The 47598-nt window shown below is 65.2% G+C and carries 46 protein-coding genes, 1 tRNA gene, 1 other RNA gene and 1 riboswitch (1 of these 49 running past the window's edge); of the genes, 21 read left to right on the plus strand and 27 right to left on the minus strand.

Going from position 1 to position 47598, the window contains the following annotated elements; genetic code table 11:
* Together WD006_RS12350 and WD006_RS12355 are read right to left on the minus strand one after the other, a co-directional pair.
* Window positions 1-489 carry the 5' portion of a ParA family protein gene (locus tag WD006_RS12350; protein ID WP_029307228.1) on the minus strand. Its footprint begins 174 nt before the window's first position, so the window shows 489 of its 663 coding nt (coding positions 1-489); the start codon lies at window positions 487-489; the stop codon falls past the left edge of the window.
* Between the two features lie 128 nt (window positions 490-617).
* Window positions 618-2069, minus strand: coding sequence for a cobyric acid synthase (locus tag WD006_RS12355; protein WP_029309746.1), 1452 nt, complete (start codon window positions 2067-2069; stop codon window positions 618-620).
* A gap of 279 nt (window positions 2070-2348) precedes the next feature.
* On the opposite strand from WD006_RS12355, the gene cobU reads away from it, so the two are divergent.
* The 4 genes from cobU to WD006_RS12375 are packed head-to-tail and all read left to right on the plus strand — an operon-like array spanning window position 2349 to window position 5853.
* On the plus strand, window positions 2349-2939 hold the full coding sequence (gene cobU / locus WD006_RS12360) for a bifunctional adenosylcobinamide kinase/adenosylcobinamide-phosphate guanylyltransferase (RefSeq protein WP_024569062.1): 591 nt from the start codon (window positions 2349-2351) through the stop codon (window positions 2937-2939).
* Window positions 2936-3916: an adenosylcobinamide-phosphate synthase CbiB gene (cbiB, locus tag WD006_RS12365; RefSeq protein ID WP_060784866.1), complete on the plus strand. Its 981-nt coding sequence runs from the start codon at window positions 2936-2938 to the stop codon at window positions 3914-3916. Before cobU ends, cbiB begins: the two co-directional genes overlap by 4 nt.
* On the plus strand, window positions 3913-4944 hold the full coding sequence (cobD, locus tag WD006_RS12370) for a threonine-phosphate decarboxylase CobD (protein WP_060784865.1): 1032 nt from the start codon (window positions 3913-3915) through the stop codon (window positions 4942-4944). The genes cbiB and cobD overlap by 4 nt, the downstream gene beginning before the upstream one ends.
* Before the next feature lie 6 nt (window positions 4945-4950).
* Window positions 4951-5853, plus strand: coding sequence for a cobalamin-binding protein (locus WD006_RS12375; protein WP_011517353.1), 903 nt, complete (start codon window positions 4951-4953; stop codon window positions 5851-5853).
* 10 nt (window positions 5854-5863) lie between these two features.
* Here WD006_RS12375 and cobC read toward each other — a convergent pair whose 3' ends face one another.
* Genes cobC through WD006_RS12410 form a run of 7 tightly spaced genes read right to left on the minus strand, consistent with a single transcriptional unit; the run spans window position 5864 to window position 12742 of the window.
* Window positions 5864-6451 carry an alpha-ribazole phosphatase gene (cobC, locus tag WD006_RS12380; RefSeq protein WP_035884719.1) on the minus strand — a complete coding sequence of 196 codons (588 nt, stop codon included), beginning with the start codon at window positions 6449-6451 and terminating at the stop codon, window positions 5864-5866.
* Window positions 6436-7215, minus strand: coding sequence for an adenosylcobinamide-GDP ribazoletransferase (locus tag WD006_RS12385; protein WP_060784864.1), 780 nt, complete (start codon window positions 7213-7215; stop codon window positions 6436-6438). Before WD006_RS12385 ends, cobC begins: the two co-directional genes overlap by 16 nt.
* Before the next feature lie 16 nt (window positions 7216-7231).
* Complete coding sequence (cobT, locus tag WD006_RS12390) at window positions 7232-8302, minus strand: nicotinate-nucleotide--dimethylbenzimidazole phosphoribosyltransferase (RefSeq protein ID WP_011517356.1); 1071 nt, start codon at window positions 8300-8302, stop codon at window positions 7232-7234.
* Window positions 8303-8325: 23 nt separating this feature from the next.
* On the minus strand, window positions 8326-8955 hold the full coding sequence (gene cobO, locus WD006_RS12395) for a cob(I)yrinic acid a,c-diamide adenosyltransferase (RefSeq protein WP_008644069.1): 630 nt from the start codon (window positions 8953-8955) through the stop codon (window positions 8326-8328).
* Window positions 8952-9761 (minus strand): ABC transporter ATP-binding protein, encoded by an 810-nt coding sequence (locus WD006_RS12400; RefSeq protein ID WP_060784863.1) that lies wholly within the window; start codon window positions 9759-9761, stop codon window positions 8952-8954. The genes cobO and WD006_RS12400 overlap by 4 nt, the downstream gene beginning before the upstream one ends.
* A complete protein-coding gene (locus WD006_RS12405) occupies window positions 9758-10765 on the minus strand; it encodes a FecCD family ABC transporter permease (protein ID WP_011517359.1) in 1008 nt (335 codons plus the stop codon). Before WD006_RS12405 ends, WD006_RS12400 begins: the two co-directional genes overlap by 4 nt.
* A gap of 18 nt (window positions 10766-10783) precedes the next feature.
* The gene (locus tag WD006_RS12410) at window positions 10784-12742 is read right to left on the minus strand and encodes a TonB-dependent receptor plug domain-containing protein (protein ID WP_081092645.1); all 1959 of its coding nucleotides are present in this window, start codon (window positions 12740-12742) and stop codon (window positions 10784-10786) included.
* A 135-nt stretch (window positions 12743-12877) separates the two neighbouring features.
* A riboswitch (cobalamin riboswitch) is annotated at window positions 12878-13139 on the minus strand.
* 206 nt (window positions 13140-13345) lie between these two features.
* Here WD006_RS12410 and WD006_RS12415 point away from each other — a divergent pair.
* From WD006_RS12415 to WD006_RS12435, 5 genes are all read left to right on the plus strand, one after another.
* Window positions 13346-13666, plus strand: a complete 321-nt coding sequence (locus WD006_RS12415; protein ID WP_008644078.1) for a hypothetical protein — start codon at window positions 13346-13348, stop codon at window positions 13664-13666.
* Window positions 13663-13986 (plus strand): cell division protein ZapA, encoded by a 324-nt coding sequence (locus WD006_RS12420; RefSeq protein WP_008644084.1) that lies wholly within the window; start codon window positions 13663-13665, stop codon window positions 13984-13986. The genes WD006_RS12415 and WD006_RS12420 overlap by 4 nt, the downstream gene beginning before the upstream one ends.
* A gap of 345 nt (window positions 13987-14331) precedes the next feature.
* Window positions 14332-14549: non-coding RNA, 6S RNA (gene ssrS / locus WD006_RS12425), on the plus strand.
* Between the two features lie 73 nt (window positions 14550-14622).
* The gene (locus tag WD006_RS12430) at window positions 14623-15102 is read left to right on the plus strand and encodes an EVE domain-containing protein (protein ID WP_008644085.1); all 480 of its coding nucleotides are present in this window, start codon (window positions 14623-14625) and stop codon (window positions 15100-15102) included.
* A 183-nt stretch (window positions 15103-15285) separates the two neighbouring features.
* A complete protein-coding gene (locus WD006_RS12435; protein WP_011517361.1) occupies window positions 15286-15975 on the plus strand; it encodes an SIMPL domain-containing protein in 690 nt (229 codons plus the stop codon).
* 73 nt (window positions 15976-16048) lie between these two features.
* Here the strand turns inward: WD006_RS12435 and WD006_RS12440 are convergent, their stop codons facing one another.
* From WD006_RS12440 to WD006_RS12460, 5 genes are all read right to left on the minus strand, one after another.
* Entirely contained in the window at window positions 16049-17602 is a 1554-nt protein-coding gene (locus WD006_RS12440; protein WP_035884715.1) for a malonate--CoA ligase, read from the minus strand.
* Window positions 17603-17716: 114 nt separating this feature from the next.
* Window positions 17717-18499: an enoyl-CoA hydratase/isomerase family protein gene (locus WD006_RS12445; protein WP_011517363.1), complete on the minus strand. Its 783-nt coding sequence runs from the start codon at window positions 18497-18499 to the stop codon at window positions 17717-17719.
* Entirely contained in the window at window positions 18499-19509 is a 1011-nt protein-coding gene (locus WD006_RS12450) for a Bug family tripartite tricarboxylate transporter substrate binding protein (protein ID WP_011517364.1), read from the minus strand. The genes WD006_RS12445 and WD006_RS12450 overlap by 1 nt, the downstream gene beginning before the upstream one ends.
* A gap of 119 nt (window positions 19510-19628) precedes the next feature.
* On the minus strand, window positions 19629-21050 hold the full coding sequence (locus WD006_RS12455) for a malonyl-CoA decarboxylase domain-containing protein (protein WP_060784861.1): 1422 nt from the start codon (window positions 21048-21050) through the stop codon (window positions 19629-19631).
* Between the two features lie 41 nt (window positions 21051-21091).
* A complete protein-coding gene (locus WD006_RS12460) occupies window positions 21092-21793 on the minus strand; it encodes a GntR family transcriptional regulator (RefSeq protein WP_011517366.1) in 702 nt (233 codons plus the stop codon).
* Window positions 21794-22584: 791 nt separating this feature from the next.
* Between WD006_RS12460 and WD006_RS12465 the strand changes: the two genes are divergently transcribed.
* Window positions 22585-23655, plus strand: a complete 1071-nt coding sequence (locus WD006_RS12465) for a YjgN family protein (RefSeq protein WP_011517369.1) — start codon at window positions 22585-22587, stop codon at window positions 23653-23655.
* A 34-nt stretch (window positions 23656-23689) separates the two neighbouring features.
* Window positions 23690-24715: a M48 family metallopeptidase gene (locus WD006_RS12470; RefSeq protein ID WP_011517370.1), complete on the plus strand. Its 1026-nt coding sequence runs from the start codon at window positions 23690-23692 to the stop codon at window positions 24713-24715.
* Window positions 24716-24783: 68 nt separating this feature from the next.
* On the opposite strand, the gene lgt is transcribed toward WD006_RS12470, so the two are convergent.
* A complete protein-coding gene (gene lgt, locus WD006_RS12475; RefSeq protein WP_011517371.1) occupies window positions 24784-25596 on the minus strand; it encodes a prolipoprotein diacylglyceryl transferase in 813 nt (270 codons plus the stop codon).
* Between the two features lie 52 nt (window positions 25597-25648).
* A complete protein-coding gene (locus tag WD006_RS12480; protein ID WP_035884712.1) occupies window positions 25649-26599 on the minus strand; it encodes a LysR family transcriptional regulator in 951 nt (316 codons plus the stop codon).
* 130 nt (window positions 26600-26729) lie between these two features.
* Between WD006_RS12480 and ilvD the strand changes: the two genes are divergently transcribed.
* Window positions 26730-28403: a dihydroxy-acid dehydratase gene (ilvD, locus tag WD006_RS12485; protein WP_060784860.1), complete on the plus strand. Its 1674-nt coding sequence runs from the start codon at window positions 26730-26732 to the stop codon at window positions 28401-28403.
* A gap of 103 nt (window positions 28404-28506) precedes the next feature.
* On the opposite strand, the gene WD006_RS12490 is transcribed toward ilvD, so the two are convergent.
* The 3 genes from WD006_RS12490 to WD006_RS12500 are packed head-to-tail and all read right to left on the minus strand — an operon-like array spanning window position 28507 to window position 31007.
* Window positions 28507-29007 carry a hypothetical protein gene (locus tag WD006_RS12490; RefSeq protein WP_060784859.1) on the minus strand — a complete coding sequence of 167 codons (501 nt, stop codon included), beginning with the start codon at window positions 29005-29007 and terminating at the stop codon, window positions 28507-28509.
* Complete coding sequence (locus WD006_RS12495) at window positions 29004-29438, minus strand: DNA polymerase III subunit chi (RefSeq protein WP_011517375.1); 435 nt, start codon at window positions 29436-29438, stop codon at window positions 29004-29006. Before WD006_RS12495 ends, WD006_RS12490 begins: the two co-directional genes overlap by 4 nt.
* Window positions 29439-29474: 36 nt before the next feature.
* Complete coding sequence (locus WD006_RS12500; protein ID WP_011517376.1) at window positions 29475-31007, minus strand: leucyl aminopeptidase; 1533 nt, start codon at window positions 31005-31007, stop codon at window positions 29475-29477.
* 164 nt (window positions 31008-31171) lie between these two features.
* Between WD006_RS12500 and lptF the strand changes: the two genes are divergently transcribed.
* From lptF to WD006_RS12515, 3 genes are read left to right on the plus strand one after another with little or no spacing between them, the layout of a single operon-like run.
* The gene (gene lptF, locus WD006_RS12505; RefSeq protein WP_011517377.1) at window positions 31172-32290 is read left to right on the plus strand and encodes an LPS export ABC transporter permease LptF; all 1119 of its coding nucleotides are present in this window, start codon (window positions 31172-31174) and stop codon (window positions 32288-32290) included.
* Window positions 32287-33450, plus strand: a complete 1164-nt coding sequence (gene lptG / locus WD006_RS12510) for an LPS export ABC transporter permease LptG (RefSeq protein WP_008644103.1) — start codon at window positions 32287-32289, stop codon at window positions 33448-33450. The genes lptF and lptG overlap by 4 nt, the downstream gene beginning before the upstream one ends.
* 2 nt (window positions 33451-33452) lie before the next feature.
* Window positions 33453-33857, plus strand: coding sequence for a sirohydrochlorin chelatase (locus WD006_RS12515; protein WP_011517379.1), 405 nt, complete (start codon window positions 33453-33455; stop codon window positions 33855-33857).
* Window positions 33858-33922: 65 nt separating this feature from the next.
* Here WD006_RS12515 and cobA read toward each other — a convergent pair whose 3' ends face one another.
* The 7 genes from cobA to WD006_RS12550 form a co-directional block, all read right to left on the minus strand.
* Entirely contained in the window at window positions 33923-34687 is a 765-nt protein-coding gene (cobA, locus tag WD006_RS12520; protein ID WP_035884708.1) for a uroporphyrinogen-III C-methyltransferase, read from the minus strand.
* A 39-nt stretch (window positions 34688-34726) separates the two neighbouring features.
* On the minus strand, window positions 34727-36031 hold the full coding sequence (locus tag WD006_RS12525; RefSeq protein WP_008644107.1) for a sulfate adenylyltransferase subunit 1: 1305 nt from the start codon (window positions 36029-36031) through the stop codon (window positions 34727-34729).
* A 25-nt stretch (window positions 36032-36056) separates the two neighbouring features.
* Window positions 36057-37028 carry a sulfate adenylyltransferase subunit CysD gene (cysD, locus tag WD006_RS12530; RefSeq protein ID WP_060784858.1) on the minus strand — a complete coding sequence of 324 codons (972 nt, stop codon included), beginning with the start codon at window positions 37026-37028 and terminating at the stop codon, window positions 36057-36059.
* A 26-nt stretch (window positions 37029-37054) separates the two neighbouring features.
* Window positions 37055-37855, minus strand: a complete 801-nt coding sequence (locus WD006_RS12535) for a phosphoadenylyl-sulfate reductase (protein ID WP_011517382.1) — start codon at window positions 37853-37855, stop codon at window positions 37055-37057.
* Window positions 37852-38427, minus strand: coding sequence for a DUF934 domain-containing protein (locus WD006_RS12540; protein WP_011517383.1), 576 nt, complete (start codon window positions 38425-38427; stop codon window positions 37852-37854). The genes WD006_RS12535 and WD006_RS12540 overlap by 4 nt, the downstream gene beginning before the upstream one ends.
* Window positions 38428-38445: 18 nt before the next feature.
* Complete coding sequence (locus tag WD006_RS12545; protein ID WP_008644114.1) at window positions 38446-40128, minus strand: nitrite/sulfite reductase; 1683 nt, start codon at window positions 40126-40128, stop codon at window positions 38446-38448.
* A gap of 108 nt (window positions 40129-40236) precedes the next feature.
* Window positions 40237-41010, minus strand: coding sequence for a sulfite exporter TauE/SafE family protein (locus WD006_RS12550; protein WP_060784857.1), 774 nt, complete (start codon window positions 41008-41010; stop codon window positions 40237-40239).
* Between the two features lie 172 nt (window positions 41011-41182).
* Between WD006_RS12550 and WD006_RS12555 the strand changes: the two genes are divergently transcribed.
* From WD006_RS12555 to WD006_RS12570, 4 genes are all read left to right on the plus strand, one after another.
* Window positions 41183-42124, plus strand: coding sequence for a CysB family HTH-type transcriptional regulator (locus WD006_RS12555; protein WP_011517384.1), 942 nt, complete (start codon window positions 41183-41185; stop codon window positions 42122-42124).
* Between the two features lie 30 nt (window positions 42125-42154).
* Window positions 42155-43294 (plus strand): methyltransferase, encoded by a 1140-nt coding sequence (locus tag WD006_RS12560; RefSeq protein ID WP_011517385.1) that lies wholly within the window; start codon window positions 42155-42157, stop codon window positions 43292-43294.
* Between the two features lie 85 nt (window positions 43295-43379).
* Window positions 43380-44549 (plus strand): ABC transporter substrate-binding protein, encoded by a 1170-nt coding sequence (locus tag WD006_RS12565; protein WP_011517386.1) that lies wholly within the window; start codon window positions 43380-43382, stop codon window positions 44547-44549.
* A 21-nt stretch (window positions 44550-44570) separates the two neighbouring features.
* On the plus strand, window positions 44571-45440 hold the full coding sequence (locus WD006_RS12570) for an NAD(P)-dependent oxidoreductase (protein WP_060784856.1): 870 nt from the start codon (window positions 44571-44573) through the stop codon (window positions 45438-45440).
* 60 nt (window positions 45441-45500) lie between these two features.
* Here the strand turns inward: WD006_RS12570 and WD006_RS12575 are convergent, their stop codons facing one another.
* A complete protein-coding gene (locus WD006_RS12575) occupies window positions 45501-46442 on the minus strand; it encodes an alpha/beta hydrolase (RefSeq protein WP_060784855.1) in 942 nt (313 codons plus the stop codon).
* Window positions 46443-46541: 99 nt separating this feature from the next.
* On the opposite strand from WD006_RS12575, the gene WD006_RS12580 reads away from it, so the two are divergent.
* Complete coding sequence (locus WD006_RS12580; RefSeq protein ID WP_060784854.1) at window positions 46542-46904, plus strand: HNH endonuclease; 363 nt, start codon at window positions 46542-46544, stop codon at window positions 46902-46904.
* A 98-nt stretch (window positions 46905-47002) separates the two neighbouring features.
* Window positions 47003-47087: transfer RNA gene (locus WD006_RS12585), tRNA-Leu, on the plus strand.
* The last annotated feature ends 511 nt before the right edge of the window (window positions 47088-47598 follow it).

Here is a 47598-nt window from a genome sequence, read left to right on the forward strand (position 1 = left end):
CACAGGCAGGCCCAATCCTTCGACAAAGCGCTGGAGTTGTTCGGCTGCGCGGGTACGCACGTCCACGCGCATACCGATCACACCCACCGGCACCTCGCCGTGCCGCACGCGCTTGTCACCGGCCAGCTTGGCCAGGAAGTCCTGCGTGGCCAGGATGTCGAACATGGACGGCTGCAGTGGAACCACCACGCGGTGCGCCAGTTTCATGACATCGGCGTAGCGCCAGCCATGCAGGCCGGCGGGCGTGTCCAGCACCACGTGCGTGGTGCCCTTCGGCGGGCGGGCGATATTGTCGGCGTCGATGTCCCAGGTCGAGATCGGCGGCGCCGATTCAGGCCGCAGGTTCAGCCAGGCGCGTGACGACTGCTGACGATCGGTATCGCCCAGCATCACGGCGTGCCCATGGCGGGCGAAGTATCCGGCAAGGTTGGTGGCCAGCGTGGTCTTGCCCACACCCCCCTTTGGATTGGCGATCACGACTACCGGCATGAAAGTCCTCCAATGTCCGATTGGGTGCCATGAACGACAACAAGACTCTCGACTTCACCGGGCGCACGGCGTCATGGCAGGCCGCCCCGACTCTCCGACAACTCCGCAAGTGTAGCGTGCCGCCCGGGCTAACGACCCAGCGGCGCGAACAGCGCCCCCAGATCGAGATTGGCGGCGAGGCTGTCGGCCAGCCTGTCGAGCGACGCCTCGCGCAGCGCATCGAGGTCGACGCCTTCAGCCTGACCGAGCCCGGCCCAGCGCAGCAGCGCGCCGCACGCGGCGGGATCGTCGAACAGGCCGTGGACGTAGGTCGCCAGTACCTGACCATCGTCGGATCGGGCGCCGTCCGGTCTGTCACCCTCAAGCCACAGCGCTGGCCGGGCCAGCGCCGGGCCCTCGGTAACCCCGAGGTGAATCTCGTAGCCGCGCACCGTCGCGTCATTGCCATCGGCAAGCCGCCCCGCCACGCGCCGTAACTGCTTTTCTGGCGCCAGCGTGGTTTCGAAATCGAGCAGCGCGAGGCCGTCGCTCGTGCCCGCGGGCCCCTCCCTTCCATCAGGGTCGTGAATGCTCCGCCCCAGCATCTGCATGCCACCACAGATGCCGATCAGCTTGCCGCCATAACGCAGGTGCCGCCGCAACGCGCGATCCCAGCCATTGGCACGCAGGAAGGCCAGATCCGCGCGCACGCTCTTGCTGCCCGGCAGGATCACGAGATCCGCAGGCGGAATCGGCATCCCCGGGCCGATGAACTGGAGATCGACGCCCGGGTGGGCTCGCAGCGCGTCAAAATCTGTATGGTTCGAAATCCGCGGCAGCACCGGGACGATCACACGTAGCACTTCGCTCCCGCCCGCCTGCCCGGCCACCTGGGCGCTGACGATCGCATCCTCGGCATCGAGGTGCAGGCCATGCAGATACGGCAGCACCCCGAACACGGGTTTGCCGGTACGCGCTGTGAGCCAGTCCAGCCCGGGTTCGAGCAGCGCGATATCGCCGCGGAAGCGGTTGATGATGAAACCGGTCACGCGCGTGCGCTCCGTCTCGGACAGGCAATCGAGCGTGCCGACCAGGTGCGCGAACACGCCGCCCCGGTCGATATCGGCCACGATCACCACCGGGCAGTCCACGCGCTCCGCGAACCCCATGTTGGCGATATCGCGATCGCGCAGGTTCACTTCCGCCGGACTGCCCGCGCCCTCCACCAGCACCACGTCGTACGCCTGCGCCAGCCGCTCATGGCTTTCCAGCACAGCGGCCATCGCCCGTGGCTTGTAGTCGTGATAGGCACGCGCGTCCAGATCCATCCGCGCGCGGCCATGGATGATGACCTGCGCGCCGGTATCGCTACTGGGTTTGAGCAGGACGGGATTCATGTCGGTATGGGGCGCCAGTCCGGCAGCCTGCGCCTGCAGCGCCTGCGCCCGGCCGATTTCGCCACCATCGACGGTCACCGCGCTGTTCAGCGCCATGTTCTGCGGCTTGAACGGCGCCACCGGCACCCCGGCCCGCGCCAGCACCCGGCAAAGGCCGGCCACGACGGTGCTCTTGCCCGCGTCGGAAGTGGTGCCCTGGATCATCAGGGTGCCGTGCAGGGCACGCCCAGCCGGGAGGAAATCGGTTCGGGAAGCAGGTTCGTCGCGCATCGCGCGATTATCGCAGCATCGTCCTGGCGCGCGGGAGGTCTGGCGCACCAGTCTGCAAGATCGATGCGGACGGCTACAATACGTCGCATGAAGACCAAGGCCATCGCCCAGGCACTCAACATCTCGCCCTCCGCCGAACCAGCATCGGCGGGCGCCACCGTGGCCGGCGAGCCGGAAGCCCGGCCCACCCATGAGCCGCACGCGAGCATGTCGATGCCGCGCCAGTTGACGCTCGTGATCGGCGGTGCGCGATCGGGCAAGAGCCATTTCGCGGAGCAGCTCGCCACGGACCATGCGGCACTGACACGTGGCCCGGTCACCTATATCGCCACGGCGCGCCACGATGTCGATTCCACCGACGAAGAGATGGAATTGCGCATAGCGCTGCATCGCGCGCGCCGGCCGGCTGACTGGACCCTCGTGGAAGAGCCGGTGCATCTGGCCGACGCGCTCTACGGCCATGCCCGTCACGACGGTTGCATTCTGGTGGACTGCGTGACGCTGTGGCTCAACAACCTGATCTTCAGCGAAAGCCGCGACTATCCCGAGCACGGTGTCATCACGCCGCCACCGGCCTTCACCGAGGAGATCGACGCGCTGATGACCGCGCTGCCGATGCTGCCGGGCCACGTGATCCTCGTCACCAACGAAATCGGCTTCGGCGTGGTGCCGATGGGCGCCATCACGCGCTTCTATGTCGACGAGCTTGGCCGCCTGAACCAGAAGCTCGCCGCAGCCGCCGATCGCGTGCGTCTGCTCGTGGCGGGCATCCCCGTCGCCGTCAAGGACGCGCCCATCGCATGATCATGCTGTCCTGGCCGGCCTGCGTGGCGGCTGCGATCGCCGGCGTTCTGCTGGATCGCTGGCTGGGCGAGCCGCGCCGCTGGCATCCGCTGGTCGGCTTTGGCCGCTTGGCCACGGCCGTCGCCAATCGCCTCAATCGTCCCGAACGTGGCGCGCTACGCCAGCGCGTGGCGGGGCTGATTGCGTGGGCGGTGGTCGTGCTCGTGCCGGCCGCCATCGCGGTGTGGCTGATCTCGCTGGCGCAGGCCGTGCATCCCGCGCTGGCCTGGGTGCTCCATGCAGTGGCGCTCTATGCGGCGCTTGGCGCCCGCAGCCTCTCTCAACACATCGCTCCGATCGCCGGCGCCCTGATACGCGGCGACCTGTACGCCGCGCGCCGGCTTACCGCATGCATCGTCTCGCGTGACACCGAGGATGCCGACGCCGAGGCACTGGCCCGCGCCGCGTGCGAATCGGCGCTGGAGAACGGCAACGATGCGATCTTCGGCGCGCTGTTCTGGTTCCTGATCGGCGGCGCGCCGGCCGTGATCGTGTTCCGTCTGGCCAATACGCTGGACGCGATGTGGGGCTATCGCACGCCACGCTGGCTGATGTTCGGCTGGGCGGCGGCACGCATCGACGACGTACTCAATTTCGTTCCGGCGCGACTGACCGCGCTTTCCTACGCATCGCTCGGCGCAACGGCGCAGGCGCTGCGCTGCTGGCGCACCCAGGCACGCGCGTGGTCGAGCCCCAATGCCGGTCCAGTGATGGCAGCCGGCGCAGGCGCCGTGGGCGTGGCTTTGGGCGGCGGCGCGCGCTATCACGGCGAGTGGGAAGAGCGACCGCCGCTCGGCGCCGGTGACGCGCCCGCGGCCATCCACATCCGCGCCTGTCTTCGGCTGGTGCAGCGCGCGGTGTGGCTGTGGCTCGGTCTGGCGATGCTGAGCGTGCCGCTGGTCGACCTGCTCGCCGGACTGCTGGAGCGCACGCCATGACCCACGCACCGATCCGCCACGGCGGCAACCTGCTCGCCGCCGTGCACCGCTATGGCCGCCCGGCGGAAACGTGGCTCGACTTGTCGACCGGCATCAATCCCGACGGCTATCCGGTGCCCCCCCTGCCCGCTGACGCCTGGCAGCGCTTGCCGCAGGACGATGATGGCCTAGCCGGCATCGCTGCTCAGGCCTATGGCACCGCGCACGCGCTGCCCGTGGCCGGCTCGCAGGCGGCCATCCGCACCCTGCCGCGACTGCTGCGCCCGGGACGCGTCGGCATCGCCGCGCTCGGCTACAGCGAATACGCGCCGGCTTTCGCACAGGCGGGGCACACCGTCACTCCGCTGGACGAAGCCGACTTCCAGGTTGCCGATCTGGCCGACGCACTCGATCACCTCGTCGTCGTCAATCCGAACAACCCGACGGCCCGGCTGTTGCCCATCGACACCCTGCGGCACTGGCATGAGCGGCTGGCAGCGCGCGGCGGCACGCTGATCGTCGACGAGGCTTTTATCGATTGCACCGGTGCGGCATCGCTGGCCGGAAGCAGCGCGGCACCGGGACTGATCGTGCTGCGTTCGCTTGGCAAGTTCTATGGTCTCGCGGGTGTGCGCTGCGGCTTCGTGCTGGCACAGCCGGCCCTGCTCGACGCCCTGGCCGATCAGCTTGGCCACTGGACCGTGTCGGGCCCGGCACGCGCCGTGGCACGCATCGCGCTGACCGACACCGCGTGGCAGGCCGCCACACGCACATCGCTGAGCGCGGCAGGACAACGACTGGCGATACTGCTGCGCGACCATGGCCTGTCGCCCGTGTCGCAGCCATTGTTCAGCTGGGTGCCCGACGCGCGGGCCGGCAGCCTGCATGAAGCCCTGGCTCGGCAAGGCGTCTGGACACGCCTGTTCGACGCAGCCGGCGGATGCCCGAGCAGCCTGCGCTTTGGCTTGCCACCTAACGACGACGCGGCATGGCAACGGCTGGATGCCGCGCTTGGCCACGCACGCCACGCACTCCCTTCCCTGACCTGAATTCCGATGAAAGCCTTCTACGTAGCGAGTGCAGCAAGTGCCCTGCTGATTGCCGCCATGCCGGCGCATGCCGCGGTCTCCGTGGTCGACGATGCGGGCGAGACCGTCACGCTGGCGCAGCCGGCACGCCGCATCGTCTCTCTGGCGCCGCACGTGACCGAACTGATCTTCGCAGCGGGCGGCGGCGACCGCATCGTCGGCACAGTCAGCTACAGCGACTACCCGCCGCAGGCGCGCGATATTCCGCGCGTGGGTGACAACAAGGCGCTCGATCTCGAACGGATCGCCGCGCTCAAACCCGACCTCATCGTGGTCTGGCGCCACGGTAACGCGCAGAAGCAGACCGACCGCCTGCGCGCGCTCGGCATGCCGCTGTTCTTCAGCGAGCCACGCAAGCTCGATGGCATCGCCGACAATCTGGAAAAGCTCGGCACGCTGATGGGCACCACGCCCGTGGCCCACCGCGCCGCTACCGATTTCCGCCAGCAGGTAAGCACGCTGCGCAAAACCTACGCGGGCCGCCCGCCCGTGACCGTGTTCTATCAGGTCTGGCAGCAGCCGCTGATGACGCTGAACGGCGAGCACATGGTCAGCGACCTGCTCGCGCTATGCGGCGGTCGCAACCTGTTCGGGAAGGAAGCGGCACTGGTGCCGACGGTCTCGGTCGAAGCCGTGGTCGCGGGCAACCCCGAGGTCATGCTGACCGCCGGTATGGGCGCCACGCGATCCGACAAGCCGCTCGCGGACTTTGCAATGTGGGAGAAGTGGAAGCAGGTTACGGCCGTGGCACGCAACAACCTGTTCGTGATTGACGGCGATCTGGTCAATCGCGCTGGCCCGCGCGTGGCCCAGGGCGCGGCGGAGATTTGCAAGGACCTGGACGTGGCGAGGTCACGGCGGCCAGGCTGATGCTGGCGCGCTACGCCTTGGCGCTCCGGTTCCACCACCCCAGTCGGGCCTGCCGCTTCCCCAGGTGGAAGTGACAGGTCGCCCCGAACTCAAGCTCCCACTGCAGCGTCTGGGACAGCGTCAGCCCAAGCCAGTGCGCGGCCAGCATCCGCATCGGCCCCGCATGGGAGACGGCCCAGAGGCAATCGCCCGAGCTTGCGTCGAGCGTGTCAGCCCACGCCGTCACTCGCGCCATCACCTGCTGCGCGCTTTCGCCACCGTGCGGGCGCGCGCCCATCAGGTCCGCCGCCCACAGGTCAAGCGCATCGCGCGGAATCTCGCTCCACGCCTTGCCTTCCCACGCGCCAAAATCAAGCTCTCGCAGCCGGGGCTCGATTTCGCGGACTGGCATCTCGACATGCGCGGACAGTAGCGCCGCGGTCTCCGTCGCACGCACCGCCGGACTCGTCACCAGACGTGAGGGCGGCAAATCGCCGAGCAAGCGTACGATCCGCTCCGGCGCCGGACTGACCGGCTGCGCCAGTTTCAGATCGAGCGCGCCGTAGCAAACGCCCGGCGCCACATCGGGCCGGACATGCCGGATCAGGACCACTTCCATGCCGCCGCCACCAGGTAGATCGACAATTCGGCAAGCTGCTGCGCCATACCGAGGCAGTCGCCGGTATAGCCGCCGATACGACGCACGAAGTACGCACCCAGCGCGGCACGCAGCACGGCCAGCACCAGAATCGCCACGCCCGCGAATAGCGGCGACAGCCACAACAGCGGCACGACGCCGCACGCCAGCGCGAAAACCAGTCCGACACCAAACAGGCGCTGCGCCACCGGCTTGGCCTTGCCCTCGGCACGCACATAGTCATGCGTGGCCAGGAACGTGATCGCCATCGCGCGGCTGGCTCCATGCGCCGCCACCAGCAACACCAGCAGCACCATCGCACCGCCCGATTCCGCCACCGATACCAGCAGTTGCCACTTCAGCAACAGCGCCACCACAATGGCGATCGCGCCAAACGCGCCCACGCGCGAGTCGTGCATGATCCTCAGCACATCCTCGCGGCGATAGCCACCACCGAAGGCATCGACGCAATCCGCCAGGCCATCCTCGTGAAACGCGCCGGTGAACAGCAACGTGGCCGCCATGCCGAGCACGATCGCCACCGACGGGGACCAGAACGACAGCGCGCCCCATGTCACCAGCGCGCCGAAGGCGCCAACGATCAACCCCACCAGCGGGAAGTAGCGCGACGCGGCATTCAGGAAGTGCGGCTCGAACCCCACCCAGCTCGCCAGCCGCGCCGGCAACGGCACGCGCGTGAAGTAGCCGACGGCAGTGAGAAAGAAGCGGAGTTCGTTGGCCATCATGGCGCCTCAGGTCGCTTCAGGTCGCCGACGCGTTGCTGACGCCCGCGCCGCTGAACGTGGCCATTTCCCGCAGGAACGCCACCGCCGAAGCCACCAGCGGCCATGCCAGCGCTGCCCCGGTACCCTCGCCCAGCCGCAGGTCCAGTGCCAGCAGCGGCTCGGCCTTGAATTCGGCCAGCAGCGCGCGGTGCCCCTGCTCGTGCGAGCAGTGCGAGAACACGCAGTACTGCAGTACGTTCGGGTCAATGCGCGCGGCCACGAGCAACGCCGCCGACGCAATGAAGCCATCCACCAGAATCACCATGCGGCTGGCCGCAGCCGCCAGGTATGCGCCGGTCATCGCGGCGATCTCGAAGCCACCGAACGTGGCCAGCACATCGAGCGGATCGGTGACGTCCGCGTGCCTGGCCAGCGCCCGCGAGAGGACGTCATGCTTGCGTGCCACGCCCGCATCGTCGAGGCCTGTGCCACGGCCAATGCATGCCTCCAACGGCAAGCCGGTCAGGCGGCTCATCACGCAGGCCGCGGCCGACGTGTTGGCGATGCCCATCTCGCCGAAACCGATCACATTGGTACCTTGCTGGCCGTGCCGCAGCACGCGTGCGATGCCGGCATTGATCGCCGCGCCGGCCTGCTCCGGCGTCATGGCTGGCTCTTCGACAAAGTTGCGCGTGCCGTTGGCCACGCGGCAGTTCACGAGGCTCGGCGAGGCCGGCAGCGGCGCGCGTACGCCCACATCCACCACCTCGAGCGCCAACCCGTGAAGGCGGGTGAAGACGTTGATCGCCGCGCCGCCATTCAGGAAGTTCAGCACCATCTGCGCCGTGACCTCCGCCGGAAATGCGCTGACGCCCGTGTCCGCCACACCGTGGTCGCCGGCAAACACGATGATTGCCGGGCGAGTCAGATCAGGAACGGTCTCGCCACGGATCAGCCCGATCTGCATGGCCAGCGTCTCGAGCCGGCCCAGCGAGCCGGGCGGCTTGGTCTTGTCGTCGATTGCGGCCTGCAGCGCGGCGCGCAGCGATGCGTCGAGCGGCGCGATCGGTGGCAGGGTCAATGCGTAGTCTGAAATTGCAGTTGCCATGGTGCTGATTCGAATAACGCGAATTACATTTCCACGCCCGGCTGGGCCTTGATGCCCTGCTCGAACGCGTGCTTGACCGGTGTCATGTCGGTTACGGTATCGGCGGCCTCGATCAGCGCGGACGGTGCGCCTCGACCTGTGATGACCACGTGCTGCTTCGGCGGACGCGCGCGCAGATCGGCGATGACGGTATCGAGATCAAGATAGTGCAGCTTTAGCGCAATGTTGAGTTCGTCGAACAGGATCAGGTCGAACGACGGATCGCGCAGCATCCGGCGCGCCACTTCCCACGCGGCCTCTGCCTTGGCCACGTCACGCGCGCGGTCCTGGGTTTCCCACGTGTAGCCTTCGCCCATCACGTGGAACTCGCACTCCTCCGGAAAGCGCCGCAGGAACATTTCCTCGCCGCTCGGGAACGCACCCTTGATGAACTGGACCACGCCGGTACGCATGCCATGACCCATGGCGCGCACCACCATGCCGAAGCCGGAGCTCGACTTGCCCTTGCCATTGCCCGTGGTGATCACGATTACGCCGCGCTCGGTCTGCGCCGCGGCGATCTTCGAATCGACCACCTCCTTCTTGCGGACCATGCGTGCCTTGTGACGGGCATCGCGGCCGGCGTCATCGTTGGTATTCGGGGTATCGCTCATGTCTGATTTCCATCTGGGATCAGCGCGGTATGGGTGCCGTCGCTGATGCTGATAATCGGGGTACGCAGCGCATGGGAGCACTGCGCGGGAGTCAGGACCTCGTGCGCCGGGCCGTGCAGCGCTTGACCATCCTCGGCCATCAGCAGCGCGTGGGTGGCATAGCGATGCGCGAGGGTCAGGTCATGCACGATCACGACAACTGCGTGGCGGCCCGATCGGGTCAGGCGCTGCAGCAGGTCGAGCACCATGATCTGGTGCCGCAGGTCCAGGTGCGCCACGGGTTCGTCCAGGAGCAGCAGCGGCGCCTGCTGCGCCAGCGCGGCAGCCAGCGACACGCGCTGGCGCTCGCCACCGGACAGCGTCAGCACGTCGCGGCCACGCAGCGGCTCGAGATCGAGCGCGTCGATGACATCATCCACGATCCGGTCATCGTCACGCTGGCCCCAGCCCCAGCCGCTCAGATGCGGATGCCGACCGATGCGCACGGCATCCTCGACCAGCATCGAGAACGTATCGTGCACAGCCTGGGGCAAATAGGCCCGCTGCCGCGCCAGCGTGGCAGGGGCGATCTGCGTGACCGCAATTTCGTCGACCTCGGCCGCGCCGCTGTCGGGCGCGCGCAGACCGGCCAGCACGCCCATCAGCGTGGACTTGCCGACCCCGTTCGGGCCGACGATGCACCAGAGCTGCCCCGCGCCGATCGACATCGAGAGGCCATCGAGCAGCACGCGGCTCCCGGCGTGCAGGCCGAGTTGCCGCAGGGTCAACTGCGGACAGTCTGTGAGCGGCTCGGACCAATGGCTCATCGCGGTCTCCGCAGCAGCAGGTAGAGGAAGGTCGGCACGCCCAGCAGCGCCGTGATGACGCCCACCGGCAGTTGCGTGGGGGCAACCACGGTACGCGCGATCAGGTCAGCAGCCATCAGCAAGGTGCCGCCCAGCAGCACTGATGCCGGCAGCAGCAGGCGCTGGTCGTTCCCCCAGGCCAGGCGCACCATGTGTGGCACCACCAGGCCGACGAAGCCAATCGACCCGGCCGTCGTGATGGCGGCGGCAATCGAAATGGAGGAAATCAGGAAGGTAGCCAGGCGCACGCGGCCAACGCGAACACCCAGCGATTGCGCCACGGTCTCACCCAGCAGCATCACGTTGAGCGCCCGCGCCATCGGCATGGCCAGCAGCAGTGCGGCGATCAAGGTGGCCAACGCCGCGCCATAGGCGGCCGTGCCACCGAGGTCACCGGTCAGCCAGAACAACATGCCGCGCAGGCGCGATTCCGGCGCGATGGCGAGGATCAGCGTGATCAGCGCGCCCCACCCCGCGGCCAGGATGACACCGGTCAGCAGCAACCGCGCGCCGGCCTCCTGGTGTCCGCCCTGCACTTTTGGGTTGAGCAGGTCACGGCGGGCAAGCGTGGCGACGAGCAGCATGGACACCAGCGCGCCACCCGCCGCGCTGGTGTGCACGATCCATTGCGGAAGCATCAGCAGCATCGACAGCAGCGCACCCGTGGACGCCCCGCCGGAGACGCCGAGCACGTAGGGTTCGGCCAGCGGATTGCGCAACAACACCTGCATCAATGCGCCGGAAAGCGCCAGCAGCCCGCCACAGGCAAACGCGGCGGCGGCACGTGGCAGCCGTAGTTCGCGCACGATGGCGCCTGCGGTGCCATCGTCCGCGCCGCTCAGCGCCTGCCAGAGTTGCCCAGCATCGAGCGACACGCTGCCGATCGCCAGCGACAGGCCGAAGACGGCCAGCCCTGCCAGCGCGAGGACACCCCAGACGATCAGCGCGCGCCGCAGCTCAGCCATGGCTCCCCGCGCGCGGCATCACTTCTGACGCCATCCCAGCGTGATGAAGCCGGCCCTGCCCTGCGTGTTGTATGGGTAGGCCAGCTGGTAGTTCTTGTCGAACAGGTTTTCCACTCGGGCGGCGACGAACCATTGTTTGTCGATGTTGTAGCGGGCGTTCAGGTTGACGATACCGTACCCGCCCAGCGTGCGCGAACCGCTGTCGAGTCGCGCCGAGGATACCAGCCATTCACCGCCGAAACGCCAGTTTCCGAAATTCCGGCCCACGTCGAACGACGCATGGCGCCGGGCACGCCGCAGAAGCTGCGTATTGTTGGTCTCATCCAGCGGATTCTGGAACGTCACGCTGGCGCCCACGTCAGTGCCCCACAGGCTGGCGCGCCACGATGCCTCGATCCCCTGCACCTTGGCCTTGTTGACGTTCTGCGCCAGGTAGAGGCCGCTGGGCTGCAACGCGGAGACGATCAGGTCGTTGTAGCGCGTCTCGAACGCGGTCACGCGCAGCAGGCCGGTCGACGCCGTCTCCACCTGCACCCCCACCTCCGCCGACTTGGCGCGCTCGGGCTGCAGGTTCGGCTGGCCGTAGTACGGGTAGTAGAGCTCGTTGAACGTCGGCGCGCGGAACGCATTGCTGACGTTGGCAAGCAACTTGACCGCGCTGGTCAGGTAGTAGCCGTAGCCGGCGAAGAAGCTGCCCTGGTCGCCGAAATCGGAATAGTGGTCGTTACGGCCGTTCAACTGGATCTGGTGCTTGCCGATACGCCCCTCGTAGCCGCCATAGACCGAAAACACATTGCGCGACGGCGCGTTGTACGAGCTCGAAGCCAGCTCCTGCTGCAGCCAGTCCGTGCCAAACATCAGCGTATGGTCGGGTGTCAGCGCGTACTCGTTCTGCCAGTTGAACTGGCGGGTGCGCGTGCTGAACAGGCTGTCGAACAGGCCGTTGATCGTGCCTTCGCTGCGGTCTTCGCTTTGCGCAACCTTGAAATGCGTGGTCCAGTCAGATAGCACCTTGCCGTTGACGAACGCGGACAGCGTGTAGAGCTTGCTATCCATGCGGTAGTCGTCGGTCGGCTTGCCGTAGGCGTTGTCGTAGGAAAGCTGGCTGTTCGAGTAGTAGGTCGCGACGCCAGCGTCCCAGTCCTGCGTGAACTGGTGCTTGATCTGGCCCGAGATGCTCTTGTTCTCGTACGGGTTGTTGGCCGGATTCGGGCCGATACCGCGCGCGGCGCTCTTCGGATTGTCGGCGTTCCACTGCGCCGCATTGATGGCCGAGAAGCCATCGGTCTTGTACATCGAGCCGGTGACGTTGAACGAGGTGGCACCGATCTGGCCACCGTAACCCACCGTGCCCTGGCGGGTATTGTTGCTGCCGTACTCCACCTGCGCGTTGGCGGCAGGCGCCTGGCCCGCGCCACTCTTGGTGAAGATCTGCACCACGCCACCAACGGCGTCGGAGCCATAGAGCGCCGAGACGTTGCCGCGCACCACTTCGATATGGTCGATCTGGTCGGGCAAGATATTGGCGATCTGCGCATTACCGTTGCTGACGCCGGAAATCCGCACGCCGTCGATCATGATCAGCACCTGGTTCGAATTGGCGCCGCGCATGAACAGCGAGGTATTGGTACCCATGCCGCCGTTGGTCGAGAACTCCACGCCCGCCTGGTTGCGCAGTAGCGAGCGCAGGTCCGGAGCCTGGGAGTTGACGATGTCTTCCTGGGTGACCACCGTGGTGTGCGGCAGGGCCTCGGTCACCGACTGCGCGGTTCGGGAGGCGGTGACGACCACGGGCGCCAGCGTCTGCCCGCTGGCCGCCTGCGCGGCTGCCGGTGCGGAAGCGGGAGCGGGAGCGGGAGCGGGACCATTGGCCGATACGCTGGCCGGCGTGGTGGTCGACGACTCATCTGGCGTCGCGTCCTGCGCGAAGACCGATGCGGACGGAAAAAGGGCGATGGCCGCCAGGATGGCGGGCATGGAGGGGCGAACCGACGGCTTCAGCGCGGCGGTCGACCTGGATAGCGTGGAACGCATGAGCAGGGATGGAAGAGAACGGCCAGGCCCGTTCCCCCGCGGGCCATATGGCGATGGGGCATGCCACCTTCGGCGCGGCATACCCTCGTTCTGCAGGCCGGTATCCGGGCTGACGACATCAGGCTGGCCGCCTTCCCGATCAGATCGTGACGATTCAGATTCAGTGGCGTTTGGCCGGCCCTGCGAGCCGCTCGTGGCGGGCGTTCGCGGTCGCTTACCGTTGCGGGGGCAGCACAGGTTGGCCTGCCCCGATATGGATTTCGGCGCCCGGCTCCCTGTTTCCCGTTGAACTGCAGCCCTGTAAGAGCAGGGCGCGAGCACCTGGAACGGGGGCGAGTGTATGGAGTTTCAACTTTGGCGTCAATGCAGCGGGTCAAGCTGCCGATAACCGAGATTTGATTTCTGGAGACGGGCCAATCGTTACAGAACGATGCAACTTCGTGGCGCCTCGGGCGTCTTAACCGGCTCGCTGGGTGTGGCCGAGCCGCCTGCATCGGCTAGAATCCCGAAACCTGACCTTCACTCCTACCGGACACGACAGGCACTATGCTCAACGAACTCGAACAACTGGCCGCCAAGATCGGGCGCGTGCTGCATCAAGCAGACACCCTGGCGGCGGAAAACCAGCGGCTGCGTGCGGAGATCGAGCGTCTGCAAGCCGAGGCGAGCCAGTTGCGCGCGGATCGCGAAGCCATGGCAGCCGACCGCGAACTGCTCAATATCAAGATCGAGGAAGCCCAGCTTCGCATCCAATCGATTCTCGACAAGCTGCCCACGGCCAGTGACGCGCGCCAGCTCGACCTGCTCGGCGACGGCAAGCGCGCTACATCTGAAGGTACGCAGCAGGCCCCCGGAGAACACGCATGAGCAACAAGCAAGTGGAAGTGAACATCGCCGGCCAACCGTATCGCTTCGCGATCGCACCGGACAACGAGGCCGCGCTGCTGGAAGCCGTGGCATTGGTCGACGACAAGATGAACAAGCTCAAGGGCACCGTCGCCGCGAAGGGTGTGGAGCGGGTGGCCGTGATGGCGGCGATCAGCATTGCGTCGGACCTGCTGGCAATGCGCCGCAAGCAGGAAGAAGAAGGCGCGATTCCCGTCGACGCGGTGCGCGCGCGCATTCGCGAACTGAACGAGCGCGCCGACGAAGCACTGCGCCAGTACGCGCACGTCGGCACGCGCTGAGCGGCCTGCTTGCGGTCTGGCTGCGCTCTGTTTCGCTAGCCGGAAGAGCCAACCCTTGCATTGCGCGGCCACGGCCCCATCTGCCCGGATGTGAAGCCGATGCCGCGCACCGCGCACGCCGTGCGCGAGTGTTGTGGAAAATGTAACGACGCCGTACGTCCGGCTTGGTATGACTGTCGTCGCGGTGTATAGTGTAGCCACTGCACGGCGCATGCGACCGATGCAGTTGGATGGTCGGGTTATCGCGCCTGGCCGCCGTTTCCATCCCATCCTTAGTTGAAACGGCAAACGTCTGACATCCCGAGCGTATTGCACGCACAGGAACCAAAAGTCAGACGTTTGACAGTTTCCCTGCCTGGTTCGTGAGGGTCATAAACTCCTTGAACCGATATGCATTGCATGGTGCGGGATCATGTCGTATGGGCGAGCGCGTTACCGCATTCATAGTCTGGGCCGAGCTTGGACTCCCTGAGTGGGCGATGAACCCGAAATACGACTTCCGCAGCCACTCTGAACCTCACTTGGGTTCAGGATGCCGACCCAGCGGCCGAGGCGGGGACCCCCTAAAAGGCGGTGGTTTGATAGAACCACCGCCTTTTTCTTTGACTGCTCATAGACGGACCGATCGGTATCACAATGCCCTCCTCCGCCCAGCGTGCCCGCCAGTACTGGCTGATGAAGTCCGAACCGGACGAAGCCAGCATCGATGATCTCGCCCGTGAAGGCACGTTGCCGTGGACCGGGGTTCGCAATTACCAGGCACGCAACTTCATGCGTGACCAGATGCGCATCGGCGACGGCGTCCTGTTCTATCACTCGTCATGCCCGGAACCCGGCATCGCCGGCCTGGCCGAGGTCTGCTCGCAACCCTACCCCGATTCCACGCAGTTCGATCCGAAGAGCGACTATTACGACAGCGCATCGAAGCAGGACAATCCGCGCTGGTCGCTTGTCGACGTGAGCTTCGTCCGCAAGAGCACACTGATCCCCCTCCAGGCACTGCGTGAGCACGATGCGCTGGCCGACATGGTCGTGCTCCGCCGCGGCAATCGTCTGTCGATCACGCCGGTCACGCCGGCCGAGTGGCGCTATATCACCGAAAAGCTGATGAAGTAAGCACCGCCGCAGCAATGCGGCACTGCGCGTCCAGCAACGCTGGGCCGCACCGACGCCGCCGGCGACTTTGATTTGCAGCAACAAGTGCGCGAGACACGCGCGAATGCGTCACGTTCGGGCGAGCCAGGGAACGAACACCGGCCACGTGCGTCTGATAGCCATCACTTTGATCGGGAGAACAATATGAAGAAACTGCTGGCTGCCTCGCTGCTGAGTACAACCGCCGCCATGGCCGCCGCCCAGACGGTTGCACCTCCCTCGGGTGTTCTGTCGCTGTCCGCGCAAGCCGCGACCGAGGTGCCGACCGACGTCGTACACCTGACCCTGGCTGCCGAACAGGAAGGCCCCGAGCCGACGGCCATCTCCAATGCGCTGTCGTCGCGCACGCAGGCCGTGCTGGCACAGGCCAAGCGCACGTCAGGCGTGGAGGCCCAGTCGGGCGGCTTCACGATTCATCCGAATACCGACCGCAATGGCCGCATCAGCACGTGGCGTGGCCGCTCGGAGGTGATCCTGAAGTCGAAGGATTTCGCCGCCGTGTCGAAGCTGGCCGGCGAACTGGCCAGCCAGATGCAGGTGCAGAACATCGCGTTCTCGCTGTCGCGCGAGACACGCCTGGCTGCCGAGCAAAAGCTCGCCGACCAGGCCGTGGCCGCGTTCCGCGACAAGGCACAGGCCACGACAAAGCTGTTCGGCTATAGCGGCTACACGATCCGCGAAGTCTCGCTGAACGAATCCGGCGGTGTCATGCCGATGCCGCGCATGTATGTCGCGAAGGCCATGTCGGATAGCGCTGGCGCGCCGATTCCGGTGGAAGGTGGCAAGAGCCAGGTCACGGTTTCCGTGAACGGCTCGGTGCAGATGGTGAAGTAAGCGGGTCACTCCCCTCTCCCGTGGTGTATAGACCAGGAAACGGGAGAGGGGGCCGAGCCCCTCTCGGCTCAACTCACAGCGCCCCGAACTGCTGGCGCAGCACGTTCTTCTGCACCTTGCCCATCGTATTGCGCGGCAACTCATCGACCACGTGCACACGCTTGGGTACCTTGAAATTGGCGATGCGGCCCTTCAGCGTGCCGATCATGCCAGCCTCATCAATCTCCATGCCCGGCTTGCGTACGACCACGGCAACGACGGCCTCGCCGAAGTCAACATGCGGCACGCCGATCACGGCTGACTCCACCACGCCCGGCATCTCGTCGATAAAGCTCTCGATTTCCTTCGGATACACGTTGTAGCCGCCCGAGATGATCAGGTCCTTACTGCGACCTACGATCGTCAGGTAGTTGTCCGGCACGATGCGTTCGCCTGCCTGGCTGACGATCGCGCCACCAAAGCGGCCCACATCCCCAGTCTTGAACCAGCCATCGGCCGTAAATTCCTCCGCCGTCTTCTCGGGCATCCGCCAGTAGCCCTTGAACACGTTCGGCCCCTTGACCTCGACGTTACCGATCACACCCGGCTCGCACGACTTGCCTTCGCTGTCCGTCACGCGCACCGACACGCCCGGCAGCGGCCTGCCCACGGTGCCACCGATCCGCTCACCCAGTGCCGGGTCATACGGATTCGATACCAGCATCACGGTCTCGCTCATGCCGTAGCGCTCCAGGATCGTGTGGCCGGTGCGCTCGCGGAATGCGTCGAACGTCTCCAGCAGCAGCGGCGCCGAGCCCGAGACGAACAGGCGCATGTTGCTGCACAGTTCCTTGTCGAAACGGGGCTCCTGCAGCATTCGCACGTAGTACGTAGGCACGCCCATCATCACGGTGGTACGCGGCAGGTACTTCAGGATCTGGCCCATGTCGAGCTTCGGCGCCCAGATCATCTTGGCGCCCGCGAGCAGCGCGCCATGCGAGGCCACGAACAGGCCATGCACGTGGAAGATCGGCAGCATGTGCAGCAGCACATCATCGCTGCGCCAGCCCCAATACTCATTCAGCGTTTGCGCGTTCGATGCCAGGTTTCGATGCGTCAGCATCGCGCCCTTGCTGCGGCCGGTGGTGCCCGACGTGTAGAGAATCGCGGCCAGATCGTCGTCCGCGCATTCGACCGTCTCGAACGTGTCAGGCTGCACTGCCGCGCGTTGCAGCAGCGAACCGGTGCGGTTATCGTCGAGCGTGAAAACATGGGCGGTGCCGTGCCGGAACGCCACTTTCGACACCCAGCCGAAGTTGTTGCTGCTGCAGACCACCACGGCAGGCTCGGCGTTGCCGACAAAGTAGTCGATTTCGGCCTCCTGGTACGCGGTGTTCAGCGGCAGATACACATAGCCGGCGCGCAACGTGGCCAGGTACAGGAACAGTGCTTCCGGCGACTTCTCGACCTGCACCGCCACGCGCGAGCCGGCGGGCAGCTTCAGCGCGGTCAGCAGGTTGGCCAGCTTGGCGGTGGCGCGATCGAGGTCGTCCCACGAGTAGTAGAGCCCGTCATGCGTTTCGATGCAGCATGCGGTGCGGTCGGCGGGAAAGCGGGATTCGAACAGGGCGAACAGGTTGGCGTTCATGGTGCGGGACTAGTACGAAACAAGTACGGACAGGTACGGAATGCTGGGAAAAGCGGACCCGGGGAGCCTTGGCGATACGGTGCGGCCGGTAATGATAGCCCGGCCGCCACCCGGTTACTCTCCAGTGAAATCCGGAGGCCGGTGCGCCAGAAACGCGGCCACGCCCTCGGCATGGTCGCGACTGGTGGCGTAACGGAAATGGGCGTCGAATTCGGCGTCGGTCAGCAGCGTGGGATCTGGCGACAGGCGACGAATCGTCGTCTTGTTGATGCGGGCCGCAAGCGGCGCGCCGGCGCTCAGCCGCTGCACGGTTGCCGTCACTTCGTCGTGCATGGCCGCCGCAGGCACCACTCGCGTGAGCAGCCCCTTGCGCTCAGCCTCCAGTGCATCGAACACACGGCCTTCGAGCAGGATCTCGAGCGTCACCGCCCGCCCCACCAGCGCAAGCAGGCCGCGCAACTCGCCGGGCGCCATCGGAAAGCCGAGCCGGTTGATCGGCACGCCGAAGCGGCTGCCCGCAGCGGCCACGCGCAGGTCGCAATTGCAGGCGATCTCGAGGCCACCGCCAACGCAAACGCCCTCGATGGCGGCCAGCGTCGGATGCGGGCATTCTGAAATCGCCCGCAGCGCCGGTGCGATGATCTCCGTGTGGTAGCGACGGACAGCCGCCTCGTCGCCGCGCACGGTCGGAAACTCCGCGATGTCGGCGCCGGCGGCGAAGTTGCCGTCGGCACCGCGCACGAGCACGCAGCGCAGCGACATGTCCGCCGCCAGCGTGGCGAATCCGGCGGCCAGCGCCTGCCACATGTCGACCGAGATTGCATTGAGCTTGCCCGGATTCGACAGCGTGACGACGGCCGTCGACCCTTCGCGCGAGAACGTGACGGTGTCGCTCATCAGTCGATCTTCGCGCCCGAGCGCTGCACCACGTCTGCCCAGCGCTTGATCTCGGCGTGCTGGAATTGCGCGAACTGCTCCGGCGTGTACTGCGGGATGTCCGAACCGTTCTGCAGCCAGATCTGCTTCATCTCCGGGTTGTTCAACGCCTTGGTGGTCTCGGCGTAGAGCCTGTCGACGACTTCCTTGGGCGTGCCCTTGGGCGCCCACAGCGCATACCAGGTGGACACGTCGTAGTTGGGCAAACCGGCCTCGGCAGCGGTCGGTACGTTCGGGAACGCCGCGGAACGCGTCTTCGATGCCACGGCCAGCGCCTTGATGCGCCCGGCGCGGATATGTTGCGACGATGAACCGAGGCCATCGAACATCAGATCCACCTGGCCGGCGATCAGGTCCGACAGCGCAGGGCCCGCGCCCTTGTACGGCACGTGGATCAGATCGGTCTGCGTCTGCAGCTTGAACAGCTCGCCCGCCAGATGGTGCGAGGAACCGTTGCCGGCCGAGGCGTAGTTGAGCTTGCCCGGATTGGCCTTGGCATAGGCGATCAGGTCCTTCACGCTGGTGGCCTGCACCTTGCCCGAATTGACCACGATCACCTGTGGCGGCTGGGCAATCACCGTGATGGGAATGAAGTCCTTCTCGATGTCGTAGTCGAGCTTCTTGTAGAAGGACGGTGCGATCGCGTGATGCGCGCCGCCAATGAACAGCGTGTAGCCATCGGGGGCCGCCTTGGCGGCGATGCTCGCGCCAACGGTGCCGCCCGCGCCACCACGATTGTCGATGACGAACTGCTTGCCGAGCTGCTTCGACAACTGCGCGGTAAGCGGCCTCGCAAACGCATCGGTGCCGCCGCCGGCCGGGAACGGCACGATGACGGTGACCGGCTTGCTCGGCCATGTATCGGCCTGCGCGGCCGGTGCGTAAAGACTGGTGACCCCGGTCCCGGCCATCAGGCCAGCCACTGCAAACACGCGTGCAAATGTGGTCAGATTCCGCTGACGACGATTCATGTACTGTCTCCTCTCTCTTCTCTTTGGAAAGTCAATCAAAAGTACGACTTGCTACGACTCATACACCCGACGAAAAATTGCCCTGGCGGTCTCCGTGTCCGCTCGTTTTCGACCCTCGATTACAGAAGCTTTGCCACCGCCCGACTGATGCGGGGATTGCCGTCGCCAAGGCGAGCCAGATTGTCATCCAGCGCATCAGGCACGTAAAGGTAATTGACCATCATGCCGCACGATTGCGCACGCCCTTTGCGCGACATGTCGGCGCCCCAGTTCACGCGCTCCACACATGCGCCGTTGCCGAGGTGAAAGCGCGCCACCGGATCGGCGGGCACGCCCTTGCCACCCTCTCGCACCAGATAGTGCGCGGCCAGTGTCATGGCTGTATCGCGTATCACGGTATCTTCAGTGTCCGCTGACAACACGCTGAACCATGCCGCGCCATCGGCGGGCACCTCACCATGCTGCTCGCGCCAGCGTGCAAGGCGCTTGACACCGAGCACGCGGTCGATGGACTCACCGTCCCGCTTGCGCAGCCAGTCCGCAAATCCGGGGATCGGCGACAGCGTGGCGAACTGCTTGAGCTTGGGATGTTCGCGCTGCAATTCCTCGATCACCCGCTTGAGCAGGAAATTACCGAAGCTCACGCCGCGCAACCCCGCCTGCGTGTTCGAGATCGAATAGAAGATGGCCCACTTCACGCGCCGCAGGTCTTCCAGCGGTGCGGCTTCATCGAGCAGTGCCTGCACGTTGGCGGCCATCTCGGGCACGAACGCAACCTCGACGAAGATCAGCGGTTCGCGCGGAATGCGGGGGTGGAAGAACGCATAGCAGCGGCGATCCGAATCCAACCGGTTGCGCAGGTCGGTCCATGACGAGATCTCGTGCACGGCCTCGTAGCGAATCAGCTTCTCGAGCAGCGACGCGGGCGAGTCCCACGTGATCGGCTGCAGTTCGAGCAAGCCCACGTCGAACCAGTTCGAGAACAGCGCCTCCAGGTCCTCATCGAGTTCGCGCAAGCCCGGGATGCGCTTGTGCCAGCGCAGCATGTCCGCGCGCAACTGGATCAGGAAGTGCAGCCCGCAAGCACTGTTGCCACGCTGCCCATGCAGTGCGGCAAAACGCTTGAAAAAACGGATGCGTGCGTTGGACAGCGCCTGCGACAAGCCGGACGCGGTAGCCGGCTGGCCGCCAGCCGCATCGCGGACGGCGGCCACCTCGGCCAGCACGCCGAGCATCGCCTGGCGAAGCGGCTCCACCGCAGCCTCGTATTCGTCCTGCCACGCCTGGGCGGCGGCGTTGGCGGCGACATCGGTCAGCCGCGCGTCGAAGCACTGACGCAACTGGTCGCGCTGACGTTTGGTTGCGCGCGTGGACAGGGCGGGCGTGTCCTGCGCCTTCGCAGGGCCTGCCGCAGTGGCATCCGCATCGCCCTTCCGGTTCCACCAGCGGCCGAAGCGCGATAACAAGGTGTCGGACACGGGCTCGGCGGCATCGAGCGGCGCGCTGACTTTCTGTTGATCTGAGGTGTCGAGGGCGGTCATGGAGATTCCTGCGTAGGGGCGAGCGGATCGATCACAAACCTTCAGTCCTGTCCAGCCAGGCGAAGCTGGCCCGGCGCTACGGCGGGCGGCTCCGGATCGGCACGATCCAGCGCGCTCAACGCGCCGCGCTGGCGCAGCACGTGGGTTTTCATTAGCGCTTCCGCGCCTTCCGGATCGTGTGCCTTCAGCGCCGAGAACACCGACATGTGCTCGGCACACGATTCCTGAATGCGGCCCGGCAGCTTCAGGCTCTTGTGCCGCGACAGGCGCAGCACCTTGCGCAAGTCACTGACCACGCCCGACAGCCAGCGGTTGCCGGCCAGCCGCTGGATCGCCTCATGAATCTGGTAGTTGGTCTCGTAGTAGGCGTCGATATCGCCCGCCGCCGCATGACGGGCCAGCTCGGCATGCAAGCCTTCGAGCGCATCGAGATCGGTCTGGGTGACGTTGCGCGCTGCCTCGTAGGCGCAGCGCCCTTCGAGCAGGGCCATCAGCGGAAAGATTTCGTCGAGATCCTGCTCGGTGAGTGCATTGACGAAACATCCGCGACGCGGCTCCAGCCGCACCAGCCCTTCCGCGGCCAGGACCTTCAGCGCCTCGCGCATTGGCGTGCGCGACGTGCCCAGTGCGGCCGCAAGCGCGACTTCGTCGATCCACGCGCCTGGCAACAGCGTGTGATCGTCGATCATGGCACGCAGCCGATCGGCAACTTCGAGGTAAAGCGCCTGCTGGACGATCCGCATGAAGCCCTTTCGATGACATCACCGAGCGGCGCATACACCGCAATAATTCATAATTATGAATAAGGGCGCGCGCGCCGCAAGGAGTTTCGATGCTGCAAAGCGGCATCAAAGTCGTGAATCGGCCATGCGCCGCACGGTGATATCGGATAGTCCCGTGAGATGAGGGCGGTAGACGACGATGGGATGCGGATAGAGGGGATAGAGGTGCGGCGGGCAACGTTCCTGCCTCCCACAGGAAAATTGCCCGCGCCAGAAAGAACCGCTACTGGACAACATCATCGACGCCGGACTGGATGCGCCTGGCGCGCGTGGGTCAGATTTGACATGCTGGCGCTGGCCCAGCGCCTGCCCCCGTTCAAGCACCCAAGCGTGGGTGCAGATCTTCCCGTTTGGCTTTTCCGTCGTTTTCGGTCGCATCCGCGCATCTTTCGTACGCGCTCTCCCTTCGATGCGGCCGTGGACATTTCCTGTCCCGACCTGATTCTTGTAACAGACTGTATAGCGAGGACCATGCCACGCTGGCTAAGTTATTGATTTTATTGAGGCGGACGATCCGAGACTTGTTACAAGTGCCAGATCATGTAACAGGATGTTTCTCCTTCGTTACGACCCCCACTACCCTGCTGGTTGTCGCCAATATGCCGCAGCGAGCGATTAGTGATGGCGGCGGTACGCCGCGATGCGAAAATGCGCCGCACACTGCACGAAAGCCGATGTTCAATCGGTTGCAAACATGAAACATGGGCTGGAAGCGACATCCGGCCCTGTCAAAACTCTCGGAGAGGTCCGGCATGGAAGACAATTTTCAGGGAAGCCACTACATCGGCGACGGAACGCAGGCCGCGCCGCGCAATCTGCCCCTGTCGTTCACGGGCTCGGGGTCCGAGTACTTCCGCATCTGGATCGTCAACGCATTGCTGTCGATCATCACGCTGGGTATCTACTCCGCATGGGCGAAGGTCCGCACGCTGCAGTACTTCTATCGCAATACGCAGCTCGATGGCGCCACGTTCGACTACCACGGCAGTCCAACCGCGATTCTCAAGGGCCGCGCGATCGTTTTCGTCCTGGCCCTGGCGTACAACCTGGCCAGTCATGCATCGCCACTACTGGCTGTCGGGCTTGCCGTCGTGCTGGCTGCCGTGTTTCCGTTTCTGCTGGTTCGCTCGCTGCGATTCCGCATGGCGAATTCGAGCTACCGCGGTCTGCGTTTCGCCTTCATCGGCAAGGATGCCGAGGGTTATCAGGTCTTTCTGCTCTGGCCGATCCTGACAGTGTTGTCGCTCTATCTGCTGGCGCCGTTCGCGCACCAACGTTTCAAGCGCTACCAGCACAACCACACGCTGTTCGGCACGGCGCCATTCGCATTCGACGCCACGGCCAGCGCCTTCTACGGTGTCTACCTGCGCACCGCAGGCATGGTCGCGATCTTCCTGATCGGCGGCGGTCTGGTGGGCGGCTCGCTGGCCAGCGCGGTTGGGCAATCGAAAGGGGCGGTCGGCGTCGTATTTGGCATGATGATGATCGGCCTGTACTTCGGCCTGATGATGATCGGCCCCTATTTCACGGCTCGGCTGCAGAACCTGGTGTGGAACAACACCACCCTGCTGCCGCACCGCTTTCGCAGTGACGTGCGTGCCGGCAAGCTGTTCTTCATCGTGCTGACCAACTTCATCTTCATTGCACTGACGCTGGGCCTGTTCTATCCATTCGCGCGCGTGCGCTCGACGCGCTATCGCGTGGAAGCGATGACGATGATCGCGGTCGGGCCGCTCGACGAGTTCGTGGCTGGCGAGCAGCAGCACGTTGGCGCGCTCGGTGATGCCGCGGTCGACTGGTACGACATCGACATCGCGCTCTGACAGACACCACCAACGGACACGCCCGAAAACAGTCATGGTTGCCGCGCAATACTTCGACACCCGCTCATCACGCGCGCACGCGGTGGTGCTGATCGTCACGGACGGCGAAGCCATCCTGCAGGATGCGAATGGCGTCGAGTTGCGACGAGCGCCACTCGCATCACTGCGCGTGTCGGAACGCATCAAGCGCGCGCCACGGCTTGTCACGTTCGACGATGGCGCCTATTGCGAGATCGCGGACCAGGCCACGTTCGATGCGATGCTCGCGGCAACCGGGCATCGCGAAGGCCTGGTTTCGCGTGCGCAGAACAGCTGGCGTCTGGCCGGGCTGTCGCTACTTGGGCTGGTTGTATTCGTGGTGTTTTCGTATTACTACCTGCTGCCTTGGACGGCCACGGTGGTGGCGCGATCGGTGCCGCCGTCGATCGAGGCTCAGTTGGGAAAGGCCACCCTCGACAGCCTGGATCAGGGGCTGGTGGAACCTACGAAATTGCCACAGGCCGACCAGCAACGCATTCGCGACAACTTCGCCGCACTGCGCCGCCCGGACGATCCGGGCCACCACTATCAGATCCTGTTCCGCAAGGGCGGGCGGCTTGGCGCCAACGCCGTGGCACTACCGGGCGGCACGATCGTCGTTACCGACGAACTGGTCAAGCTGATTGGCACGGGCGCGGGCATGATGGGTGTACTGGCCCACGAGGCCGGCCACGTGGCCGAGCGCCACGGCCTGCAGCAGGTATTCCAGGCATCGGTGGTCGGCGCGCTGGCGGCGTACATGGTCGGCGATGTTTCGTCGCTGCTGGCCACCGTACCCGCCGCGATGATGTCGATGCGCTATTCGCGCGAGCACGAACGCGAGGCGGATGCCTATGCCGTGAAAATCCTGCGGGACAACCGGCTACCGGCGACCGCGCTGGCCGATGCGCTACAGCAACTCGAGGATGCGCACCGCAAGGGCGACGGCAAGCAGGCTGCCGATGATGAGGAGAGCGGCTTCTTCTCGACCCACCCGCTGACGCGGGAGCGGATCGAAGCCATCAGGAATGGTGGGGAGTGATTGTCTTGCATCCCTCTCCCAATGAGGGAGAGGGATGCAAACCGAGAGTCAGCCTGACGGCCTGACGATCAGCGCGCTGCTGCCGTCGCCCCATTGCCACGACGGTAAGCCCAGACCACCATCACGGCGCCAATCACGATCATCGGCAGGCTCAGCCACTGGCCCATCGACAGCTTGAGCGCCAGCAGGCCCAGGAAGTTATCCGGTTCGCGGGCAAATTCGGCCAGGAAGCGGAACGCGCCATAGCCGATCAGGAACACGCCCGATACCGCGCCCATCGGCCGCGGCTTGCGTGAGAACAGCCACAGGATGATGAACAGCGCCACGCCTTCGCCAGCGAACTGGTAAAGCTGCGACGGATGGCGCGGGATGTTGTCGCCGGCCTGCGGGAAGATCATGCCCCACGGCAGGTCGGTCGGACGCCCCCACAACTCGCCATTGATAAAGTTGCCGATCCGCCCGGCCGCGAGTCCGCACGGAATCATTGGCGCGATGAAGTCGGTCACCTCCATCCAGTGGCGACGGCGCACTTTCGCGAACACCCACATCGCGATCAGCACCCCGAGGAATCCGCCGTGGAACGCCATGCCACCCTCCCAGACCTTGAAGATCTCGAGCGGGTGCGTGAGGTAGTAACCCGGCTTGTAAAACAGCACGTAGCCCAGGCGGCCGCCCAGAATGACCCCGAGTACCCCATAGAACAACATGTCGTCGAGGTCCCGCGCCACCCAGCCACGCGCCGCGATATGTGGCTGGCGGATACGCAGTCGGCCGAACCACAGGAACATGATGAAGCCGGCCAGGTACATCAGGCCGTACCAGCGAATGGCCAGCGGCCCGAGGTGAATGGCGACCGGGTCGAATTGGGGATGAACGAGCATGTCGGATCGAGTGAGTATCGGTAAGTATTCTGGACAGCGCGGAATAGCGGAGTCAGGCCTTTATGCCATTGTCTTGCGTCAGTCCGATGGCGCCGGCGAGGTCCATGGCGATATCGATGAAAGAGCGCAGCACAGGCGCCACGCCAGCCGCGCCTTCACGCCAGACCAGACCGGTTTCGATTTCCGGCCCGGCATCGCGCAACGCCAGATATGACACCCCAGTCCGGCGCAGGTTGCATAGCGATGCGGGCACTAGTGCCACCCCCATGCCGGCGGAGACCAGACTGACGATCGTCTGCATCTGTATCGCCTCCTGGGCAATCATCGGCGTCAACCCATCGCGCGCGTAATAGCCCGTAATGATGTCATAAAACGCTGGCGCGCTTCGGCGCGGGAAGATGATCAGCGGCTCGTGCGCGGCATCGCGCAGGGCCACGGTCTGCGGTGGTGCTCCATCGACCTGCCCCGCCGGACGCCAGCCATCGGGCACGGCCAGCACGAGCGGTTCGCGTACCAGTGGCAAATAGGAGAGCCCGTGCGGCATCACGGTCAGTTGCGGCCGGATGACCAGTCCCGCGTCGATCGTCCCGTCGACCAGCGCCTCGAGCTGGACGTCGCTGGTGGCCTCGCGCAGTTGTAGCTGGACTTCCGGATGCCGGGCCCGGAAATGCCGCAGAAGGTCGGGCAGGATGCCGTAATCGGCCGTGCTGACGAACGCCAGCGCCAGCGAGCCGACCTCCCCCCGCGCGAGCCGCTGGGCCAGCCCGGGCAACGCGGCCGCATCGGCCAGCACGCGGCGCACCTCCGGCAGCCATTGCTGGCCGGCCGGCGTGAGCATTACCGAGCGGCGCGTGCGCACGAACAGCTGGACGCCGATCTCCTCTTCCAGTGCCTGGATCTGCTGCGACAGCGGCGGCTGTGTCATGGCAAGCCGCCGCGCGGCGCGGCCGAAATGCAACTCTTCGGCCACTGTGACGAAATAACGTAGCTGGCGCAGGTCCACGGGGTAGTTTGATATTTTTATCGACTCAATAAAGGTCGAATCATATATTTGACACGATAAAACGCAAGCGCCATTCTTCTGACCACAACACGGCCACCCCGCCACCAGCCCCCCCCCGGAGACACCCGCCATGGCTTACAACAAACGTTCCCAGCACATCACGCAAGGCGTGGCGCGCTCCCCCAACCGTTCGATGTACTACGCGCTCGGCTACAAGAAGGAAGACTTCGACAAGCCGATGGTGGGTATCGCCAACGGCCACTCGACGATCACCCCCTGCAACGCCGGCCTGCAGCGCCTGGCGGACGCGGCCGTGGATGCGATCAAGGCCTCGGACGCCAACCCGCAGATCTTCGGCACGCCGACGATCTCCGACGGCATGTCGATGGGCACCGAGGGCATGAAGTACTCGCTAATCTCGCGTGAAGTCATTGCCGACTGCATCGAAACCGCTGCCCAGGGCCAGTGGATGGACGGCGTGGTCGTGATCGGCGGCTGCGACAAGAACATGCCCGGCGGCATGATCGCACTGGCGCGCACCAACGTGCCGGGCATCTACGTCTACGGCGGCACCATCCGCCCGGGTAACTGGAAGGGCAAGGACCTGACCATCGTGTCGTCGTTCGAGGCCGTGGGCGAATTCACCGCCGGCCGCATGAGCGAGGAAGACTTCGAGGGCGTGGAGAAGAACGCCTGCCCGAGCACCGGCTCGTGCGGTGGCATGTACACCGCCAACACAATGAGCTCGTCGTTCGAGGCGCTGGGCATGTCGCTGCTGTATTCGTCGACGATGGCCAACCCGGACCAGGAAAAGGTGGACAGCGCCGCCGAATCGGCCCGCGTGCTTGTGGAAGCCATCAAGAAGGACATCAAGCCGCGCGACATCATCACGCGCAAATCGATCGAGAACGCCGTGACGCTGATCATGGCCACGGGCGGTTCCACCAACGCGGTACTGCATTACCTGGCCATCGCCCACTCGGCCGAAGTGGAATGGACCATCGACGATTTCGAGCGCATCCGCCGCCGCGTGCCGGTGATCTGCAACCTGAAGCCGTCGGGCGCCTACGTGGCCACCGACCTGCACCGCGCCGGTGGCATTCCGCAAGTGATGAAGATCCTGCTGAACGCCGGTCTGCTGCATGGCGACTGCCTGACGATCACGGGCCGCACGCTGGCCGAGGAACTCGAGCACGTTCCCAATGAGCCGCGTACCGACCAGGACGTGATCCTGCCGATCTCGCAGGCCCTGTACAAGCAAGGCCACCTGGCCATCCTGAAGGGCAACCTCGCCGAGGAAGGCGCAGTGGCCAAAATCACCGGCCTGAAGAACCCGGTCATCACCGGCCCGGCCCGCGTGTTCGAGGACGAACAGAGCGCCATGGAAGCGATCCTGGCGGACAAGATCAACGCTGGCGACATCCTGGTGCTGCGCTACCTTGGCCCGAAGGGCGGCCCGGGCATGCCTGAAATGCTGGCGCCGACTTCGGCGATCATCGGCAAGGGTCTCGGCGAATCGGTTGGTTTCATCACCGACGGCCGCTTCTCGGGGGGCACCTGGGGCATGGTGGTTGGCCACGTTGCGCCGGAAGCCCATGTGGGCGGTACGATTGCACTGGTTCAGGAAGGCGACTCGATCACGATCGACGCGCACCAGCTGCTGCTGCAACTGAATGTGGCCGACGACGAGCTGGCCCGCCGCCGCGCTGCCTGGAAGCAGCCGGCTCCGCGTTACACGCGCGGCGTGCTGGCGAAGTTCGCGAGGCTGGCCTCCACGGCCAGCAAGGGCGCCGTGACGGACTGATCCGGCGAAAGTAGCCCCCTGCAATGCAAAAGGCCTGCGAGTCCATCGCAGGCCTTATTGCTTGGGTGCCGATACCGGCGCGGGCCGGTAGCAAGGCCCAGGCTTACATCCCGCCCGGGTCCCGCTCGATTTCCTCCAACGTCGCGTCGAGCCACTCCACCAACCGGGCCTCGAGCGCCTGGGTCAGTTCATTGGCCAGTTGCGCCGTCAGCGGCGCCAGCCTCGATTGCAGCGTGGCTTCGGTATGGGCTTCCACCACCTGCGGCCACTCGGTGCGGAAGCGCATCATCACGCGCGTCAGCAACTCGGTGCGCACCGCACGCAGGTCGTCAGCACCCGGCATGAACGGGGCCGTGTCCACCACGTCGGACGCCGCAGCCGGCGCGTCCTCTCCCGTCGATCCGAAATCGCCGACCGCGGTGACCACGCCAGATTCTGGCATGTCCGCCGTGTCGATCACCGTGGCCTGGGCTGGCGCGGGTGCGGGTGCGGGTGCCGGCGCATCGAACACGGTGTCCGGCAACTCGACCACTTCGGTCAGCAGCGGCACGCTGTCATTGGGATCCAGCCGCGGAATGACCCGCGAAGTCGTGCGTTCGCTCATGCCGCATCTCCCTTGGCCTGGCCAATGTCATGGTGCGTGAGCGGATAGCCGCGCTCACGATAGAAACGATACCGCTCCCGCCCAGAATCCCGGGCTTCAGGCGTGGCGCCGACCACTTCAATCAACCGTTCGAAGCTGGCGAACTGCGCCGGGGCCTCCGGCGCCAGGTTCACCAGCAACTGATGGTGCGGCACGCCGTCGAGCGCGGCGGCCAGGATGATCGGCGTCACCGCCGCATTCGGGCTGTCGACCCCGCAGTGCGGCAGGAAGTCGAGCGGCGAAAACGACCACAGCCGCGCGTCGAGCTGCGCCAGCTGCTGCGGCGCGCCGTGCACCACCACCTTCTGCCCTGCCCCATAGGCCTTGCGAACCAGACGGCAGACATATGTCAGCGTGTCCGGCACATTGCTATGGAAGTCGATGCGCGTCATCCCGGCTACCTTTACCTGATCCTAAAATCCGCCCGATTAGGCCGCGCGGTCCATCAGGAACTGCGTCAGCAACGGCACCGGACGGCCCGTGGCGCCCTTGGCCGCGCCGCTCTTCCACGCTGTGCCGGCGATGTCGAGGTGGGCCCAGTCGTACTTCTCGGTATAACGCGCCAGGAAGCAGGCCGCGGTCACGCTGCCGGCCGGACGGCCACCGATATTGGCCATATCGGCAAAGTTCGACTTGAGCTGGTCCTGGTAGTCATCGTCCAGCGGCAGACGCCAGGCCGTATCCATGGCCTTGCGGCCGGCACCCAGCAACTGGTCCGCCAGCGCGTCACTGCGGGCGTACAGGCCGCTGTTGACGTGGCCGAGCGCGATGATGCAGGCACCGGTCAGCGTGGCCACGTCGATCACGGCGGCCGGCTTGAAGCGCTCCACGTAAGTCAGCGCGTCGCACAGGATCAGGCGGCCTTCGGCATCGGTATTGAGGATTTCGATGGTCTGGCCGGACATGCTGGTCACTACGTCGCCCGGCTTGGTGGCGATGCCGCTCGGCATGTTCTCGCAAGTCGGCACCACGGCGATCACGTTCTGCTTCAGGCCCATTTCGGCCACGGCCTGGATCGTGCCCAGCACCGATGCCGCGCCGCACATGTCGTACTTCATCTCGTCCATGCCCTCGCCCGGCTTCAGCGAGATGCCACCCGTATCGAACGTGATGCCCTTGCCCACCAGCACCACCGGCGCCTGCTTGGCGCTCGCGCCGTCATAGCGCAGCACGATGAACTGCGGCGGCTCGACGCTGCCCTTGGTCACGGCAAGGAAGGCGCCCATGTTGAGCGCCTCGATCTGCTTGCGACCCAGGATCTCCACCTTGAGCTTGTGGCGCTTGGCGATGCCACGGGCGGTATTGGCCAGATAGGTCGGCGTGCAGATGTTGGACGGCAGGTTGCCCAGATCGCGGGTCAGTTCCATGCCGTTGGCGATGGCAGTGCCACGCACGGCGGCCTGCGAGGCGGCCTTGGCGTCGCCCACGTCCACGGCCAGCACGATCTTGCGCAGCGACGCCTTTTCGTTGGCGCCGGCGCCCCGGGGCGCGCGCTTGAGCTCGGGATGGCGCTCCAGCAGGCGATAACCGGCCTCCCGGACCAGCGTGATCGTGGTGATGATGGCCCAGGCCACGTCGCGCTGCTGCGGTGGCTGCTGAACCAGGCACCAGAGCGCCGAGGCGGCGCGCGTGCCGCCCAGGGCACGCGTGGCCGTGCGCACGGCTTCGGCAAAGGCCTTGTCGTTGAAATCGGCTTCCTTGCCCAGGCCCACCAGCAGCACGCGGGCGGCGCCAACGCCGGCCACCTCGTGCAGCATCAGTTGCGTGCCGCGCTTGCCTTCGAAGTCGCCTTGCTTGACCAGACGCGCCACCAGCCCCTTGGTGGCAACGTCCAGCGCCTTGGCCACGCCGGCCAGACTTTGGCCCTCGAACAGGCCAACCACCAGACAGTCCGTCTTCGTGGCCAAGAAACCATTTTGGCCGGCTTTGCTCAGATCCAGGGCTTTTGTGCTAAATTCCATCGCGCTTCCTTCAAGGGGCTCGTCGAAAAGAAACCCCCATTATCCGCGATTTTCATCCGCGATCCGCCGCCGCCGATCCAGAAAGCTGACAGCCCGCGGTCCTGCCAGTCCATCGGCCCCCGGCGCATCGCCCGCTCCGGCCGGCAGCCGGAAGCGTGTCTTGCATGATCTTCCAACAAGCCCTGCGGCGCGAACTCGCCTACACCGCCGGTGCGGTGTTCCTGGTGATGCTGACGTTCATGCTGACGTCGCTCGTGATCCGTATCCTGGGAATGGCCGCCAATGGCAAGGCCAGCCCCAACGACGTGCTGATGCTCATCGGCCTGGCGACGATCGGCTATCTGTCGATCCTGCTGTCGGCCACGCTGTTCATCTCGACGCTGATCGTCCTGACCCGGTGGTACAAGGACTCCGAGATGGTGGTGTGGTTCTCGTCCGGCGTCTCCCTGCGCGATCTGATCAAGCCGGTGCTGCAGTTCGCCGCGCCGTTCTTCGTCATGGCGCTGCTGCTGGGCCTGTTCGCGTGGCCGTGGGCCAACCAGCAGAGCGCGCTGTTTCGCGACCGCTTCGAGCAGCGCGGCGTGCTCTCGATGATTGCCTCGGGCCGTTTCATCGAGCCGGCCAATGGTAACTACGTGCTGTTTATCGAAGGCATCGACGCCGACATGAAGCACGCGCGCAATGTCTTCGTGGCCAATGCCGAATCGGGCAAGATCGGTGTGGCGCTGGCGCATCAGGGCCAGTTCGAGACAATGCCCAACGGCGACCGTCTGGTGGTCATGGAACATGGCCGCCGCTACGCCGGTATTCCCGGCCAGCTCAATTACCGGATCGTCGAGTTCGACAAGTACGCGGTCAAGGTCGACAACAAGCCGCAGGATGCCGCCGCCGACCTGCCGACCAAGAGCCGCGACACGATCGACCTGATCCGCGACCCGACCCGCGAGAACCTGGGCGAACTGCTCTGGCGGATCTCGCTGCCGATCCTGGCGTTCAACTTCGTGATGATCGCGATCCCGCTGGCCTACGTGAATCCGCGTCTGGGCCGGTACACCCCGCTTGTCTTTGCCGTGCTGATCTACCTGACCTACAGCAACCTGATCAACCTGGCGCAGGCCTGGGTCCGTTCCGGCGCGATGTCGTTCTGGATGGCCATCTGGCCGATCCACCTGGCCGTGTTCCTGTGCGCGCTGGTGATGTTCCGCTACCGCGCCAACCGTAGCCTGGGAGGCTGGCGTGCCGTCTTCGGCCTGCGCCGCAAGACCACCGGGGGCCGCGCATGAGGGTGCTGAGCGTCTACGAGCGCTACTTCGCTCGCCTGATCTATGGGGTTTTCGCCTTCATCCTGTTCGCGGTGCTGGCCCTGTTCGTGTTCTTCGACATGCTCAGCGAGCTGGAAAGCGTCCAGGGCAAGTACACGTCGCTGATCGCGTTCTTCCACGTCATGCTGGAGGCGCCGACGCGTATCTACGAGGTGCTGCCGATCGCGGTGCTGATCAGCGCGATCTACGTCTTCTCGCAACTTGCCAGCCAGTCCGAGTACACGATCTTCCGCGTGGCCGGCCTGAACACGCGGCAGGCGCTGTTCTCGCTGTTCAAGCTGGCGGTGCCGCTGGCGCTGGCCACGTTCATCTTCGGCGAGTTCATCGGCCCGGCAGCCGAACAGTACGCGCAGAAGATCAAGCTCGAGGCAATCGGTGCCACCGTGTCATCGGGCTTCCGCTCGGGCGTCTGGGTCAAGGACCGCGATCGCGATCCCGAGGAGAAGGGCGCGGGAGAAATCACCCGCTTCGTGAACGTGCAAGGCCTGAGGCCCGACCAGTCGATTACCGGCGTCACGATTTACGAATTCGACAAGGACTACCGCCTGCGCGTGATCCGCGTGGCCAAGGAAGGCAAGTACCAGGGCGGGCAGTCTTGGCAGCTCAACGACGTCAACGAGACGCGCTTCATCGAGCTGCGTGACGGCCAGCCGGCCGCCAATCGTGACGCGCTGGCACCCGACTTCCGCGGCGAGCAGGTGCAGTTCCCGAACATCCTGATGCACTCCGAGCTGACGCCGCAGATCCTGTCGGTGCTGCTGGTGCAGCCGGAGAACATGTCGACGGTCAACCTGTTCCGCTACATCCGCCACCTGCGCGACAACAAGCAGGACACGCAGCGCTACGAAATCGCGTTCTGGAAGAAGGTGGTGTATCCGCTGACGCTGTTCGTGATGGTCGCGCTGGCGCTGCCGTTCGCATACCTCCATGCCCGTGCGGGCGCGGTGGGCGTGAAGGTGTTCGGCGGCATCATGCTGGGCCTGTCGTTCCACCTGTCCAACACGCTGTTCTCGCACGTGGGCCTGCTGCATACCTGGCCGCCGATCGTCTCCGCGCTGGTGCCCGGCACGCTCTACCTGATGATTGCGCTCGGCGCGCTGCGCTGGGTCGATCGCCACTGATCATGGGCGCTGGGCGACAAGGGCTCATCCTGTTCGGGCACGGCGCGCGCGACGCGCGCTGGCGCGATCCGTTCGACCGGCTTCACGAAAAGCTCGTGGCGTTGCTGCCGGACTGTGCGGTTCGACTGGCGTTCCTGGAACTGATGACGCCGTCGCTGGAGGACGCCATCGACGAGCTGGCGGCGGCTGGCGTTGGCGCGATCACGGTCGTGCCGGTGTTCTTCGGCCAGGGTGGGCATCTGCGGCGCGATTTCCCGCTGCTGATCGACGCGTGCCGGGCGAAGTATCCGGGGGTGGAGATTCGCGCTTCGGATGCGGTCGGCGAAGTCGACAGCGTGCTCGATGCCATCGCGGCATATTGCGCGCTGACCCTTTCTCCCGCTCCCGCCCCCGATTCTGGACATTAGCCCGGGACACAAAATGCAAAAAGGCCAGAGTCAATCTCTGGCCTTTTTTCCACCGGGCAAACCGATCACGCGGCGCGTTCGGCTTCCACGTACTCCGTCGCCCTGCTCCCCAGGGCCTCGCCGATCATCAGCAGGCTGGGCTGCACCGGGTCCATCCAGCGTGCCGCCTCGCCTGCCGCCATCTGACCCAGCGTGAACTGGTGGCTGCGCTGGCGCGGCGTCGTAGCGGCTTCCACTACCCATGCGGGTGTCGACGCCGGCTTGCCGCGAGCGATCAACTGCGTCGCAATGTTCGCCGCCTGATCACGGCCCATGTAGTAGATGATCGTGTCTGCCTTCACATCGGCCTCCACGTCGACGGCATCGGCCGCCTTGGCCTGGGTAGCGAACGCCACGCTGCGCGATACACCACGCTTGGTCAAGGGCCGGCCGATCGCGCTGGCCGCCGCGAGCGCCGCGGTGATGCCGGGCACCACCTCGTACTCGATACCGGCCGCTTCCAGCGCCTGCAACTCCTCGTCGGCGCGGCCAAACAGCATCGGGTCGCCGCCCTTGAGCCGCACCACGCGCTCGTACTTCGTGGCCAGATCGACGATCTGGCGATTGATGAAGAGTTGCGCCGTGGAACGCTGGCCGCAGCGCTTGCCCACCTCGACCAGTTCGGCCTGCGGACACCACGCCAGCATCTCGGGCGATACGAGTGCATCGTGCAGCACGACCTGCGCCTCGCCCAACAGTCGTGCGCCGCGCACCGTAATGAGATCGGCCGCGCCGGGACCCGCACCAATCAGGTACACCTTGCCCGTGGCCTTGCCGTGCTGCCTGTCCATCCTGACCCTCGCTGTATGAAATGCCCGACTCAGACGATATCAGGCATACGCACGGATCATGCCCGCCGCCACCGTGTGGTTGGTGGCTTCGTCGATCAGCACGAACGCGCCCGTCGCCGGATTGTCGCCGTATGTATCGCAGACGATCGGCTTCTGCAGCGAGATCTGCACCGAACCGATGTCGTTCAGGTTGATCTCATGGCGGCCGGTTTCGTGCGACAGCGTATGCACATCCAGCACGCGATCCACCGCCGACACGCGCGCGAACACGCTGGCCGTAGTGTGCTTGAGCACGTACTTGCGCGACGGATTCAGCGACTCATCGTCGAACCAGCACAGGTCGGCAGTCAGCTTCTTCGCCGATTCGGCGGCGGTATCGGCCGACACGAACATGTCACCACGCGATACATCAACGTCTTCGGCCAGACGCACCGTGACGGTGTCGCCGGCGCTGGCGGAATCGGCCGATCCATTCGGCGTCAGCACTTCGGCCACCACGGCTTCGCGATTGGCGGGCAGCACGCGCAGCTTCTGGCCCACGCGGACCGTGCCGGCTTCCACACGGCCAGCGTAGCCACGGAAGTCGTCGGCGGCGGAACCGTCCTGGCGAACCACCAGTTGCACCGGGAAGCGCAGCGCGGCATCGCCTACCGGCGCCACATCTTCCACCGGCAGCGATTCCAGCAGCGGCAGCAGCGGCTCGCCCTGGTACCACGGCATAGCGTCGCTGGCATGGACGATGTTGTCGCCACGCAGTGCCGACACCGGCACGTAGGTCACATCCTTCAGGCCCAGTTGCGCGGCCAGTTCGATGTAGGCGGCGCGGATCTCGTTGAAGCGCTGCTCGCTGTAGTCAACCAGGTCCATCTTGTTCACGGCGACGATCACGTGCTGCAGTTCCAGCAACTTCAGGATTGCCGAGTGACGCTTGGTCTGGGCCAGCAGCTCGGCGCGGCCGTCCTTGACCGTGACGCGCGTGGCATCCACCAGCACGATGGCGGCGTGCGCAGTCGAGGCGCCCGTCACCATGTTGCGCGTGTACTGCTCGTGGCCCGGCGTATCGGCAATGATGAACTTGCGGCGCGCGGTCGAGAAATAGCGGTAAGCCACGTCGATCGTGATGCCCTGCTCTCGCTCGGCCTCGAGGCCGTCGGTCAGCAGCGAGAAGTCGATCTGCTCGCCAGCGGTGCGCTTGTTCTTGGCGTTGGCCAGCGCGGTGAGCTGGTCGGACAGCACTGCCTTGCTGTCAAACAACAGACGGCCGATCAGCGTGCTCTTGCCGTCGTCCACGGAGCCCGCGGTGATGAAACGCAGCAGGCCTTGATGTTGGGATTGGTGAGACATTGTCGTATTCCTCTGCTGCGTCGATTTAGAAGTAGCCTTCTTTTTTCCGGCGTTCCATCGACGCTTCGCTCGTCTGGTCGTCCATGCGGGTGGCGCCGCGCTCGGTGATCTCGGTCACCGCGGTCTCCGCGATGATCTCCACCGGCGTGGCCGCGGTGCTAGCCACCGGGCACGTGCAGCTGATGTCGCCCACGGTGCGGAAGCGGACCGACAGCACTTCGCTCACATCGCCATCCTGCTTCGGCGTAATCGGCGTCACCGGCACCAGCAGGCCGTTCTTGCGCACCACTTCGCGCTCGTGCGCGTAGTAGATCGGCGGCAGGGCCAGGTTTTCGCGGGCGATGTACTGCCACACGTCGAGTTCGGTCCAGTTCGAGATCGGGAACACGCGCATCTGCTCGCCTTGGGCCATGCGGGCGTTGTACAGGCTCCACAGTTCCGGGCGTTGGGCCTTCGGGTCCCACTGGCCGAACTCGTCGCGGAACGAGAAGATGCGCTCCTTGGCGCGAGCCTTTTCTTCATCGCGACGGGCACCGCCCATCAGCGCGTCGAACTTGTGCGCCTCGATCGTTTCCAGCAGCGTCACAGCCTGTGCGGCGTTGCGCGAATCGGTTTCCTTGCGCAGGCGCACGGTGCCACGCCTGATCGAATCCTCGACATGGCCCACCACCAGGCGCGCGCCCAGTTCGCCCACACGCTGGTCGCGGAACTGGATCACTTCCGGATAGTTGTGGCCGGTGTCGATGTGGACCAGCGGGAACGGCAGCTCCACCTTGCGGTCGCCCAGGCGGAAGGCCTTGAGCGCCAGATGCAGCATGACAATCGAATCCTTGCCGCCGGAGAACAGCAGCGCCGGGTTGCGGCACTCGGCCACCACCTCGCGGATGATGTAGATCGATTCGGCTTCGAGCCGGTCGAGGTGGTCGTTCTGGACCTGCAGCAGGTGTTCCACGTTGGCGGGGATGCCTGCGCTTGCGATGTCGTTCATGATGCCCATGTCGTTCTCGGCCTCAAATATTCTGTTCAGTGCTTGATGTTCTGTTCGTGGAGCCCGCACTCTTTCGAGTCCTTGCTCTCCCACCACCACCGTCCGGCGCGTACGTCCTCGCCGGCCTTCACCGCCCGCGTACAGGGCTCGCAACCGATGCTCGGATAGCCCTTCTCGTGCAGCGCGTTGACCGGGACGTTGTGGCGCGACAGGTACGCCCACACTTCGGCCTCGGTCCAGTCGGCCAGCGGATTGAACTTGGGAATGCCGCGCGACTCGTCCGTTTCCTCGAACGGCAGTTCGGCGCGCGTCACGGCCTGCTCGCGGCGCTGGCCCGTCATCCACGCATCGGCGTGCGAAAGCGCGCGATTGAGCGGTTCCACCTTGCGGATGCCGCAGCAGCTCTTGCGCAGGTCCACGCTGTCGTAGAAGGCATTCAGGCCGTTCTTCTTCAGGTAGTTCTCCACTGCTTCCTGGTCGGGCGTGAACTGCTCGATCGTGTAGCCGTAGTGCGTCTCGACCTTGTCCAGCACAGCAAGCGTTTCGGCGTGCAGGCGGCCGGTGTTCAGCGTGAACACGCGGATGCCGGCGCGCACGGCCGGGCTGCCGCGCAGGATCGCGTCGGTCAGCACCATGTCTTCGGCGGCCAGGCTCGTGGCGAAGCGCGCGCGGAAGAAACGTGCCGCGATGCCGGACAGGCGTTCGGCCAGTTCACGTTCCTTCACTTCGAGCGCCTCGATCGTGCCGGCGTACGCCGGCTTCGTCCACAGCGCTGGGGGGCGCAGCGACGACACCGAACCGTCGACGACTGGGATCTCGGAGATCACGGAGCTCATGCCACGCCCCGGGCGGTCACGTCGGCACGTGCGCGGCGGAACAGCGGCAGCGGCTCGTCCACCGAAGCCTGGTAGGCCACCGTGAACTCGGTGAAGCCCTTCAGCGCGTCGTCGATGTTCTTGTCGGCGCGCACCGCGAAAGTGTCGAAGCCGCAGCGCTTCATGAAGTTGAGCTGATCGCGCAGCACGTCGCCGATCGCGCGCAGCTGGCCTGCCCAGTGGTAGCGCGTGCGCAGCAGATAGGCCGACGAGAAACCGCGGCCATCGCGGAACACCGGGAAGTCCACGGCCACGACCGATACGCGATCGAACAGCGCTTCGGCGTCGCCCGGCTCGTCTTCCGGCGCCAGCCACACGCCGGTGATGGCCTTGTCGCGGCCAGCCAGCAGGGCTTCGTTCGCCTTCCACACTGACAGCGGGAACAGCACGGCGTCGGTGCCTTGCGCGACGGCAGCGATCTTTGCCTCGTCGAGCGGTTCGGTTTCGGTGGCACGCAGCACGGTCCAGCTATCGTCGACGATGACAGGACGGAATTCGGCGGCGTCGCGTTGCAGTTGAATGATCTTTGCCATGTTCGGTAACTCCGTTCGTCAGGCTTCGGCGCGCTCTTCGCGCTGCTTGTCCGCGTACACCCGTTCCTTGAACGGCGCGATGCCAATCCGGCCAACGGTTTCGATAAAGCGCTCGTCGCCAACACGGTTGGCCACGAATGTCTCGATGATGCGCGACACCACATCGGGCATCTCGTGGGCGCTGAACGACGGGCCGATCACCTTGCCCAGCGCCGTGTCATTGCCCTGGGCGCCGCCGATCGTGACCTGGTACCACTCGGCGCCATCCTTGTCGACGCCCAGCACGCCGATGTTGCCGACGTGGTGGTGGCCGCAGGCGTTGATGCAACCCGAGATGTTCAGCGAGATGTCGCCGAGGTCGTAGACGTAGTCGAGGTTGTCGAAGCGCTCCTGGATCGCCAGCGCGATCGGAATCGACTTGGCGTTAGCCAGCGAGCAGAAGTCGCCGCCCGGGCAGGCGATGATGTCGGTCAGCAGGCCGATGTTGGCCGTGGCCAGACCGGCCTTCTTCGCGTCTTCCCACAGCGCGAACAGGTCACGCTTCTTCACATCGGGCAGCACCAGGTTCTGCTCATGCGCCACGCGCAGTTCGCCATAGCCATAGCGATCAGCGAAATCGGCAACCGTGTCCATTTGCGCGGACGTGGCATCGCCCGGGGGCGACACCGGACCCGGCTTGGTCGACAGCGTCACGGATGCATAGCCCGGCACCTTGTGCGCGTGCACGTTGCGGTTGACCCAGCGTGCGAACGCCTTGTTCTCGAGCAGGTGCTTTTCGAACGATGCGTCGGTGTCGGGCAGCTTTTCGTAGGCGGGCGGCTGGAAGTACTGCGCCACGCGATCGAACTCGGCCTGCGTCAGCGTGCCCGGGCCGTCCTTGCTGAACTTCCACTCTTCTTCCACTTCGGCGGCGAACTTCTCGGCACCGATGGCCTTCACCAGGATCTTGATGCGGGCCTTGTACTTGTTGTCGCGGCGGCCGTAGCGGTTGTACACGCGGATCGCGGACTCCACATAGGTCAGCATGTGCTGCCACGGCAGATCTTCCTTGATGATCGTGCCCAGAATCGGCGTGCGGCCCAGACCTCCACCAGCAAGGATGCGCAGGCGCGTCTCGCCAGCGGCGTTCTTGTACGCATAGATGCCGATATCGTGCATCTGCACCACGGCGCGGTCATCGGCCGACGACGAGATGGCGATCTTGAACTTGCGCGGCAGGAACGCGAATTCGGGCTGGAACGTGCTCCACTGGCGCAGCAGTTCGGCCAGCACGCGCGGGTCCACCGTCTCGTCCGGCGCCACGCCGGCGAACTGGTCGGTGGTGATGTTGCGCACGCAGTTGCCGGAGGTCTGGATGCCGTGCATTTCGACGCTGGCGAGGTCGTCCAGCACGTCGGGCACGCGCTCCAGATCCATCCAGTTGTACTGGATGTTCTGGCGCGTGGAGAAATGGCCGTAGTCGCGGTCGTAGGTGCGGGCGATATGGGCCAGCATGCGCATCTGCTTCGAGGCCAGCAGGCCGTACGGAATCGCCACGCGCAGCATGTAGGCGTGACGCTGCATGTACAGGCCGTTCTGCAGGCGCAGCGGCAGGAATTCTTCCTCGGTCAGCTCATCGGACAGGCGGCGACGCACCTGGTCACGGAACTGGGCAACGCGCTCCTGGACGATACGCTGGTCATATTGATCGTACTGATACATGGTGTGGGTCCGTTCAGTATTCGGTAACTTTAGGGAGGCTGGTCAGGAATGAAGCGAAGCGGTTCTGGCAAGGCCGTGTAACGACGCCTGAATCATTCATAACCGGTCTCATGAAACGAGCTTGATGGCCACGAGCGTCAGCGTCGTGGCAAGTGCGGCGCGCACGATCCGCTCGGGCAGTGCCCGCGACAGTTGCGCACCGAGCCAGATGCCGGGGATCGAGCCCACCAGCAGCGCCAGCAACAAATTCCAGTCGACCGTGCCGAGCCACACGTGGCCCAGCCCTGCCACGGCCGTGAGCGGCACGGCGTAGGCGATATCGGTACCGGCCACTTCGGCCGGTTTCATATGGGGATACAGCAGCAGGATCAGGGTCGCGCCCACGGCGCCGGCACCGATCGACGACACCGTCACCAGCACGCCGATCACGGCGCCCACCAACACGGTGGCCACCACCTGCTTGCGGCCTTCGAGCTGGAAGCGCGGGTTACGCGCCAGCCAGGCCAGCATCTGTTTGCGGAACAGCAGCGACAGCACGGTCAGCAGGACCGACACACCGATCGTCACGCGGATCGCGTGGAGCCACTGCGCATTGAGTTCACCCGCGCTCTTGAGCACGAGGATGGCGGCCACGGCGGCCGGCAGGCTGCCCATGCACAGGCGGCGCACCACCTGCCACTGCACATGGCCGTGCGCGCGGTGGGCCAGCGTGCCGAAGCCCTTGGTAATCGAGGCAAACGCCAGGTCGGTGCCCACCGCAGTGGCCGGCGAGAAGCCGAACAGCAGCGTCAGCAGCGGCGTCATGAGCGAACCCCCGCCGACTCCGGTCAGACCGACCAGGAGACCTACCAGCAGACCGGAAACGGTATAGGCAAGGGACATCGGGGGGGATTCTCGAGTTGCCCGGCTTTCCCCTCGTCCGCGTCACCTATACAGGCTGGGGGCTGGACGCAATACGGGCAGGCCGAACGTTTAACAAAGTTCGAGAATCGTAATAAACTCGCCTCATACCTCAAACTAATAAGAAGTTGTTTGTTTATACGGACGCAGTTATATGAACCTTCATCAATTCCGCTTTGTGCGTGAGGCTGTCCGTCAGAATTTCAACTTGACGGAGGCCGCAAAGGCGCTCTATACGTCACAACCCGGCGTTTCCAAGGCGATTATCGAACTGGAAGAGGAGCTAGGTGTCGATATCTTCACACGACACGGCAAACGGATTCGCAGCCTGACCGAACCGGGGCGGCGCATCCTGACCTCGGTAGAGAAGATCCTGCAGGAAGTGGAAAGTCTGAAGCGCGTGGGCAAGGACTACGCGGCACAGGATCAGGGCAACTTCACCATCGCCACCACCCATACCCAGGCCCGTTACGCGCTGCCGCGCGTGATCAGCGAGTTCACCAAGCGCTACCCGAAGGTGCGGCTGTCGATCCAGCAGGGCAATCCGGCGCAGATCGCCGACATGATCTTGCATGACCAGGCCGATCTGGGCATCGCCACCGAGGGCATCTCGGGCGACAAGAGCCTGGTGTCGCTGCCCGGGTATCAGTGGCAGCATATGGTGATTACGCCACCTGACCATCCGCTTCTGGAGAAAAAGCACCTGACGCTGGAAGACCTGGCCACCTTTCCGCTGATCACCTATGACGTGAACTTTGCTGGCCGGCCCAAGATCGACAAGGCATTCGAGTTGCGCCATCTCCAGCCGGACATCGTGCTGGAGGCCATCGACGCCGACGTCATCAAGACGTACGTCGAGGTTGGCCTGGGCGTCGGCATCGTGGCCGGCCTCGCCTACGACCCCGAACGTGACCGCAACCTGCGCGGCATTCCGGCCGGCCACCTGTTTGGCACCAATGTCACCCACCTGGCCGTCAAGCAGGGGGCCTATCTACGCAGCTTCGTCTATACATTCATCGAGTTGTTCTCGCCGACCCTGAACCGCAAGCTGGTGGAACAGGCGATGTCGGGCGACCACGAAGCCTACGAACTCTGAGCATCGCTCGAAGCACCCTGCCCTATATATATGTCAGTCACTGATTCCCTCCCGACGATCCACTGGACCGAAGACGGCGCCGAGCGCAGCGCGATGTGGCGTTCCGAAGCCGGCCTGCCCCCGCCGAAACGCGTGGTGATCGCCGACGACCAGACGCCGGCCGATACCGCGTTCCGTCTGGCCAGTGAAGGCACCGCCCTGCTCTGGCGCGGCGACTTCCAGAATGCGCGCCAGTTACTGCAGGCGATGGCGCGGCGCGTCGATCGCAAGCCGAAGAAGGCGCCAAAGCCGGCCGCCAGCCTCACCGAGGCGTTCCACAAGCACCGGCTCGCCCAGTCGCAGCGGGCCCGCACGCTGGGCATGTTGCTGCTGCCGTTCGAGGCCGGCCACGTGGTGCCGCTGCGCCGCGCGCCCGATGTGCATGAAGCCTGCGAGCAGGTCTACGGCCAATCCGACACGCCGTACGTGGCGTCGATGCGTGAACTGCTCGGCCTGATCGGCGCATTCGAATGGCGCAAGAAAGGCATCGAGATCCCGGCGCTCGGCGAGCGCATCCATCCGTGGTACGGCGTGTTTTCGCCTGTGCGCGGCGAGTACATCGACCTCGTGGCGAAAGAACCGCTGCCATCGGGCACCCTGGCGTTCGACATTGGCACCGGCACCGGCGTGCTCGCGGCGCTGCTGGCCCAGCGTGGCGTGAAACGCGTGGTAGGCACCGACCAGGACGCCCGCGCGCTCGGCAACGCCCGCGCCAACATCGAGCGGCTTGGACTGACGGGCGACGTCGAGATCATCGAAGCCGACCTGTTCCCCGAAGGCCGCGCGCCGCTCGTGGTCTGCAATCCACCGTGGGTACCCGCACGCCCGAGTTCGCCGATCGAGCACGCCGTGTTCGACCCGGACAGCCGGATGCTGCGCGGCTTCCTGAACGGCTTGGCCGCGCATCTGACGCCGGATGGCCAGGGCTGGCTGATCCTGTCGGACTTTGCCGAGCATCTGGGCCTGCGCACGCGCGACGAACTGCTTGGCTGGATCGATGCGGCGGGGCTCAAGGTGCTTGGCCGCTCTGACATCCGCCCGCGCCACCCGAAGGCCGCCGATGCCGACGACCCGCTCTTCGCCGCGCGCAAGGCCGAGATGACGTCGCTGTGGCGACTGGCTGCGAAGTAAGCCACATAGTCGACCCCGAAGCCGTCCCCAAAGCCGTCTCCGAAGTCGTCCTCTTCACGATCCTGTCTCGTCCGGGAGTTCGCCCATGCGTCTGCGCAAGCTGCTGCTGCCAGTGATGTCCATGTTGTCTTTTGGTGTCGCCACGGGGTCGGCCCATGCCGATATCCGCGTCGGCGTCGACCTGTCGACCACAGGCCCCGCCGCCGCGATCGGCATCCCGTCGCGCAACACGGTGCAGATGTGGCCGCAGACGCTTGGCGGCCAGCGCGCGCAGTACATCGTGCTCGACGACGCCACTGACCCGGCTGCTGCCGTGCGCAACGTGCGCAAGCTCATCGCCGAGGACAAGGTCGATGTGATCGTCGGCCCCAACATCACGCCAAACGCGATTGCCGCGCTCGACGCCATTGCCGAGAGCGGGACGCCGATGGTGGCGCTGGCCGCCTCGGCTTCAATCATCGAGCCGGCCGGCGACGCACGGCGCCGCTGGGCATTCAAGATGCCGCAGAACGACGCCCTGATGGCGACGATCCTGACCGAGCACATGACCAACCAGGGCGTGAAGACGGTGGGCTTCATCGGCTTCAACGATGCCTACGGCGAAAGTTGGTGGCGCGAGTTTTCGAAGATGGCCGAGATCCGTCGCCTGCGCGTGGTGGGCAACGAGCGCTTCGGGCGCACCGATACGTCGGTGACCGGGCAGATACTGAAGCTGATGTCGGCGAATCCGGATGCCATCCTGATTGCGGGCTCGGGCACGCCGGCAGTGCTGCCTCAGAAGACACTCGGCGAGCGCGGCTACAAGGGCCGCATCTACCAGACCCACGGCATTGCGTCGTGGGACTTCCTGCGCGTGGGTGGCAAGGACGTCGAGGGCACACTCTTTCCGACCGGGCCAGTGGTGGTAGCGCGGCAGTTGCCCGATAGCCATCCGGTGAAGAAGGTGGCGCTCGATTTCGTCACGCGCTATGAAGCGAAGTACGGCCCGGATACGGTGACGCAGTTTGCTGGCGATGCATGGGGCGCATGGCTGCTGCTCGACGATGCCAGCCGACGCGCGCTCAAGAGCGGCGCGCAGCCAGGCACGCCAGCGTTCCGCGCCGCGCTGCGTGACGCGATCGAATCGACGCACAACCTGACCGTGCCCAATGGCGTGCTCAACCTGAGCGCGCAGGATCATCAAGGTTTCGACCAGCGTGCCCGCGTGATGGGCGTGGTGCGCAATGGCAAGTTCGCCTACGCAGGCGACAAGTAAGACAAGTTCTAGGAAGCATTCATGACCACCGTAGCATTTATTGGCCTTGGCGCGATGGGCGCGCCGATGGTGGGCCACCTGATCCGCGCCGGCCATACCGTGCGCGCCTTCGTGCGCCGACCCGAAGCAGCCGATGCCGCGCGCCAGTTGGGCGCGGAACCGTTCTTCACGCCCGCGGAAGCCGCGCAAGGCGCGGCCGTCGTCTTCACTAACGTGACATCGTCCGAGGACGTGCGCGAAGTGCTGCTCGGCCGGAACGGCGTGGTGGAAGGCGCCGCGCCAGGCACGATCTGCGTCGATCACAGCACCATCTCGCCGATCGTCACGCGCGAGATAGCGCAAGCGCTGGCAGCGTGCGGCATCGAGGCGCTGGACTGTCCGGTATCGGGCGGCACGGTGGGAGCGCAGGCCGCCACGCTGACGATCATGGTCGGCGGCAAGGCCGAGGTGTTGGAAAAGGTGCGTCCGCTGCTGGAGCAGCTCGGCAAGACCATCACGCACATTGGCGACAGCGGCGCAGGCCAGGTGGCCAAGCTGTGCAACCAGATCGCTCAGGTGGTCAATATCGAAGGCATCGCCGAAGCCATGCGCTTTGCCGGCGCGCAGGGCGTGGACACTGCCAAGGTGTTCCAGGCAATGTCCACCGGCATGGCCGGCAGCCGTATGCTCGACATGCTCGGCCCGAAGATGGTGACGCGCGATTTCTCCGCTGGCATAGAGTCGCGGCTCCACGCCAAGGATTTCGGACTCGCGGCGGACATCGCCACCGAGATTGGGCTTGAGTTGCCGGCGATGCGCGCCACGTCAGCGCAACTCGGCGAGTTGATGGATCAGGGCTGGGGCAAGGACGATACGTCGTCGCTGCTGAAGGTGCTGGAGCTGAAGGGCTGACGAAAGTCACCCTGTGGGGGAGCGACTGGCGTCCGCTCGCCCTCGGCCCCATCCAGCCGTTCAAAACCCCGCGATCATCCCCAGCAGCGCGCGCATCAACGGACTGTCGTCGCGCATCAGGTCATCCATCGCATTGAAATGATGGCGGCCCGGCAGCGCGATCTGCTCACGCACATTGTCGGGCCATGCCGCGTGAATCAGCGCGTTGTGGCGGTGATACTCGCTCGATTCCAGTTCGCCCACCGCCGTGATCAGTGGCGCGCGCGTGGCCGGCGGCATGAAGGCCGGCGACATGCGCGCGACGTCCAACTCCGTAAGCTTCAGATCGGCCTGAAGGAACGCGGTGCGACGCAGCGGCTCCAGATCATACAAACCGCTGATCGACAGGCCACCCTTGACCAGATCCGCCGGCAGATCGGCACCGACCTGCGGCCACAGGGCCGTCATCAGCATGGTCACCAGATGGCCACCCACCGAATGTCCGGCCAGGAAGATGCGATCCGGGTCATGGCCCAGCGCATCAGCCTGGCGATACAGCCATGCCACTGCTTCCAGTGCCTGACGCACAATCGTTTCAACGGTCACGTCCGGGCACAGCGCGTAGTTGACAACCGCCACCGACACACCGCGCCGAGTCGGCACGCTGGCCACGAAACTGTGATCGCGCTTGTCCAGCGCCCGGTAGTAGCCGCCGTGCAGGAATACCAGCAATGGCGGACGCGTGCCATCCGGCACGTGCATAGCCGGGAAATAGTCGTATGTCTCGGTGGCGACCAGTGACGAATCCGCCTCTCCGTAGGACAGATCCTCGAAGTACTCGATCGCACCGGCCCGCGCCAGCGCCGAATCCGCCGCCCAGCGCGCCATGTGTACGGGATTCTCGGGCACGTTCGCGCGATTGTTGTACTGCTGCGCGTAAAACGCGGGGTCCTGCGAAGGGAGTTCAGCCAATGCGGCAAACGTGGCGGCAGGGGCAACATCCAGGGGCGGCTGGACTGACATGGCACTCGGCTCCAGTGGCATCTCGGGGGGCACCGCAAGGCGCGGTTGCGCGCTATCCTACCGCAACTGCCGCCCCTCCCTGACTCCACAGGAATACCAATGGTCGTCAAGCGCCGTCTGCGAGAAGGCCGCGATGGCCAACTCGGCCCGCCCCCCGAAGCGCCAACAGCAACCGGATCGCTCTGCCCGCTATGCGGCCGCAGGTTGCTGGACGACGCCACAACTGACCTGCACCACCCTGTGCCACGCAGCCACGGCGGCCGGGCAGTCGTGCCAATGCACCGCGTCTGCCACCAGAAAGTCCACTCGGTCTTCACCGAGGCGGAACTGGCCACGACCTATCACGACTGGAACGCGCTGCGCGCCCACCCAGCCATCGCCGATTTCATCTGCTGGATCGCCCGCAAGCCGCCCGGCTTCTACGACCGCAACCGCGCCACCAACGCCCGGCGCGGACGCTGACACCAAACCCACCCCGGGTTGTCCGACTGGGCGATTTCCGGCATAATCCGCGATTCATCGCAGTGCGACAGGCATTCTCGCCCGTCGCCAGATACCCAGCCCGGGTGGTGAAACAGGTAGACGCAGGGGACTCAAAATCCCCCGCCGCAAGGCGTGTCGGTTCGAGTCCGACCCCGGGCACCATCGGAAAATCAAAGTGTTACATCACTTTCTGATACTTCCGGGTACTGCTGAATACCTCAAATTTCGCGGCATTTTTTCCCAGTTTTTCCCACCGCTGCCGTTTGACTTGTGCAGTCTCTTTTGCGATACTTTTCCTGCGGCTGCGGGGACGTCACACTCCTCTATCCTGCAGGGAGCCAGATTAACTGCAGGGAACTGCTGAGCGATAGTCAACGTCGGGTTGACTCCCTCGCCGAGCGGAGATGCGGCTGACCTTTATGAGCGATGTAGTAGGAGCTGCCGTCCTTCGACGACAGTAGGGGAAGAAAAGGGCCACGGACCAAGTCTTCCCGCTTCCGATGACCGCTTTCTGAAATCCCCGACTTTTCCTCGCCAAGGGCCCGTGGGCCCGGCCCGGTTGCACCGGGCTGGTGGAAGGAAAAGTCCGTGCCTACATCCCCTGCATTCGCCTACCTGGAATCTATATTTCCGGGCATGGCGCTTCTTCCCGTCCTCGAAGCAGGACAGTGCC

Source organism: Cupriavidus sp. Met-2 (genome assembly GCF_049843575.1).
GTDB lineage: Bacteria > Pseudomonadota > Gammaproteobacteria > Burkholderiales > Burkholderiaceae > Cupriavidus > Cupriavidus metallidurans.

Bases quoted from the DNA above. Each gene is read 5' to 3' on its own strand.
- cobU (WP_024569062.1), top strand. From the start codon at position 2,349: ATGCCGCGCCAGTTGACGCTCGTGATCGGCGGTGCGCGATCGGGCAAG.
- WD006_RS12515 (WP_011517379.1), top strand. From the start codon at position 33,453: ATGGGCGCTGGGCGACAAGGGCTCATCCTGTTCGGGCACGGCGCGCGC.
- WD006_RS12405 (WP_011517359.1), bottom strand. From the start codon at position 10,765: ATGGCTGAGCTGCGGCGCGCGCTGATCGTCTGGGGTGTCCTCGCGCTG.
- WD006_RS12450 (WP_011517364.1), bottom strand. From the start codon at position 19,509: ATGAATCGTCGTCAGCGGAATCTGACCACATTTGCACGCGTGTTTGCA.
- WD006_RS12400 (WP_060784863.1), bottom strand. From the start codon at position 9,761: ATGAGCCATTGGTCCGAGCCGCTCACAGACTGTCCGCAGTTGACCCTG.
- WD006_RS12575 (WP_060784855.1), bottom strand. From the start codon at position 46,442: ATGTCAGTCCAGCCGCCCCTGGATGTTGCCCCTGCCGCCACGTTTGCC.
- WD006_RS12355 (WP_029309746.1), bottom strand. From the start codon at position 2,069: ATGATCCAGGGCACCACTTCCGACGCGGGCAAGAGCACCGTCGTGGCC.
- WD006_RS12455 (WP_060784861.1), bottom strand. From the start codon at position 21,050: ATGACCGCCCTCGACACCTCAGATCAACAGAAAGTCAGCGCGCCGCTC.
- WD006_RS12545 (WP_008644114.1), bottom strand. From the start codon at position 40,128: ATGTATCAGTACGATCAATATGACCAGCGTATCGTCCAGGAGCGCGTT.
- lptF (WP_011517377.1), top strand. From the start codon at position 31,172: ATGATCTTCCAACAAGCCCTGCGGCGCGAACTCGCCTACACCGCCGGT.
- ilvD (WP_060784860.1), top strand. From the start codon at position 26,730: ATGGCTTACAACAAACGTTCCCAGCACATCACGCAAGGCGTGGCGCGC.
- cobO (WP_008644069.1), bottom strand. From the start codon at position 8,955: ATGAGCGATACCCCGAATACCAACGATGACGCCGGCCGCGATGCCCGT.
- cbiB (WP_060784866.1), top strand. From the start codon at position 2,936: ATGATCATGCTGTCCTGGCCGGCCTGCGTGGCGGCTGCGATCGCCGGC.
- WD006_RS12435 (WP_011517361.1), top strand. From the start codon at position 15,286: ATGAAGAAACTGCTGGCTGCCTCGCTGCTGAGTACAACCGCCGCCATG.
- lgt (WP_011517371.1), bottom strand. From the start codon at position 25,596: ATGCTCGTTCATCCCCAATTCGACCCGGTCGCCATTCACCTCGGGCCG.
- cobA (WP_035884708.1), bottom strand. From the start codon at position 34,687: ATGGACAGGCAGCACGGCAAGGCCACGGGCAAGGTGTACCTGATTGGT.
- WD006_RS12565 (WP_011517386.1), top strand. From the start codon at position 43,380: ATGCGTCTGCGCAAGCTGCTGCTGCCAGTGATGTCCATGTTGTCTTTT.
- WD006_RS12385 (WP_060784864.1), bottom strand. From the start codon at position 7,215: ATGATGGCCAACGAACTCCGCTTCTTTCTCACTGCCGTCGGCTACTTC.
- WD006_RS12580 (WP_060784854.1), top strand. From the start codon at position 46,542: ATGGTCGTCAAGCGCCGTCTGCGAGAAGGCCGCGATGGCCAACTCGGC.
- WD006_RS12540 (WP_011517383.1), bottom strand. From the start codon at position 38,427: ATGGCAAAGATCATTCAACTGCAACGCGACGCCGCCGAATTCCGTCCT.
- WD006_RS12555 (WP_011517384.1), top strand. From the start codon at position 41,183: ATGAACCTTCATCAATTCCGCTTTGTGCGTGAGGCTGTCCGTCAGAAT.
- WD006_RS12525 (WP_008644107.1), bottom strand. From the start codon at position 36,031: ATGTCTCACCAATCCCAACATCAAGGCCTGCTGCGTTTCATCACCGCG.
- WD006_RS12570 (WP_060784856.1), top strand. From the start codon at position 44,571: ATGACCACCGTAGCATTTATTGGCCTTGGCGCGATGGGCGCGCCGATG.
- WD006_RS12415 (WP_008644078.1), top strand. From the start codon at position 13,346: ATGCTCAACGAACTCGAACAACTGGCCGCCAAGATCGGGCGCGTGCTG.
- cobT (WP_011517356.1), bottom strand. From the start codon at position 8,302: ATGGCAACTGCAATTTCAGACTACGCATTGACCCTGCCACCGATCGCG.
- WD006_RS12460 (WP_011517366.1), bottom strand. From the start codon at position 21,793: ATGCGGATCGTCCAGCAGGCGCTTTACCTCGAAGTTGCCGATCGGCTG.
- WD006_RS12550 (WP_060784857.1), bottom strand. From the start codon at position 41,010: ATGTCCCTTGCCTATACCGTTTCCGGTCTGCTGGTAGGTCTCCTGGTC.
- WD006_RS12375 (WP_011517353.1), top strand. From the start codon at position 4,951: ATGAAAGCCTTCTACGTAGCGAGTGCAGCAAGTGCCCTGCTGATTGCC.
- WD006_RS12500 (WP_011517376.1), bottom strand. From the start codon at position 31,007: ATGGAATTTAGCACAAAAGCCCTGGATCTGAGCAAAGCCGGCCAAAAT.
- WD006_RS12445 (WP_011517363.1), bottom strand. From the start codon at position 18,499: ATGAGCGACACCGTCACGTTCTCGCGCGAAGGGTCGACGGCCGTCGTC.
- WD006_RS12465 (WP_011517369.1), top strand. From the start codon at position 22,585: ATGGAAGACAATTTTCAGGGAAGCCACTACATCGGCGACGGAACGCAG.
- WD006_RS12410 (WP_081092645.1), bottom strand. From the start codon at position 12,742: ATGCCCGCCATCCTGGCGGCCATCGCCCTTTTTCCGTCCGCATCGGTC.
- WD006_RS12560 (WP_011517385.1), top strand. From the start codon at position 42,155: ATGTCAGTCACTGATTCCCTCCCGACGATCCACTGGACCGAAGACGGC.
- cobC (WP_035884719.1), bottom strand. From the start codon at position 6,451: ATGGAAGTGGTCCTGATCCGGCATGTCCGGCCCGATGTGGCGCCGGGC.
- WD006_RS12470 (WP_011517370.1), top strand. From the start codon at position 23,690: ATGGTTGCCGCGCAATACTTCGACACCCGCTCATCACGCGCGCACGCG.
- lptG (WP_008644103.1), top strand. From the start codon at position 32,287: ATGAGGGTGCTGAGCGTCTACGAGCGCTACTTCGCTCGCCTGATCTAT.
- WD006_RS12420 (WP_008644084.1), top strand. From the start codon at position 13,663: ATGAGCAACAAGCAAGTGGAAGTGAACATCGCCGGCCAACCGTATCGC.
- WD006_RS12535 (WP_011517382.1), bottom strand. From the start codon at position 37,855: ATGAGCTCCGTGATCTCCGAGATCCCAGTCGTCGACGGTTCGGTGTCG.
- cysD (WP_060784858.1), bottom strand. From the start codon at position 37,028: ATGGGCATCATGAACGACATCGCAAGCGCAGGCATCCCCGCCAACGTG.
- WD006_RS12495 (WP_011517375.1), bottom strand. From the start codon at position 29,438: ATGACGCGCATCGACTTCCATAGCAATGTGCCGGACACGCTGACATAT.
- WD006_RS12440 (WP_035884715.1), bottom strand. From the start codon at position 17,602: ATGAACGCCAACCTGTTCGCCCTGTTCGAATCCCGCTTTCCCGCCGAC.
- WD006_RS12490 (WP_060784859.1), bottom strand. From the start codon at position 29,007: ATGAGCGAACGCACGACTTCGCGGGTCATTCCGCGGCTGGATCCCAAT.
- cobD (WP_060784865.1), top strand. From the start codon at position 3,913: ATGACCCACGCACCGATCCGCCACGGCGGCAACCTGCTCGCCGCCGTG.
- WD006_RS12430 (WP_008644085.1), top strand. From the start codon at position 14,623: ATGCCCTCCTCCGCCCAGCGTGCCCGCCAGTACTGGCTGATGAAGTCC.